The organism is Streptomyces sp. NPDC005955 (genome assembly GCF_042871255.1).
GTDB lineage: Bacteria > Actinomycetota > Actinomycetes > Streptomycetales > Streptomycetaceae > Streptomyces.
In genome coordinates this window covers 1-57,671 of the sequence record NZ_JBIAIF010000021.1, presented here as the reverse complement: position 1 = coordinate 57,671, position 57,671 = coordinate 1, and the positions used below count along the sequence as shown (strand labels likewise).

Below are 57,671 nucleotides of genomic sequence, written 5' to 3'. Positions count from 1 at the left end.
ATCGGGGCCGGCGGCCGTCCGCAGCAGTTCGAGATGGTCGACGAACTCCAGCGAAGCCGCGGCGGCGGCCTGCTCGGCGTCGCCCCGGCCGGCGTCCGCGCGGGCCAGGGCCCGCTGGGCGAGGCTCTGCGCGAGGAAGGCGAGGGCCAGCAGCACGCCGACGAACAGCATCGCGGACGGCCCGCTGACGATCCCGATGCCGACGAGCAACAGGAGGGGGATCAGCGGCGACAGGACGAAGGTCTGCAACTGGTGGGCGGGCACGCTCATCAGCGTCGGGACGGCGCGGCCGGCGACGGTCCCGACCAGTGCGCGGTTGGTCTCCGTGAACCAGGACAGCTTGGCCCGCGCGAACGCGGTACCGAGCCCGTCGTAGAGGTCGCCGGCGAGCCGGGCGCCGGTGAGGTAGCCGCTGCGCGAGACCAGCACGGTCGTCGCGACGGCCACTCCCGCCGCGCCGAGCACCGGTGCGGGCGGCTCCCCGTTCGCGAGGGCCCGGGCGAGCACCGTGTACGCGGACGCCTCCGCAACGGCGACGAGCACCCAGCCGCACGCGATCAGGGTCAGCCGCCGCTTCGCTGCGGCGGGAAGCGCCTGCGGCGCGGGCGTGGTCATCGTCGTCCTCCGGTCCTCGTGAGGTGCCCCTCGGCGAGCGTGAGCCGTGCGTCGGCGGTCGCGGCGAGCTGAAGGTCGTGCGTGACGACGATCAGCGTCTTCCCCGAGTCGGCGAGGAGGCGCAGCTCCGCCATGACTTGGGCGGCCGTCCGTTCGTCGAGTGCGCTGGTCGGTTCGTCCAGGAGGATCACGGGCGCTCCGGTGAGGAAGGCCCGTGCCAGTGCGACGCGTTGTCGTTCGCCCCCGGAGAGGTTCGTCGTGCCGGTCCCCGGCGGGACGTCGAGCTGCGCCCGCCGGAGCCCCTCGGCGAGGTCCTCGTCCGTGGCGTCCGGGGCGGAGAGGCGAAGGGTGTCGCGGACCGTCCCGGGCAGCACGTCACCCCCCTGCGGAACGAGGAGCACCGGCCCACCGGAGGGCTGTGCGGTCGGGTCGGGCGGGAGGACGACGTGCCCTGCCGTCGCCGGTTCGAGTCCGGCGACGACACGCAGCAGCGTCGTCTTGCCGCATCCGCTGAGCCCGGTGACGGCGGTGATCGTCCCCGGCTCGAAGGTGTGCGTCACCTCGTCGAGGAGGACGCGTTCCGCGTTCCCGACCGTGAGACGGACCAGGGCCGTACGTGGCGTGGCCCCCGCCGCGCCGGCTCGCCGTACGGCGGGCGTGACGACGGGTTCCCGGAACACCTCGGCGATCCGGTCCGCGGCGGCGCGGCCCGCGCGGACGTAGTCGAGACCGTGGCCCAGGCGCAGCGCCGGGGTGACGGTGGCCAGGCCGAACAGCAGCATCGCGGCGAGCGTTCCGGCGTCCTGTCCGTGGCCGACGGCGTAGGCGACGGCATAGGTCGCGGCTGCTTGGAGCAGCGCTCCCGCGACGGCGGCGAGCGTCGCCACCCGTCCCACCCAGCGGACCATGCCGGTGGTGAAACCACGGGCCGCCGCCGCGTAGCGGGCCGCGGCGCCGCCTTGGGCTCCGTAGACGCGGCTGATGCGGATTCCGCGGGCGTAGTCGTCCACCGCGGCGACGATGTCGCCCATCACCCGGGCGCTCTCGGCTCCGTGGCGTGCGGAGGTCCGCGGCACGACGAGCAGGTAGTAGCAGGCGGCGAGCAGCCCGGGCACGAGGGCGAACAACGCGGCCGGCCCCGCGACGCACAGGAGGGCGACCGTGCTCGCCAGGGGCACGACGGCGAGTATCGCGAGTTCGGCCGGCAGGTGGGCGACGGCGTGGTGCAGCGCCGCGATGTCGTCGGAGACCAGTCGGCGCAGTGCGTCACCGCCGCGCCGGGCGAGTGCGCTCGTCGGCATCCGGGCCAGGTGCCCCGCCACGTCGTGTCGCAGACGTTGGGCGAAGCGGGCCTCGCCGTGGTGCGCCGTCCACGAGGACACGGCGGACAGCAGGCCGCTGACGGCCCATGCGGTGCAGGCCCGCACCGCGTGCGTGGGCGTCGGGTCGGTGAGGAGCCGGGTCGCGAACCAGAGCGCGCCGAGACCGCAGAGCCCGGCCACGGCTGCGGTGAGCGAGGCGATGCCGAGCATCGGGAGGCTGGGCAGCAGCGCCCGCGCGAGGGGCGGACGCCGGACCGGTGGCGAGGGCGATCCGTGTTCAGAGGTCATCGACGCCCTCCCGTCGGGTCGTGCGGTCGCGTCCGATCGGTACGACCTGGGGGGTGCCGGCGACGGGATCGGGGACGACGAGGCAGCGCAGCCCGAAGACGTCCTCGACCAGGTCCGCGGTGACGACGTCGGACGGTGGGCCCTCGGCGACGACGGCGCCGTCCTTCATGGCGATCATGTGTGTCGCGTACCGCGCGGCCTGGTTGAGGTCGTGGAGCACCGCGACCAGGGTGCGGCCGGCCAGGTGCAGGTCGGTGAAGAGTTCGAGCAGTTCGATCTGATGGGTGAGGTCGAGGAAGGTCGTCGGTTCGTCGAGGAGGAGGATGTCCGTCTGCTGGGCGAGTGCCATCGCCACCCAGACGCGCTGGCGTTGCCCGCCGGAGAGCTCGTCGACCAGGCGCGGCGACAGGTCCTCGACGCCGGTCGCGGCCATGGCTTCGGCGACGGTTCGTTGGTCGGTGTCGGTCCACTGGCGGATGAGCTTCTGGTACGGGTAGCGGCCGCGGGCGACGAGGTCGGCGACCCGGATGCCGTCGGGGGCGAGCGAGGACTGCGGGAGCAGTCCGAGCCGCCGGGCGACGTCCTTGGCCCGGTAGGCGTGGATGTCCTGCCCGTCGAGGACGATCTGTCCGTTCGAGGGCCGCAGGAGTCGGGAGAGTCCGCGCAGCAGCGTGGACTTGCCGCAGGCGTTGGGGCCCACGATGACGGTGAACGACCGGTCCGGGATCGCCACGGACAGCCGGGTGTTGACCGGGCGCCCGTCGTATCCGATCGTCACGTTCTCGGCGCGGAGCCGGGAGCCGTTCGACGGGTGCACGCGCGTCTCGGTGTCGGAGCGGGTCATGTGTTTCGTCTCGTTTCGCGGATCAGCAGCCAGATCAGGTACAGCCCGCCGAGGCAGACGGTGATCAGGCCGACGGGCACGGGCCGGTACGCCTGCGCGATCGCCAGCGACGTCGCTTGGGCGAGGGCGAGGAGAGCGGCCCCCACGAACGCGGCGGAGGCGACCGTGACCCCCGGGGTGCGGGTCAGTCGCCGAGCGAGCTGCGGCGCGCAGAGGGCGACGAACCCGATCGGTCCGGCCGCGGCGGTCACCAGGGCGCTCGTGGCGACGCCCGTGATCAGGAGCACCGGTCGGGCGCGGGCGGCGCTGACCCCTTGGGCGAGGGCCGCGTCGTCGCCCAACTCCAACTGCCGCAGCGCCGGGGCGAGGACGGTGACGCATCCGAGGACGAGCGCACCGCCGATCAGCGTGGGGACGAGGGAGCCCCATCCCACCCGGCTCAGTGAGCCCGCTCCCCAGAAGCCGACGCTCATGGCGTCGTTGATGTCGGCCCGGGTGATGAGGTAGGAGTTGATCGAGCCGAGCATGGCCGAGACGGCGATGCCCACGATGATCAGCCGGAACCCCTGCACGCCCTTGCGGTACGCGAGCAGGTAGACCGCGCCCGCGGTGAGCAGACCTCCCGCGATCGCGGCGGTGGCCACCGACCCGTAGTGGTGGCCGCCGAGGAGCAGCATGGTCAGGACGACGCCGGTGTAGGAGCCGGCGTCGAAGCCGATCACGTCCGGTGAGCCGAGGGGGTTGCGGGTGAGGGACTGGAAGACGGCCCCGCCGATGCCCAGCAGCGCGCCGAACAGGAGCGCGCCGATCGCCATCGGCAGCCGCCATTCCGTCACGATCAGCCGGTGGAAGTCGTCGCCCTGCCCGGTGAGCGCCCGTACGACCTCCACGGGACCGAGCGGATAGTCGCCGAAGCCGAGGGAGAGCACCGCGACGCTCACCGCGAGGGCTGCGAGGGCCGTGTTGACGGCCAGGGTCCGGATGCCGAAGCGGGTGGCGACGACGCTGCCGATGCGGAGGCGGGAGTGCCGGTAGCCGAAGTCGATCGGTCTCGGCCCGGGGGTGGAGCGGTTCACAGTCCGGCTGCCTTCCTGCGACGTACGAGGGCGATGAGCACGGGGGCGCCGATCAGGGCCGTCAGCACGCCTGCTTCGATCTCTCCGGGGCGGGCGACGACCCGCCCGATCACATCGGCGGCCAGGACGACGGTCGGCGAGGCCAGGACGGTGTAGGCGATGATCCACCGCTGGTCGGGTCCGGTGAACCAGCGCACGACGTGCGGGACCATCAGCCCGATGAACGCCATTCCTCCGGTCAGCGCCGTGGCGCCGCCCGCGAGCAGCGTGACCGCGGCGATCCCGGCGATGCGGGTGCGGGTGACGCGGGCGCCCAGTGCCGCGGCCTGGTCGTCGCCCAGGGCGACGGCGTTCAACGCTCCGCCCAGGCAGAACGCGATCACCAGCCCGACGACGAGGAACGGCAGCACGGCCAGCGTGTCGGGGATCGAGGTGCGGTCGAGCGATCCGAGGCCCCAGTTCCTGAGGGACCGGAAGGTCTCCTCGTCCATGAGCATCATGAACGTCGAGAACGCCGTCAGCACCGCGGCCAGGGCCACCCCGGCGAGCACCAGCGTGACGGGGGAGGCGGACCCCCTGCCCGAGGAGCCGATCGCGTACACGACCACGGTGGCGACGACCGCGCCCAGGAAGGCGAACCACACGTACCCGGTGACGCCCGACACTCCGAACAGGCCCACCCCGATGGTGATCGCGAATCCCGCCCCCGCGTTCACGCCCAGGATCCCCGGGTCGGCGAGCGGGTTCCGGGTGAGTGCCTGGATCAGCGCTCCGGCGACCCCGAACGCGATGCCCGAGACGATGCCGACGACGGTGCGGGGCACCCGCAGCGTCCACACGATCGACGCCGCCTCGGACCCGTCGGGGTGGAACACGTTCCGCCACACGTCCCGCAGCGGGAGCGGATTCGCGCCGAAGCTCACGCTCAGCGCCAGCACGCAGGCGAGGACGACCGTCAGCGCCAGCAGCCCGCACATCCGCCGGGCCTGCGGGAGTCGGTCCGGGCGTTTCTTCTCCAGCAGGACGGGCGACGCGTCCGTGGTCATGGTCCTCCTCCATCAGGAGCGTGCGGGGCGCGCCAACGCTCGCGCCCCGCACCGGTGGGCGGTCAGAGGGCGTCGGCGAGGCGCGGGACGAGGTGCCCGGTCGCCCACTTGTTCCCGATCGGCCCGCCGCTGCTGATCGCCCACAGCAGGTCCCCGCCGTCGTCGGTCTTCGGCGGGAGCTGCACGAAGTTCCCCGAGGACACGGCGCCGAGGTTCCGGAACAGGTCGCGGCCGGTCAGCTCCCGCATCTCCTTGTCCCCCACGGCCGCGCTCTGACCGAGCAGCAGCACGTCGGCGTCGATCTTCGCCAGCAGTTCGTCGCTGACCGTGGCGTCCCGGGCGAACTCCCGTGCGCTCGGGTTCTTGGCGAAGCCGAGTTCCCCGAGGAACGCCTCCGGAGCGGAATCGGGCCGCGACAGGTACTGGAGCCCGTTGGCCTCGCCGTAGAAGATCGCCCAGGTCGCGGTGAGCCCTTCGAACTCCGGGTGCTTCTTGCGCAGCGTCGCGAAGTGCTTCTCGTGGTCGTCGACGACGCGCTGCGCGGCGCCGACGAGGTCGAGCGTCTCCCCGAGCACACGGATCGAGTCCTGCCAGGGGATGAGCAGTTGGGACGAGGTGTCCGGGCTGGTCACGACCGGGGCGATGCTCTTCAGCCGGTCGTAGTGGTCGGCGAGCTTCACCCCGCCGAGGCCGTCCGTCCACCCGACGGCGACGATGAGGTCCGGCTTGCTCGCGGCGATCGCCTCGACCGGCACCTCCTCGCCCATCACGAACTCGTACGTCTTGACGTCGTCCGCACCGTGCCCGCCGAGGTACCCGCCCTCCTTGACGAAGCTGGAGCTGAGCACGGGCGTCACCCCGAGCGAGAGGAGCAGTTCCGTGTCGATCGCGTTCGGCACGACCGCCGCGATCCGTTCGGGACGCTTCTCCAACACGGTCTTGCCGAAGGGCGATTCCAGGGTCAGGGGATACGAGGTCTTCCCCTCGGCGGCCGGCAGTCGGCTCGACGGGTCGCCGGTCGCCGCCTTCCGGGACGCGGGGGTGGACTCCGTGGACGAGCATCCGGTCAGGGTGAGGGCAGCGGCCAGCGCCGTGCCGATCAGGCCGGCGATGCTGCGGCGTCGTGTGAGGTTCATGAGTGCCGTTCTTGTGTTTCTCGGGGTGGGGACGAGCAGGGTGGGGTGACCCCGACGGCCGGTGGGACGGCGCCGGAGCGCGCAACCGGACGGCCCTTGCCGGGGCCGGGGGATCAGGGCCGGGGGAGCCGGGGCCGGGGGGAGCGGACTCCGTCCGCGGCGGCCGCACGTTTCCAGTAGCCCGTGAAGTCGATCGCGGACCGGGGCAGCTGACGGTCGTGGACGAGGTGCCGGCGGATCTGCTGGACCGCCGACTGTTCGCCGGCCAGCCACGCGAACCACGCGCCGTCCGCCCAGGCCATCGCGCGAACGGCTGTCAGCAGCGCGCCGGGGCGCGCCGCAGCGGACGGGCCCCGGGGGAGCCAGGTGACGTCGACTCCTGCGGGACCGTGCAACTCCTGTACATGGGTGACGTGTTCGACGTCGATGAACACGTGCCCGCGGGCGTCGTCGGGAAGTTCCTCCAGTAGCCGTGCGATCGCGGGAACCGCCGTGTCGTCGCCGGCGACCAGCAGCCGGTCCGCGCCGACGGGGACCCCTCGGGTCGTGCCGGGACCGGCGATGTGCATCCGGTCTCCCGGTACCACCGCACGAGCCCAGTTCGAGGCGACCCCGTCACCGTGGAGCACGACGTCGACGTCCAGTTCACGCCCGCGCGGGTCGTAGCGGCGCACCGTGTAGGCCCGGGCGATCGGCCGGCGTCCTTCGGCGAACGTCACCCGTCCGTCCTCGATGAGCGGCAGCACGGGCTCGCGCTCACCCGGATACGGGAACAGCAGCCGGATGTCGTCGTCGAAACCCGGCGACGCGAACGCCGGCCACCCGGTCCCGTCCGCGGAGGTGAACGCCCCCAGCTGGTCACCGGTCAAGGTCACGCGTCGCGTTCCTGCCGTGACGTCGACCGTCCGGGCGACGACCAGTTCCCGCAGGGCCACGGGGAACACGACCAGCGGGCGCACGGGGACGGACACGGAAGGACTCCTTGAGGAGAGGGGGACATGGCCTTGGGATCAGGGCGTCAGATCGCCACCGGAGCCACACAGGTAAGGCTAACCTTGCTTTTCGGCCAGCAGTTATCCTGAGGTGCACGATCTATGGACTGACGGAACGGCGGAACGACGGACGGTGGGGACCATGGGTGACACGGCCACGCGCGCTCGGCTCCCGGTCGCCCTGACTCCGCAGGTGCCGGCCGCCCGGGCGAGCTCACCGGGGAACGCGCGCGAGCCGTCCCTGCTGTGGATGCACACGGGGACCGCCCGCGTGCGGACGGCGACGGAACGGCATCGCCTCACGACCGGCGAGGGCGTCTGGTTGCCCGCCGGCGTCCCCTACGAGGTGGAGGTCGACGCCGGCTCCGTCGCGGTTCCGATCTTCCCCGCCGCCCGGTCCCGGCCGCACATGATCGCTCGTCCGCTCCGCGTCGACTTCCCGGACGACTGGTCCGACTGGCTCACCTACCAGTTCGCCCGCAGCCTCGGCTATCTGCGCGGTACCGCGGACGACAGCGGGGTGCTCGACCTCGTGGCCAACGCCCGCCCGGCCGACCCGGCGCACGACGGCCGCAGCCCGTTGCCCGCCCCACCCCTGCCCGCCTCGCCCGAAGCCCTCGCCGTCGCGCGGACGCTGCTCCGGAACCCGAGCCACGGCGCCGGCATCGACGCACTGGCGGATGCGGTCAGCATCGGCGTCCGAACGCTCCAGCAGCAGTTCCTCAACGAGACGGGACGCTCGTTCGCCCGGTGGCGCACCGCCGCCCGGGTCGCCGCCGCGGCGGGCTACCTCGACCTCGGCCACGACATCGGCTGGACCGGCAGACAGGTCGGGTTCGCCACCCCCGCGGGATTCACCAAGGCCTTCCGCGCGCACTGCGGTGTCACGCCCCGCGCCTACACGGAACAGCACCGCAGAGGACCGACCGGAATCCGGCGCCTCCCCCACCCCCTCGACGTGCAGATGGACGCCCGCACGCACCCGGCAGCGGACGGCACGGCGATCGGGAAGCCCCCCTCGATCCCGGCGTCACGGACCTGGAACCGGATCAGCGACTTCCATGTGCTCGTCTGGGCCCACCGCGGAACCGCACGGCTCGTCGTCGGGGGCCGCAAGCACCGGCTGCGGCAGGGCGAGGCCGCCTGGCTCCCGGCCGGAGTGCCCAACAGCGTCACGCTCCCGCGCGGTGCGCTCCTGCTCCCGCTCGGCTCCCGTCCGGGGGGTTCGGCGGCCCTCCCTTCGGACTTCCTCATCAGGAGCTTCCCCCCGCAGGCCGAGCACCGACTCCTGCACACCGTCGTCGCCAACTACAGCTTCGTCCGCCCCGAGGGACACGACCCGAACGACATCACGCGCCGCTTCCTCGAACCCTTCGCCGCGCCGCCCCCGCCCACCGGGGTCGGCGGACCGGTCACCCCGGCCGTCGCCCGGATCATCGAGGAGGTCCGACGCGAACCCGCGGGTCGACGCACGCTCGCCCGGTGGGGCACCGAACTCGGGGTGGACGCCAAGACCCTCGGTCACGACTTCGTCGCCGCCACCGGTCAGACCTACGTGCAGTGGCGGGCCCAACTCCGCATGACCCTGGCCCGCCAGTACCTCGAAGAGGGCATGACGGTCGGCCGGGCCGCCCGGGCACTCGGCTACGCGGACTCCTCCGCCTTCACCCGGGTCTTCACCCGCGCCCACGGGATGTCACCCCGCGCGTACCAACGCAACGGCTGGCAGCACACCGACGAAGGACTCATCCTCCGTTAGGCCCACCGAGACCACGGGCGCCGCCGCCCTGCGTTCTTCCCCGCACGGCGCACGAGGCCCATACTGCGCAGGGTGGCGACCTACGACAGCATCGGTGTGACCTACGCAGACACTCGACGACCGGACCCGCGCATCGCCGCCAGAATCCATCGAGCCCTCGGCGATGCCGCCACGGTGATCAATGTGGGAGCCGGCGCCGGCTCCTACGAACCGTCCCGCACGGTGCTGGCCGTGGAACCCAGCTCGGTGATGATCGCCCAGCGTCCGGCCGGGTCCGCGCGGGCCCTGGAAGCCTCCGCGGAGTCGATCCCCGTTCCTGACGACTCGGCCGATGCGGCGATGGCCGTGCTGACCGTGCACCACTGGAGCGACCTGGAAGCCGGTATCGCGGAACTCCGCCGGATCGCCCGGCAACGGATCGTCGTCTTCACCTTCGACCACGACGTCAGCCGCAGCTTCTGGCTGTCGCAGGAGTACCTGCCCGAGGCGGCCGCGGTGGACGAGGTGCGAGCGGTCGCGGTCGACCGTCTGGTGACGCTGCTGGGGGGCGCCCGTGTCGAGACCGTGCCCGTTCCGCACGACTGCACCGACGGATTCCTGGCCGCCTTCTGGCGCCGACCCGAGGCCTACCTCGACCCGCAGGTCCGGGCGGGCATGTCGATGCTCGCCCAGACCCGGGAGGACGTCCTCCAGCCGGGGTTGACCCGGCTCGCCGAGGACCTGTCCTCCGGCCGGTGGCACCGACGCCATGCCGATCTGCTCGACCGCGAAGAACTCGACGTCGGCTACCGCCTCCTCGTGGCCGACCTCTAGGACCGCGTGCCCCACGCCCCACGGCCCGCGCCCCTCGGCCTGAGGGGTCGTCATCCGCACCTCCCGGCGTCCGCAGGTCCGTCCGTGTCGAGGAACCAGTGGGCGCGGAGGGCCACCGGCAGGCCGATGGGGTGCTGCGGGTCGGTGAGGCTGCGGAACAGGAACTCCGTGGCCGTACAGGCGAACCGCTGTCCCGCCACGGGTCCGGCCTCGGTGGCGTAGACGGGCCACCGGTCGGGGTCGGGGCCCTCGGTGATCCAGAAGAACGACTGCTCGTGCTCGTTGCCCATCCACGGCACCAGTCCGCCCGGGGCGGGGAAGGGCGGATACGGTTCCCAGGACGCCTGGCCGTACCCCGCTCCCCACTGGGTCCTCCTGATCAGGTCGTCCGGCATGAACACCTGGTGGAAGTCGGAGAACAGGCCCTCGCCGAACGTCTCCACGAGCTTCTTGTAGTCGCTCGGCAGCGACGTTCCCAGTGACGATTCGACTGCGGGCCAGTCAACCGTCCCCGCCGTCCTCGGTTCCCAGCCGGTCACGGCGACGAGCCGTTCCAACCAGGAGAGCCCTGCGGGCAGTTGCTCCGCGTCCGGTGTGCTGCGCGGGGCGATCACCAGAACGGGTGCACCGCCCGTGCCGTGGCCGGTCCGGCCGAAGGCGACCCATCGGTTGCTGAACGGCCAGGCGAACGTCCAGTCGACCCGCCCCGAGCCGGGGAGGGGCGGCAGCCGGTCGGTGCCGGCCAAGGGCGCGCCGTACCGCGCGGAGAGCTCCGCGACGAGCTCGCCCGAGTCAACGTCCCCGGAGACGGAGAGACAGGTATGGCCCGGTGAGTGCCCGGGCTCCCGACAGGTGAGGTCGCGCACGTCAGGCCACAGGGCCGTGAACACGTCGGCCAGAAGCTGGTGATCGCTCATGTCGTCGAGTCAAGCAGCCGCCACTGACGGTGGAGCCCGCCGAAGTCGCGCCGTCCTCCCGGTCGGACGACCAGCTGTAGGTGCCACCCGTCGCCCCCTATGCATTGCGTATGAGATACGCAATAGTTGGTGATGTCTGAGACGAAGGAGAAACATGCGACTACGCGCGTTATTCGTTGCCCTGCTGACCGCGGTGATGGTGGGCGGCGTACTGGCACCCACCTCGTCCGCCGACACCGTGTCGCCGACATCGGCCCCGGTGCTGCGCTTCCTCAGCTACAACATCTGCGGCAACCACGACACCACGGCCGACTGCTCCCTCACGGACGAGGTGAAGCAGCGGTCCGCGGAGGTCGTCCGGCAGACCACCGAATGGGACTCCGACATCGTCTTCCTCCAGGAGGTCTGTAGGTCCCAGTTCAACGAGCTGACGACACGGCTCACGAGCCACGGCTACCAGGGCGTCTTCGAGCCCATGATCACCCCCGCTCAGGACGGCAGCGGGGACCTGTGCAAGTACGACCCGCCCGGGGGCCCCGCCGTCGCCGAGAACGACTACGGCATCGCGATCTTCGCCAAGGGGTCGGCCACCGCCCTGCCCGCCCTCCACCTGTACTCGCCCGGCAAGGACAGCCGGTGGAAGGCGCCCTGCATCGAGACCTCGCTCCAGGGCCGGAAGGCCCGGGCCTGTTCCGTCCACCTGACCCACAACGACCGGACCGAGCGGATCGAGCAGGCCAGGAGGCTCGCCGAGGGGGTCCAGCCCTGGATCGACCAGGACATCCCGGTGGTGCTCGGCGGGGACTTCAACGCCCAGCACATGATCCCGGACCCGAACCCCACGAAGCCGCCGGGGTCGATGATCGTCGAGCCGCGCCTCGCCCCCCTGGCGGCTCCCCTCAGCCACCTCTACAGCCACTCCGGCGGGGCCGGGAAGTTCATCGAGGTGGACGAGACCGACGCCTCGCGCAACACCCCGGAATGCCTGGCCCTCGCGCCGCCCCCCGGTCGCTGCCGCTCCGGTGAACCCACCCTGCGCGCGGACCCCGTCATCGGGCGCGTGGAGGCCAAGTACGACTACATCTTCCTGAGCGAGGCGCACTTCAAGAACGTGGCGGCCGACGCCATGCCCCGGCACGCCGGGGTCTCCGACCACTACGCCCTGCGCGGCGCCGCCACCTGGAACCACTGCAACAACCCCGACGACGGCCGGGCCGACCTGCTGCGCCGCGGTCTCGACGGCGATCTGTACCGGCACTTCGGCCGGACCGACAACAAGATCCAGTCCCTGTACTGCAAGGTAGGCGCTCACTGGAACGCCAACTGGGGCGCGCTGCGACACATCGCGCGGGCCGGCGACGCGGACCGGGACGGCGACGAGGACCTGTACGGGATCGACGCCAGCGGCAACCTCCTCCTCCACCCCGGGCACGCGACCGAGCTGTTCTTCATCGCGCCGCAGGTCGTCAAGCAGGGCCTCGGCAGTGCGAGCCTGCTGGACGTGAGTCCGGACCTGGACGGGGACGGCCGCGCCGAACTGCTGGTCAGGACCGGAAACGTGCTGCAACGGATGCCCATCGAACCCGACGGCGGCATCGGTACGCCGGTGACCGTCGTGGCGGACTCCGACGGCCCCTGGGGGGACTACACCACGATCCTGGCCCCGGGCAACGTCGCGGGCGGCGCCAGCCCCGACCTGGTGGTCCGCAAGCCGTCGGGCACGACCTCGGGCGATGAACTCTTCCTCCTGGAGGGCAACGGGGACGGCACCTTCCAGCCCCGGGTCAGGATCGGCTGGGGCTGGCAGATCTACAACGCCGTCGTTTCCCCAGGCGACATGAACGGCGACGGCAAGCCCGACCTCCTGGCTCGCAAGCCCAACGGAGATCTCTTCCTGTACCCCGGAACCGGCGACCGCACGACCCCGTTCGCCAACCCGCCGACGACCGGTGACCCCCGGGCCGGCTGGGGCTTCCCGGAGAACGACCTGCTCCTCTGACACCCCGGCCCACGGACGAGCCGCGGCACGCGCAACCGCGTGCGGGGCCCGTCCGTGGTGCCGCCCCGGACGGCCGGGGGCGATCCGCTGCACCGGACGGGCGCCGAGCCGGTGCGTTCACGGCCGGCTGCCGTTGCGCGCCCCCACGTCGAGGACGGCCTTGCCCAGGACACGACGGGCGAGGAGTGCTTCGGCCGCCTCCCCCGCGTGTTCCCAGGAGCCGCGCCAACCGATCTGCGGATCGAGCGCCCCGTCTTCGAGGCGGCCCACGAGGTGGGCGAGGTCCGGGCCGAAACCCGGGTCGAAGCCGGGATCGCCGACCATGAAGGATTCGATCCGCTTGCGCAGACCGCTCAGTCGCTCCTGCTCGAAGTCGATGGTGGTCGGCTCGCGCGAGGCCATTCCGATGCTCTGGACGCAGCCCCCGTCCTCCAGGAGGGCGAACGCTTCGGCCAGTTGGGTACCGCCCACGTTGTCCAGCACTCCGAAGACGGGTGCGGTGACGTTCTGCGGGCCGATGACGATCTCGTCGGCGCCGAGCTCGCTCAGTCCCTCACCCCGGGCCGGGCTGCCCACCGAGGCGATGACGTGTGCGCCGGCGTGGGCGGCGAGTTGCACCGCGAAGCGCCCGACACCGCCCGAGGCGCCCGTGATGAGGACCCGCCGGCCCAGCACCGGACCGAGTCGCCGCAGCGCCCGCAACGCGGTGACGCCCGCGGCCGGAAGCGCGCTCGCGGCGGCGAGGTCGACGGAGTCGGGCACGACGGCGAGGTCCGCGACGTTGGCGGCGCGTCGCTCGGCCCAGGCCCCCGCCGCCCACCCGAAGGTCACGACACGTGCGCCGGTGGGCGGACCGGAGCCGTCATCGGCGGCCTTGATGACGACGCCCGCCGCGTCCGTCCCCAGGACGCTGCCCGGTCGTGCGCGAGCGGACTTGAAGGCGAGTTCCCCGAAGTTGAGCGAGACCGCGTGCACCTCGATCAGGGCTTGCGCGGCCTGCGGCACCGGCTCGGGAACGGTGCGGAGACGGAGACCTGCGGGTGCCTCCGGGGCATAGGTCAAAGCGTGCATGCTGCTCCTCATGAGGGGGCCGAGTGCGGTGCGGGCGCGCCGGGCGGGGTGCACGGGCCGGAGCGGCAGGTCAGCGTGGCGGCGTCCGGGGAACGGAACGCAGGTGGCGGGAACGCCGGTGCCCTGCTCGGTCCTTCGTGATCCATCCTGGAAGCACCCGCGCCCTCTGTCCAAGAGGTGTTCTCATAACCATCGGTCATGGACGGCCACGGCCACGGCCGCAGTCCGTGCGACTGCGTCGCGTTCGTCCAGGAGCCCGGCCCCCGCCGAGCCGCGGGCGACCACTGCCCGGAGGGTGCCGGAACCTCTGACGCCCCCCGGGGGTGCCCGCGTTCAGAGCAGGCCGTGGTCGCGGGCGTACAGGGCGGCTTGGGTGCGGTCGCGCAGTTGGAGGCGGCTGAGGATGCGGGAGACGTGGTTCTTGACGGTTCCCTCGCTGAGGAAGAGCCGGGAGGCGATCTCCCGGTTGGTCGAGCCGCTGGCGATGAGGCGCAGCACGTGCACCTCGCGTTCGGTCAGGGTCCCGGCGGGCACCACAGGAGCGCGCGTCACCGGGGCCACGGTGAGCCCGGCCAGCACCGAGGCGTCCAACGGGGCCACCCCGGCACGGGCGAGACGGACGGAGCGGGCGAGTTCGGCGGAGGGCAGGTTCTTGAGCAGGTACCCGACGGCTCCCGCCCCGAGCGCGCGGGCGACGTAGTCCCGGTCGTCGAAGGTGGTCAGCATGACGACCCGGCAGGAGGGCACCCGCGCGGTGAGCGCGACGGTGGTCTCGATGCCGTCCATGCCCGGCATCCGCACATCGACCAGAGCGACGTCCGGCCGGTGCGTGACGGCGGCCTCGACGGCCCGGGGCCCGTCGCCGGCGGTGGCCACGACGGTGACGCCCGGCTGGACGCCCAGCAAGGAGGCGATCCCCTCCCGGACGAGTTCCTGGTCGTCGACGACCAGGACCCGCACCACATCGACCGCGTCCCCGTCCCCGACGGGCGGCTCCCCGGGGAGCCCGGAGCCGCTCACCCGGTGCTCCCCGGAGCGGAAGGGCGACGCGGGACCGTGACGGTGACCACCGCGCCCCGGTCCGGACGACCGTCGATGTCCACGCGCCCGCCCAGGAGTTCGACCCGTTCGCGCATGCCGCGGATGCCGGAACCCGTACGGTCCGGCTGCGCGTCCTCGGCGGTGGGGAAGCCCCGGCCGTTGTCGGTGACGGTCAGCCGGGCCGTGGACTCACCGTAGGCGGCCGTGACGTCGATACGGGTCGCCCGCCCGTGCCGCCAGGCGTTGGTGAACGCCTCCTGGGCGGACCGGTACAGGGCGGTCAGCGATCCGGCGTCGAACCCGGCCTCGTCACCGGTGGTGCGCAGGGTCACGGTGAGGCGGTCGTCACCGAGGTGGCGGACCAGGTCGGCGAGCGCACGGTTCAAGGAGAAGGGCCGGGCCTCCCGCAGTGCTCCGACGGACTGACGGACCTCCGTGAGCGCCCGTCCCGCCGACCAACGGGCGTCCGCCACCGCCTTGGCCGATGCCTGCGGGTCCCGTGTCCGGAAGACCTCCGCCTTCTCCAACTGCACGGCGATCGCGGTGAGATGGTGACCGAGACTGTCGTGGATCTCCCGGGCGACCCGGTTGCGCTCGTCGGCCGTGGACAACTCCGCCACCCGCAGCGCGTACCGGGACAGCCGCTCGTGCGAGCCCGCCAGTTCGGCCAGGACGCCTTCCAGCCGTTCCCGCCCCTGCTGCTCCCGTACCGCTACGGAGGCCATCGACAGGGCCAGCGCCAGCCCCAGGCCGAGCATCAACAGATCGGAGACGTACTCGGCCCGCATCCACCACCGGGGCACCCCCACCGCGTAGCCGACGATCAGCAGGGCGACGCACCCCGCACCGGAGACCAGCCCGGCCCGCCGGCCGAGGGCGAGGCGGGCGGTGAAGGGCACCAGGACGAACAGGGCCCGGGAGACGCCCGAGCCGTCCAGCACGGCGACCACCGCGAACAGCACGAGACGGAAGGCCAGGAGGGTCCCCGCGGTCCGGGCGGGGGCGCCGCTCGGCCAGCGCCGCCGTTCCACGGCTTCGAGGGCGAGCAGCAGGACCAGTCCCGCCACGAAGCCCGCGGTGCGTCCCGCGTCCACGGGCCCGGGGGAAACGGCGGTGTGGTAGGTCCCGCCGGCGAGGACCACCCCGTACAGCACGGGCGCGATCCACGGCACGGCGGTCGGTGGCGCGGCCATGCGTTCCCCCTCCGGTCGCTGCTGCTGCGGACGTTACGGGACCGCTGCCGTCGGGCGCGCGGTTCCGTTCCCCCTGTGGCCACGGGTCATGTGCCGATCGGCAGGGGGTGGCCACCGCGGGGGTGCCGGAAGCCGGGGGAGGGGTGGCCGCACGACACTCCTCGGCGACCCGCCCCGCGGCCTACGTTCTGCCGGGAACCGGGTCCCCGCGCATCGGCGCACGGCCCGACCGACCGAAGGAGCCCCGCACCCATGTCCCGTAGGAAGCACCGGCGCCGTCTCCTCGCCCTCGCCCCCGCGCTGCTCGTGGCCGGCCTCCTGCCCGCGGCCGGAGCGAACGCCACGGGCGCCGGCTGCCCGGCGCACCGACTGCGCGTCCCCGGCGCCGAGCGCGTGCTCGGCCACTGCCCCGACGACCTGACCACCGCCGGCCTCCTCCCGCTCGGCCTCACCAACCCGGCCGACTACCAAGGGCTCCAGGCGTCCCGCACCGTCAACCCCGCGCACGTGCCCGGCGTCCAGCTCGACGGCTACTTCCCCGACACCTCCACCACCAACACCAACCACGGCTGGAACCACGACGGCCAGTTCGTGATCCGGCTCCCGCAACGCTGGAACGGCGGCCTGGTCGTCGCGGGCCCGCCCGGAACCCGCCGCCAGTACGCGAACGACCGGATCATCAGCGACCAGGTGCTGGCGCGGGGCTTCGCGTACGCCGCCACCGACAAGGGCAACACCGGTCCCGAACTGCACCGGGACGGCACCGAGCCGGGCGACGCGATCATGGAGTGGCACCACCGGCTCACCCAACTGACGCGCGCCGCCCGGAAGGTGGCCGCCGAGCACTACGGCCGCCCGCCCGGACGCACGTACGCCGCCGGTCTCTCCGCCGGCGGGTACCTGGTCCGCTGGCAGATCGAGCACTTCCCGCGCCTCTACACCGGCGGCATCGACTGGAACGGTCTGGTCTTCACCCGGGACGCGCCCAACCTGCTGACCCATCTGCCCCCCGCCCTGCGGGCCTACCCCCGCTGGGAGCGCAACGAGCCCGGCGCGGCCGAGGCCATGTACGCCGCCGGGTACCCCGAGGGCTCCGAAGCCCTCTGGAAGGCCCACTACCTGACCCAGTGGGACACGCTGCAACGCGCCGTCCGGGAGGAGGTCGACCCCGAGTACGACGGCCCCGTCCAGGGGGGCACGCCGTTCTGCCCGGAGGGGACCGGCGCGGGCTGCGACACCGACTACGACTACGGCGCCCGGCCCGACGGCGTCCACGACACGGTGGAGCGGATCTCGCTGTCCGGCCGCATCACCCGGCCGCTGATCACCGTCCAGGGCACCCTCGACGCCCTGGTGCCGATCACCCGGACCGGCGACCTGTACGGCCGGATGGTCAGCGAATCCGGTCGCGGCGCCCTGCACCGGTACTACCGGATCCAGGACGGCACCCACGCCGACGGTTACCACGACCTCGCGCCCGGGACCGTCCGGCCGATGCAGCCCTGCTTCACCGCGGCCTTCGACGCGCTGGTCGCATGGACCACCCGCGGCGTCACCCCGCCGCCCAGCCGTACCGTCCCCCGGCCCGCCGACGGCACGACCACCGACTGCACCCCCTGACACCGTCACCGCCCCCGCGGTACCGATCCGCCGCGCAGGTGACGAGGGTCGTTCCGGTCGGCGGGTCCGCGATAACTTTCCTCCGAACTCGTCGCGGACCGCCGGGAACTAAGCACGGGGGCGTCGCGACTCCTTAGACATGGCACTTGATGAGAGGGCCGAGGGTTGGCAGCGGGACGACACGATGGTGTTCATCTGCCAGCAGTGCCGTCCCGAAGCCGGGCAGCAGTGGGTGCGCGAAACCCGCCGACGCCTGTACGGGTCGGTGGCGAAGGACACCCTGACGGTCACCGTGTCGGGCTGCGTGCGCACCTGCCCCGAAGACGGGGTGGCCGTCGTCCTCGCCGGCCCGCACGGCAGGTGCCGCCAGTGGTCCGTGCCACCGAACGCGTCGGACGCCGTCCGCATCCTGCGCGGTCACCTCTCACCTCGGCCCACGGCGACCGCCCGTGCCCACCAGGGCGGTGAACGATGAGCGCCCGCCGTACGTCCGCACCGCAGCCACCGGCAGAACCACGGTTACGTCCGATCCCCCGGGAGGAGCGTGTCCATGACTGAGTCCTACACGATGCTCCTGCGCACCCCCCAAGTCCCCGCCGTGCTCGGGGCCGGCGCCCTGGCACGACTGCCGGTGGGCATGTACGGGCTCGGACTGCTCTTCCTGGCGCACGAAACGACGGGATCGCTCGGCGCGGCCGGCGCGGTCGGGGCCGCCGCAGGAGCCGGGTACGCCGTCGTCGGCCCCGCCTTCGGGAGGGCGGCCGACCGCCACGGCCCGGTGCGCCCCCTGCTGGTCGCCACGGCGGTCAACGCCTGCGCCTTCGGGGTCTGCCTCACGGTGGCCGCCCTGACCCCGTCGGTGTGGATGCTCGGCGCAGCCGCCTTCCTCGTGGGAGCGTCGATCCCCCCGGTCGCCTCCTGTCAACGCGCGCTGTGGCCCAAGCTGCTCGACGAACGGCGGCGGGAGACCGCGCTCGCCCTGGACTCCCTCCAACTGGACGCCTTCCTCATCCTCGGCCCGCTGCTGGTGACCGCGCTGTCCGCGGTGGCCGGCCCGGCCGTCGCGGTGGGCGTCACCGCCGTCCTCATCGCCGTCGGCACGGTCGTCTTCGCCGCCCTGCCCGCCTGCCGCACCGCCCGTCCCGCGGGCACCAAACGCGGCCTGGGCCCCCTGCGTTCGCCGGGGTTCCTGCTCCTGCTGGCCACGATCGCCGCCACCGGAGCGGCACTGGGCGTCGTACGCGTCTCCCTCATCGGCTTCGCCGACGCCTTCGGCGACGCCTCGTGGGGCGGGGTGCTGTACACGGCCATCGGCATCGGCAGCGCCCTGGGCGGACTCTGGTACGGCAGCCGCAGCTGGTCGGCACCGGTGGAACGCCGGTACGTGGTGCTGCTGGCCCTCTACGGGGCCTGCGTGCTGCCGCTGCTGGCCGGAACCGGCACCGCGCTCATGTTCGGGCTGGCGATCCTCACCGGGATCGCCCTGACCCCCGCGACCATCGGCGAGTTCGCCCTGATCGGCCGCTGCGCGCCCGCGGCCACCGTCACCGAGGCGTTCGCCTGGGCGACCACCGCGACCTTCGCCGGGAACGCCGCCGGCACCGGCGCGGGCGGCTGGCTCGTCCAACACGTCCACTGGAGGGCGGGCATCGCCGTCGCGGCGACGCTCCTCCTCATCGCAGCGGTCGCCGCCCTGTGGCGCATCGACCTGCTGCGCCCCCGAACTCCCTTGCCGTCGTGAGACGCGCGAGGGTGACACGACCGTCCGAGCAGGAGAGGAGGTGACCGACCATGGCGAAGATCAAGATCCAGGTCCGCTCCAAGAAGACCCGCGGCAACCTGCTGTCGAACCACCCGGCCTAATCGGCTGAGCGGCGGGGTGCGGGGCGATGCTGCCCATCGACCCGCACCCCGTCACCGGTGCCCCACACAGCCGCTCCAAGGAGAAACGGTATGAAGCTTCGCCGAACTCGCAGCCTCATCGGATATTGGCACGAAGGCGAATTCGTCCTTGAAGACTACCTGACCACCAAGTCCTCCGACGTGGAGGAGGACAACGCGGTCGTCATCGACGAGACGGCGTTGCTCCTGCTGCACCGCTTCGACGACTGGACGGACCCGGAATCCGTTCTGGACGCCCTGCCCGACTACGACCCGGAGTCCGTCCGGGAGGCCATCGGCGCGCTGGCGGAAGCCGGACTCCTGCACACACCGGAACAGGCCCAGCGGGAGGACCACCTCGCCGAGGAGTGGGCCAACTGGAACGAAGAGGCCCGCTTCTTCCACTTCGGCACCAAGGACGCCGTCTACATCGGCGACGACGACGAGCACCGCACCGCGGCCGCCGCCGTCGCACTGGAGAGCGGCCCGCCGCCCGCCGTCTTCAAGAGCTACCCCGACGCCCCCCGGGTGCGGTTGCCCCGGGCCTTCCTACCGCTGCGCCGGGACTTCGACGACGTACTGCTGGCCCGGCGCACCCACCGGGAGTTCACCGGTGACCCCGTCACGCTGCGGGAACTCGCGACGGTGCTGCACTACACCTTCGGCCCGATGTACTTCGTGGACGCCCGTGAGTACGGCACGCTCATGATGCGCACCAGCCCCGGCGGCGGAGCACGCCACGAGATAGAGGCGTACGTGGGCGTGCTCAACGTCGAGGGCGTGGCACCGGGCCTCTACCACTACAACGTGGAACAGCACGCGCTGGAACTGGTCGACCCCGACTTCACGGCCCAGGACGTGGACCGCCTCGGCTTCGGCCAGCAGATGGCGGTCACGGCGGGCTTCGTGACGTTCCTGACCGCGCTGGTGTCCCGGGCCGCCTACAAGTACCGTCACCCGCGCACCCTGCGGATGATCCTCCTGGACGCCGGGCACCTCGCGCAGACGTTCGCCCTCGTCAGCACGGCGACGGGCCTCGGTCCCTTCCAGACCGCCGCGTTCCGCGACAGCGAGGTCGAAGCCGCCCTCGGCATCGACGGCATCTCCGAGACCGCCCTCTACCTGATCGGTGCGGGACACCCGTCCGGTCCGGTCGACGGGCATCCGATCGACATGAGCGTCGCCGCCGCACCCCGCTGACTCACCGGCCGGCGCCGATCGCTGCGTCAGCGACCGGCCGGAGTACCACTCTTCACCAGAACGGACGGGTCGCAATGCCCAGGACGACCAGACCACTCACGACGGCCCTGGTGCTGACGGCACTGTGCCTGTCCGGGTGCGGAGAACCCGCGGGACGGGACCCCTCCGCGGCGTCCACCACGGACGCCAAGCCCTACGGGAAGCGCACGGTGGTGGACTGCACCGGGCACGAGTCGACCTTCCGGGCACCGCCGGCCCGGGTCGCCACCGTGACCTCCAGCGTCCTGGAGATGCTGCTCTCCCTCGGCCAGAAGAAGAGGATCGCGGGCGTCCAAGCCGTGGCCCCGGGGGCGTTCCCGCCCGAACTGGAGGACGACGCGAACGGGCTGCGCACCCTGTCGGGCGCGTACAAGCCGAAGTCCTACGCGCCCGTGCAGAAGGAGCAGTTGCTGAGCGTGGACCCCGACCTGGTCGTGGGCGGCTGGTCCTCGAACTTCGACGCGGGCCTCGGCGCGCTGAGCCAGGGACAGCTCGCCCAGCGGGGCATCAACGCGTACTACGCCTTCAGCACGGCCTGCGAGAAGGCGTCCAAGGACCCGGTCACCGACTTCGCCTCGGTCTACCGGGACCTGGACAACTACGGCCGGATCTTCGACGCGGAGCCCCGGGCCGACGCCCTCGCCTCCGGCATGCGCGAGCAGCTCGCCACGGTCCGGGACGCGGTGGGCCCGGCGGAACCGGTCAGCGTCTTCGGCTTCGAGTACGAGGAGGGCACCCAGACCCCCTACGCCGAGGGCAACCGGAACCTCGCCAACGCCGTGATCACCCAGGCGGGCGGCAAGAACATCTTCTCCGACGTGAACGACACCTACGAGAAGGTCAGTTGGGAGCAGGTCGCCGCCCGCAACCCCGAGGCGATCGCCATCGTCGTCTACGGCAAGGACACGAAGGCCCAGTTCGACGAGGTCGTGCGCAAGGCCGAACGGTTCCTCACCGGATTCGCTCCGCTGGACGACGTGACCGCGGTCAAGGAGCGCAACTTCATCCCGGTGACCTACGAGGAGTACGCCATCGGCAGCGTCCGCAACGCCGACGCGGTCGTCGACCTCGCACGGGGACTCCACCCCGGCCGCCTCGACTGATGTCCCGCACGAAGACCGAGCCGCCCACCGCCCCCGCCGGCCGGACCGCCCGTCGCCGGACGGGCTGGGCGATGACCGTACTCGTCCTGTGCGTGCCCCTGCTGTCCCTGCTCGCGCTCGTGGTCGGCTCCGTCTCCATCCCTGCGCCACAGGTCCTGGAGATCCTCGTCCACCGGGTCACCGGAGCGGGCGACCCGCACGGCTGGACGCTGGTGCAGGACGGCATCGTGTGGGACCTGCGACTGCCGCGCGTCCTGCTCGCCCTGCTGATCGGCGCCGCGCTGTCCGTCGTCGGAGTCGTCGCCCAGGCCCTGGTGCGCAATCCGCTCGCGGACCCCTACCTGCTGGGCACCTCCTCGGGGGCCGCGCTTGGCGCGGTCGCCTCGATCGTCCTGGGCGTCGCCCTCTTCGGCGGTGCCTCGACGGGCGTCGCGGGCTTCGTCGGCGCCCTGGCCGCCCTGCTCGCCATCTACGCCTTCGTGCGGCTGACCGGGGAGTTCTCGCCCACCAGGTTGCTGCTCGCCGGGGTGGTGGTGGGCGCGGGACTCTCCGGGATCACCAACTACCTCATCTTCCAGGCCCAGGACCCCGGCAAGACCAACTCGGCGCTCTTCTGGCTCCTCGGCAGCCTCGCCGGCGCCACCTGGACCCAACTCACCTTCCCCGCAGTGGCGTTGGTCATCGGCTTCGTCTACCTCATGTCGGGGGCCCGCCAACTCAATGCGATGCTCCTGGGCGACGAGACCTCCGCCAGCGTCGGCGTGGACCCGCAGCGCCTGCGCGTGACGCTCTTCGTCGTCGCCGCGCTGCTCACCGGGCTGACGGTGTCCCTGTGCGGGTCCATCGGGTTCGTGGGGCTGATCGTCCCCCACATCGCCCGGCTGCTGGTGGGCAACGACCACCACCGGCTCCTCCCGATGTCGGCCCTGCTGGGCGGACTGTTCCTGCTCGCGGTCGACATCGTGTGCCGTACCGTCATGGCCCCCCAGGAACTCCCGGTCGGCGTCATCACCAGTGTGATCGGCGCCCCGCTGTTCCTCTTCCTGATGGGGCGCCGCGGGGTCCGACTGGAAGGCTCGTGAGGATGGGCGACGGTGCGCTGGTCGTCGACGGGGTGTCGGTCTCCATCGGCTCCGTCCGGGTGGTGACGCGTGCCGCCCTGGAGGCCCCCGCGGGCACCCTGATCGGACTGATCGGGCCGAACGGCGCCGGGAAGTCCACCCTGATCCGGACGGTCTACCGGCACCTACGGCCGCAGAGCGGCGCGGTGCACGTCGACGACCAGGACGTCTGGTCGATGAAGCCGCGCTCCGCCGCACGACTGATCGCCGGCGTGCCGCAGGAGACCCGGGTGACCTTCGACGTCACCGTCGAGGAACTGGTGGCGGTGGGCCGGACCCCCCATCTGCGGCCGCTCCAGGCACTGGGCCGGGACGACCTCGAACGGGTCCGTGCCGCGATGCGGCGCACCGGCGTCGACCAACTGGCGGACCGCTCCGTGACCACGCTCTCCGGCGGCGAGCGCCAACGCGTCCTCCTCGCACGTGCGCTCGCCCAGGCGGCGACCGTCCTCGTCCTGGACGAGCCGACCAACCACCTGGACCTCGCGCACCAGGAGGAGCTGATGCGCATCGTCCGCCAGCAGGGACTCACCACGGTCATGGCCATGCACGACCTGAACCTCGCCGCCGAGTACTGCGACCGGCTCGTCGTCATGCGCGGGGGCAGGACCGTGCGGCACGGTGAACCGGCGCGGATCGTCACGCCCGAGATGCTGCGCACCGTGTTCGGAGTCGAGGCCGACGTCATCGACCACCCGCGCAGCGGCCGGCCGCACATCGTCCTCGCCGGCCGCAGTCCCGCACACGGTGAGACCTGAGCGGTCCTGGCCGTGTGGTGCCGGTGGTCCTTCAGTGTTGGATCAGGCCGCCGGTGGGGACGGCGGCGACGTGCCCGGTGGCCGGGAGCGTGTGGGCCAGGGCGAGGCCGATGTCGACCAGCGAGGACCGGCGCAGGTCGGCGACCCGGGGGAGGGGGGTCCAGACCGACTCGGCGGTTTCGCCGTTCGGCTCGGGCCGGAGCCGGCCGCCGGTGATGCGGACCTGGTAGAAGACGCCGACGTTCTGGTGCTCGGGCAGCCCGGGGGAGGGGCGCTCGGCCGGGGGGATCACCCGGGAGTCCACGCCCAGCAGCCGTTCGACCACCGCGTCGCAGCCGGTTTCCTCGGCGACCTCCCGGATCACCGCGTCGAACGGGTCCTCCGCGTGTTCGACCCTGCCGCCCGGCAGGGTCCAGTTGCTCTCGCCCCGCGACGGTACGTGGCGGGCGAGCAGCACCCGCCCGCCCTCGATGCACACGGCGTACGCCGCCAGCCGGAAACTCATGTCCACACCTCCCACGGGACCCTATCCCGGGGTCCGAGGCCGGCGGCTCCCCAGGGCCCGCGCTAGGCGTACGTCCTCCCCAGGGGGTGTCGGGTGAGCGCCGGGGACGACTCCGCGGCCACGGACCGGCGTTCCCACTCCTCCCTGCTCCGGACGTACCGCGGGGCCTCGGCCCGAATCGCGCGGGTGTCGGCGCCGTGGCCGGTCAGCTGCCACGTGACGGTGCCGGTCACCCCCTCGGCGCAGCTCTCCATGAAGTTCTGGCTGGCCCGGCGCAGTTCGCCGAACCAGCGCCCCTCCAGCGCCTCCCGGACCCAGATCTGTTCCAGGTGCATCTTCTCCCGGATCGTCTCGGCTTCGAGGACGGCCGTCTCCAGGTGCCGTGCGGTACGCAGGAGGAGCAGCGCGGCGGGCATCTCCCGGACCTCCAACACCTTCTCGCCGCCGGCGAGGTGCTCCAGACCGCTGAAGCGGCCGATGCCGTGGCGGCCCACCCGTCGGTTCAGCGTGGTGATCAGCTCCACGAGCGGGAGTTCAGCCCCGTCCACACTGACCGGGGTGCCGGACTTGAAGCCGATGGTCAGCTCTTCGGCGGTCCCGGCGGCCCCGGGCCGCGCCCAGCGGTACAGCCCCTCGGGGACCGGATGCTCCTCCGGGTCGTCGAGGTCCCCGGATTCGTAGGGGTTTCCGAAGCGTCCCGAGAACCCCAGGAGACCGAAGGCGCCGGTGAGGCTGCCGGGCTCTCCCGCGGGTGTCCTGGCAGCCATGGTGTTGAGTATCTGCGGGGCCCTTCGGACTCCGCGCAGACTGCGGCAGGTGCCCCACCAGCGAGATGACGGCCGGCACCAGGCGGCGGGCAGGGCGGCACCCATCTCCGCGCGCAGGTGCCGGACGAACTCCACCGGGACCAGCGGGGCGCGCCGCCGGGGAACCACGACCGGATCGGCGGAGCTGACCCGGACCTATCTGGGGGTCCTCGCCGGAACACGGTCCGCCGAGGAACTGGTGGGCGTCGAACCGGGCGTTCCGGTCCCGGGGGACACCCCGACCGTCGGCCGCGCGGCGACCCGGTGAGCGCCCCGCCGGCCTTCCGCACCCCTCGTACGCACCGGCGTTCCCCGTACGCGTCCGCGTCCTGCTGAGGCCGTTCTCCAATGCCAACCACTCCACTAGCGTGGGCACATGACGCGGCATCACCATCGGGACAGACCATGGCGGGTGAGGGTCGACGACGACCAGGGCGTGCCCCGGGGCGCGGGCGTGCTGCTCGACGGGCGGGCCGTCCTGACGGCCGCACACGTGGTCCGGGACGCGGGCGCCCACCCCGGAGGGCCCGCGGCGTACGTCCGCGTGCGGAGCACGGTGTGCCGCCCCGAGTGGACCCGTACCGCCCGGGTGGCACCCGGCACCTGGGTCTACCACAACGGGACGCGGCGCGGGGACGTGGCCCTACTCGAACTGGACGAGCCGGCCGACTGCGACATCCGGACCGAGCTGTGGAAGGTGCCCATCTCCGGTGGCAGGGTGCGCGTCTACGGCTTCCCGGACGTGGATTCGTACGGCGTCCCGGTGGACGCCGAACTGGCCGGGTCCGGTGGCCGCGAAGGGGAGCGGGGGCTGCTCAAGCGGGTGAGCGAGGGCGACCCGTGGATCGAGCCGGGCTACTCGGGCGCCGGAGTGATGGCCCTCGACGGGGATTTCGCCGGACGGGTGATAGGCATCGTGATCGCCAGCTACGTCAACGAGGACGCCAAGGCGGCCTGGATGCTGCCGACCGAGACGATCCTGTCGTACCTGCCGGGGCTCGGCGCGATCTCCGGTGGCAACGGCATCACCGACTTCGGCCCCCCAGACCTGCCCGGCCCCGATCTCGACGATCCGCTGCAACTCGCCCTGACCCGGGAGCTGACCCGTCTGTGCGAAGGCGACCGGTCGGGCACCTTCCTCGTGGGCACCGGCAGTGCGACCGGCGCGGGCTCCTCGTGGCTGGTGCGCCTGGCCCGCACCTCGGGCCCCGCCGGCCGGACCGCTGCCGAACCCGATGCGCGCACGAGGGCGCCCAGCGGCACCGTCCTCGGCTTCGGCACCGTCGACGCCGCCTTCGACGCCCGGGGTCGTTCCACCGAGGACGCCTGCGCCTACCTCGCGGGGCGGTTCGGCTTCGGTACCCGGGGAGGCGTCGCCGAACTGGTGCGCGACCTGCTGCACCGACGGCCGCCCCCCTGTCTGATGGTGGACGGCGTCGACCGGGCCGCCGACCCCGCCCGGCTCGTCACGGAACTCCTCGCCCCGCTGGCCCTGCGCGCACGCTCCCGCGGTCTGCGGCTCGTCCTCGGCTTCGAAGGGGCGCCGCCCGAAAACCTCGCGTACGACGTGCACCTCGATCCGACGCCCCTGCCCGCGGGCGACCCGGCGCGGCCGGCCACCGAGGAGCAGGCCCGGGCGGCGGTCGAGCGGCTGGCCGGAGCCGAGGAGCAGGCCCGGGCGCTCCAACGAACCCTGGGGACGACGTTCCTGGCGCCGCCCCGCCTGCCGCCGGGCCGGGCGCCCCGGTTGGCCGTCCGTCTCGCCGTCGCCCGGGCCACGCACCCGAACGCCGAGATCTCCGCCGTCGAGCAGGACGCGGAGACCGCACGCGCCGCCGTCACCCGCTACGTCGACGCACTGCGGGAGATGGAGCGGGAGCGCGAGGACCTCACCGTCTCCCTGGACCTGCACCGGGTGCGCGCCGCACGGTTGGTCGGGGCCGAGGACCTGCGCCTCGGCGAACTGTACGTGGCCGCGGCCCGCGCGCTGCAACGGGTGCCGGTCGACCTCGCGGCGGCCCGGCGGCGGGTCCCCCGCTACATCGGGGCGGTCGACCAGCGGATCGGCGAAGGTCACCGGAGTCAGGGAGGTTGAGGCGATGGCGGTGTGCAAGCGCCCCGCATGCGGGCTCGGCACCATCGACGCACAGGGGTTCTGCACCGCCTGCGGCAGGGAGCCGCTGCCGCCGGACGCGGAGCCCGTGGCGGCGCCGCCGAAACCGGCGGCCGCCGGCGTGGAGCAGGTGCGGCCGGACCCCTGGTACGGCCTCACCCTGGTCGACGACCTCCCGATGCCGGACACGGCCCGTACCGAGGAGCCGTCGCCGCAGACGGGCAGCGGACCGCTGTCCGAGGCACACCGTTTCTGTGCCAACCCCGGGTGCGGGCGGCCCGTCGGGCGCGGCCAGGACGGCCGCGCGGGCCGGATCGCCGGGTACTGCTCCCACTGCGGCACCTCCTTCGACTTCAACCGGGTCGTCGGCCTCGTCATCGCCGGCCGCTACGAGGTCCGGCGCCTGGTCGGCCAGGGATCGTACGGCGCGGCGTACCTCGCGCACGACCGCAACCTCGCGACCGAGGTGGTGGTGAAGCAGTTGCGCACCTCGCTCACCCGGTCCGACCGGGAACGCGACGCACTGGTCGGGCTCCGGCACGACGCGATCGTCCGCATCCTCGGCTACGAGGAGGAGCACGGGCGCAGCTATCTGGTGCTGGAGTACGTCCCCGGCACCGCGCTGTCGAAACGGCGGGGCGACCGGCTCCAGACGCTGCTGGCCCACGGCCTGCGCCTGCTCCAAGCACTCGACTACCTGCACGGCCGCGAGCTGCTGCACTGTGACGTCAAGCCGTTGAACATCATCCGCTTCCACGAGGCGGGCCCCGCCGGTCCGCTCGACCGGGTCCGACTCATCGACTTCGGCGCGGTGCGCTCCGTCACGGACCGCTCGCCGATGGCCGAGTACACCGAAAGGTACGCGCCGTTGCGGGGGGACGCGGAGTACACGGACGGACCCACGCCCGGTTTCGACCTCTACGGCCTCGGCATGACGCTGAAGGAGGCGTCCCGCGAACACCTGGAGGATCCGTCCGCCCCGGGGGTGCGCTCGCTCGCCCTGCTCCTGGAGCGCGCCACCCACGTCAACGGGCCCACCTGGCGGTTCACCTCCGCTCGGCAGTTCGGTGAGCAGCTCAGCGGTGTCATCCGGCAGGTCGTGGCGATGCCGCCGACCGGCCGTCGGGTGGCCCGCTCCTCGGCGCTCTTCGGCCCGCTCAACGAGTCGCTGCACGGCGGCATCGGCGCGGCCCGGCCGCTCGGCCACTGGATCGGCGCCACGGTGGAACCGGCGGGCGGCACGACCGGCGGCGTGCGCCTGGCCCTGCCGCCGGTGTTCTCCGCCCCCAGCCCGCGCGCGATCGCGACGGCGCTGCCGATGCCGCTCGGCGACGCCGACGACCGTGCGTTGACCGCCGACGTGGTCGGCCACCTGGCCGAATGCCGGCGCTTGCTGCGCGCCGCGGACACCGAAACGGCGGGGCAGGTCCTGCGGGGCGTACCGCTGCCCGACGGGCACTGGCTCCGCGACTGGTACGAGGCCCTGCTCGCGCTCACCCGACCGGAAGCGGACGTGCCGGCCGCCGAGTCCCACTTCACCCGGGTGCGCGGGGCGCTGCCCGGCGAGCTGATCCCGCAACTCGCCCTCGGGCTGTGCGCGGAATGGGCCGGTGACCACCCGGTCGCCGAGGCGCACTACGCCACCGCCTTCGGCACCACCCCGGCGCTCGGAGCTGCCGGCTTCGGCCTGGCCCGCATCGTGTGGCACGGCGGCGGGGCCGAACAGGCGGTGCGGATCGTCGGCGAACTGTCGCAGGAGGTCCGCTTCGAACGGGTGGCGCGCGTCGCCGCCTTCCGGCTCTCCGTGGCGCGGCTGGGACCGGGCGCCGACCCGGACGAAACGACCTCGGTGCGCGCACTGCTCGACCGACTCGACGGGGATGACGCGGAACGGGCCGCACTGACGGCTGAGTTGGCGACCGCGGAGTTCCGGGTCACCGGTGATCGGCTGGCCTTGTCGGAGGCGGTCCGGGCCCTTGCGCGACATTCCGTCACCGAGCGGGAGTTCGTCGCCCTGGTCGATCTCGCCAACCGACTGAGACCCGAACCGCGTTGGCCCTGGTCCGTACGGCGGACCCGCGGGGCGGCGCACCCGAATCGGCGTAGCCGTTCCCGTTCCTGAGCGCAGGCGCTACGCTCCCGCTAGCCTGAACGGGCACCCACGGCACACAGGGCGGTTCAGCAGCGACGAGGGGGTCGTGAGGACCGATGGGGGACTCATCGCGTGCGGCGCTGGCCTTCACGTTGGAGAAGGACTTCTCACCGGACCTGGCGTTCGACGCCACGCGGGCCGACGTGCTCGTCACGGTGCGCGCCCGTGCGGACGACGCAAGCGCCGCGGGGAGCCCCACCCCCGGTGCCGAGGTCTTCATCATGGACCGGTCGCTGTCGATGGCCGGGCTCGGCAAGCTCGACGAGGCCAAACGCGCGATCTGTGCCGCGATCGACGCCCTGCGCGACGGCACCCTGCTCGGGATCGTGGCCGGCCACCACGAGGCCACCGTGGTCTACCCGCCCGACGGGCGCCTCGTGCGCGTCGACGCCGCCCGCAAACAGGAGGCGAAGGCCCACGTCGCCGCCCAACTCAGCGCCGGCGGTACGGCGATCGGCACGTGGCTGGAGCGCGCCCGCCAGCTCTTCGAGACCTCGACCCCGGCCGGCACCGTGCGCCACGCCGTGCTCTACACCGACGGCAAGGACGAACACGAGAGCCCCGCGGAGCTCGACGCCGTCCTCGCGGCCTGCGCCGACCGGTTCACCTGCGACGCCCGCGGACTCGGTGAGGACTGGAACTACCGCGAACTCCACCGCATCACCGAGGCGTTGCACGGAACCGCCGCGGCCGTCATCGACATCGCCGACCTCACCCAGGACTTCGTGCACCTGGTGGAGCAGGCGCAGAGCATCGTCGTGCCCCGCGTCTACCTGGGGGTACGCATCCACGAGAAGCTCGCCCTGGGGTTCGTCCGGCAGACCCGCCCCGTCCAAGCCGACCTGACGCCCCGACCGGCCGACCGCGGGGAGGAGATCCACATCCCGCTCGGCGCCTGGTCCCCGGGGGTCCGCCAGTACCAGATCTCGCTGCGTTTCCCCTTCGGGGCGCTGCCCGTCGACGAGCAGCTGCACGCCGCTCACCTCACGCTCCACAGCGAACCGCCCGACGGCCAGGGGCGGGTGCCCTGCGCAGCGGTGGAGCCCCTCGTCCTGCGACGTCGTTCCCACCCGGCCTTCCAGATCCCCGTGTCCAGCGACTTCACCCGGGTCGAGACGGAACGGGAACTCGGCATGGCGATGCGGGCCTGCGCGGACGCACACCAGCAGGAGGACCGCGCCCGGGCCGACCAGGAACTGCGCCTCGCGCTGCGGCTCGCCGAGGAACTCGGCGACGAACAGCGCCTGCGCCTGCTGCGGGCCGTGGCGGACACCGCCTCCGACGGCCGGGTGGTCGTCCGGCCGGACGTGTCGCGCGGGGCGATGCAGCGGCTCGGGCTCGACTCGACGCGCACCGGCCCCCCACCCGCGGACGCGGTCGAACAGGCCGTCCCCGCGGCTACGGGGGAGGGGCCCGACGCTTGCCCGAACTGTAGTGCGCCGCTCGTCTCGCGCGCCGCGCACTACTGCGAACAGTGCGGTCACCGCCTCGACGGCGGCCGTGCCGGGACCGTCGGATGAACCTCCCGTCCGCAGGGGCGTCCGCGGCCGAACCGCGGCGTCGGTCGCCCGGGGCGTGGCGGAGGCTGCGCGGTGTGCATCCGGTCCGGGTGCTGCGCTGGTTGCGCGGGAGCGCCCTGGCCATGGTGTGCGCGACCGCCGTCGTCTATCTCGCGGTGTCCACCAACGGAGGGGCGGAGATCACCTCCGTCCGGGCCACCTATGCGGCGATCGACGACATCCGCGACGCCCAGGACGCCGTGCAACAGGCGGACGGGGCGCTGGAGCGCGCCAGCCGGACCGGCCAGTTCGCCCTGATCGGCACCGGCACGGAGTTCGCGAACGCGACCGCACGCATCAGTACCCTCGTCACGGCGGCCGCTCAGGGCAATGCGGCCGGAGCCACCGGCCGCAAGCAGATCCAGTTCGTCCAGGGGCAGTTGACCACCTGTCTGGCCCTCGCCGCCACGGCGGTCCGTGACCATCCGCGCAGCGGCCGGGCGGGCGTGGACGCCGCGCGCGGCGCGCTCACCGCCCGACGACTCGTCGACCCCGACACCCGCCGGCCCATACCCGGCACGGGGGGACTGCTGGCCTCCCTCCAGGACCTGGAGGCGATACAGGACGGCGCGCTGAACCGGCGGCAGAACGACGGTTGGCTCGACCCCGTCCAACTCTGGGGCCTCGCCTCCGCCCCGCCGCTGGTCATGCTGGCGCTGGTCCTCGCCACCGCGCGCGTCCTGGCGCGCCACTTCCACCGCCACGTCGGTCTGCGGCTGGTGGGGGCGTTCGTCATCACCGCGGCCGTCGCCGGCACCTCCGCGGCGCTGATCGCCTGGGACGAGGACCGACTGGCCGCCCATCCGACCGCCGGGCACCCCGTGGCCATGGTCCTGGCGCTCCTGACCCTGGTGGTGGCCGGTGTGCTGAACCACGTCGCGTACCGTCCCCGGCTCGCCGAGTACACGTTCCCGCGGCCATGACGACACCGGGGAGGACCGCCATGAGGACACCGGTGCCCGGGCCGGCGCACCGCCGTGGTCCCGGACTGCTGCACGTGCTCGTGGTCCTCGCCCTGTTGCTGGTCACGGCGGGGTGCGCGGCGACGGACACGGAGGCGCGCGAGCGGGTGTCCATCATGGTTCCGTGGACGCAGCAGGGCGAGTTCCAGGCGTTCTACTCCCTCGTCAAGGACTTCGAACGCGACACGGGCGTCCGGGTCGACGTCCAGGTCACCCGCGCGCTCACCCAGCAGTTGGACGCCTCGGTGACGGCGGGCGCCGCGCCCGACCTCGCCGTGCTGCCGAGCGTGGGCGCCATCACCCGGTACGCGGGCAAGGAGGACGGACTCCGACCGCTCGATGCGGACACCGTCGACATCGGTGCCTTCCTCCAGCCCTTCCGCAACCTCGCCCGGGTGGCGGGCACCACCTACGCGGTACCGGTCAAGGTCGACGTCAAGAGCCTCGTCTGGTACGACTCCGCGGTGCGGGGCGAGCGGCGCACCGATACGGCCGACGTCTTCGACTTCGTCCCCGGCTCCGGGCTCCGGTGGTGCCTCGGCCTGGCTTCGGGCCCGACCTCCGGCTGGCCGGGGGCCGACTGGATCGCCGACGTCCTGCTCGCCGACGCGGGCCCCGACGCCTATGTGCGATGGGTGTCGGGCACCTTGCCGTGGACGTCCCCGGAGGTCGAGCGGGCCTGGTCGCGCTGGCACGACCTGATGGGGCGGTCGGCGCTCCGGGGCGCTTCCCACCGGGGCTTCGCGGAGGCGACCGAGCCGATGGCCACGGAGGCGGCGACCTGCCGACTGGTCCACGGCGCCCGGTCGGCGCTGGCCGCCGACCTCCAGCGGGCCGACCGGTTCGACTTCGTCGCGCCCGCCGCCGGCCGCCCGGTGGAGGTGTCCGGCGACTTCATCGGCATGTTCACGGACGACAATCCGAGCGCCCGCCGCTTCGTCGCGTACCTGGCGGGGGCCGAGGGACAACGGGCCTGGGTCGAGGCGTCCGGGTCCTCCGCCTTCTCGGCCCGCACCGAGGTGAGCCGGTACGCCGACGCGGTGCAGCAGCGCATCGCGGCGATGCTGCACCCGCGTTCGGGCTACCGGCTGTGCTTCGGTGCCGCCGACGTGATGAGCCCCGACGTGGCCGCCGCGTTCTACCGGGCCGTCCTCGACTACGCCGACGGCGCGGACCTGGGCACGCTGCTGGACCGCCTCCAGCGGGTGCAGGACGGGCTGCGGCACGCGCCCGTTCCCGGGAACAGCATCTGCTCCGAACCGACCTGACGGCCCGACCGCTGTCTACTCCGCGATCTTCGTGCTGTAGTCGAAGCGGAACACCGGCACCGTGCGGCCCTCCACCAGCTCCGTCTCGGCGGTGCGCACGAAGCGTTGGTGCCGTCCGTAGAAGGCCAGGATCAGCCGTGCCGCATCCGCGACCGTCCCCTCCGGTAACCGTTGCACCCGCGGGAGCTCCGGCGGCCCACCGCTCAGTACCACCCACTGGCTTCCCCGCACGGCATCCCCACCGGTCATGCCCACCCCGATTCCCGTGACTGCACCGGCCCCGACCCCAGCGTGCGGGGACCGAGCGATGGATTCGTTCCTCTGCTGCCCATTGGGCATGATCAGGGGGATGATCCGCTAGGCGTACGGAAGGGCGCTCGTCGTGCTTCCGTACGCCGCGCCGGCCGTCGCACGCCCCCTTCTCCCGCTCGCCACAGATCCACGGGGTGGCCCGGGACGGCCGCGATCGCGTCAGCGGCGCGGAGAACCATCCGCGGGTAGAAGTCGTCCGACCAGGTATGAAGCAACGACGACTGATCCTTGCGGCCGCGTTCCGGCGGCTGGAACCGTCCGGCCTGCGCAAGCTGCCGCGGCCGGGTCTGCCGAGGTCCCGCCGGGCCCAGCGGCGGCTGGTGCAGGCGACCATGGTCGCGTCGGTCCTCGCCCTCACCCCGACCACCTGGATGCACCTGGCCGCCGACAGCAGGGTCACCACGGTCGCCGACGTGCCGCGACAGGAGGTGGCGGTGGTGTTCGGGGCCGGCCTGTTGGAGGGCAAGCCGACCAAGTACCTGGCGCACCGGTTGGACGCTGCGGCCGACCTCTACCGTGCGGGCAAGGTCAGGGTGGTCCTGGTGACGGGGGACAACGGTCGGGTGGAGTACGACGAGCCCGACGCGATGCGGACGTATCTGAAGGAGCACGGGGTACCCGACGGGCGCATCGTCAGCGACCACGCGGGCTTCGACACCTGGGACTCCTGCGTCAGGGCGAAGAAGATCTTCGGTGTCGACCGCGCGGTCCTGGTGACGCAGGACTTCCACATCCGTCGTGCGCTGACGCTGTGCCGTTCGGCGGGCGTCGACGCGTACGGCATCGGAGTGACCGAGCGGCTCGACTCCAGCTGGTACCACGGGAAGGCCCGGGAGGTCTTCGCGGCGGGCAAGGGCGCGCTGAACGTGCTGTTCGAACCGGACCCGCGTTTCCTGGGGGCCGAGGAGAAGGGCGTCCAGAAGGCGCTGGCGGTGCGCTGAGGCGGCTAGGTGCCGCCCGGGTCGGGGCTCCGCGCCGGCCGACCCCGTGGGCCGGTGGCGGCCGGGCGGAGGACCGGCCGGGGCGCCGCGGCGCTCAGGAGGCGGCGGTCCGCCGGTCGTGGTGCACCAACAGTTTCGACAGCAGCTCGGTCAACCGCTGACGCTCCTCGGGTGACAGCGGCACCAGCAGTTCCTCCTGGGTCTCGGCCAGGCGTTCCTCCAACTGCCGCAGCCGCCGCTCGCCCGCAGCGGTGAGCGAGATGATGTTGCGCCGCCGGTCGGAGGGGTCCGGCGCGCGCTCGACCAGTCCGCGGTCGGCCAGTTCGTTGACGGTCGCGACCATGTCGCTGACGTGGATGCCGCTGCCGCGGCCCAGCGCGGTCTGGCTGGCCGGGCCGAACGCCTCCAGCGTCGCCAGGAGACGGTAGTGGTAACCGCGGGCGCCGACCGACGAGAAGCCCTCGGCCACCAGACGGTGCGTGTGGTGGGCGGTCTGGGTGAGCAGCCAGCTCGGCAGCGTCTCCCAGTTGTTCGGTGTGTCCTCGGACGGGTTCTCCATGGGGCGAGTCTAACGAATCGTTGGTGCCACTAATGATTGCGGTATCGTTCGCGGGGTAAACGTTAGTCGTCCAAACGTTTGGGCTGCCAATGAATCCTTCCGGAGTGGAGACCATGATCGAGCCGTTCCGTATCGACGTCCCGCAGACCGACCTCGACGACCTCGCCGAACGGCTCGCGCGCACCCGCTGGCCCAACGAGGTCGCCGACGCCGGGTGGGACTACGGCTTCCCGTTGGCACGGCTCAAGGAACTGGCCGAGCACTGGCGAACCCGCTACGACTGGCGCGCACACGAAGCCGCGCTCAACGGGCTTCCGCACTTCACCACCGAGATCGACGGCCAGCGGATCCACTTCGTCCACGTCCGCTCGTCGAAGCCGGACGCACTGGCCCTGGTCCTCACCCACGGCTGGCCCGGTTCCTTCCTGGAGTTCCTCGACGTGATCGAACCGCTGTCGCGCGACTTCCACCTGGTGATCCCGTCCATACCGGGGTACGGCTTCTCCGGACCGACCCATGAACGCGGATGGGACGTCGTCCGCATCGCCCGGGCCTGGGCCCAGCTCATGCAGCGACTCGGGTACCGGCGCTACGGGGCGCAGGGCGGCGACTTCGGCTCGGCCATCTCGACGGCGCTCGGCGCGGTGGCACCCGAACAGGTCGTCGGGGTGCACGTCAACTACCTCCCCACCAGGCCGGACCCCGATGCCGACGTCGAACTGTCGGCCTCCGACGAGGCCCGACTGGACCGGATCAGGCAACTGATGGCCGACCGCCCGCCCTACCAGGCGCTCCAGGCCGCCACCCCCCAGACCATCGGCTACGCGCTGACCGACTCGCCCGTCGGCCAACTGGCCTGGATCGCCGAGCGCTTCGCCCAGTGGACGGACCCCCGCACGCCGGTCGGTGACGAACGGATGCTGACCGACGTCTCGCTGTACTGGCTGACCGCCACTGCCGCCTCCTCGGCACGGCTGCACCACGACGCTCCGCGGCGGACGACGCCGTGCCCGGTACCGGTCGGCGTGGCGGTGTTCGCGCACGACATCACGTTGTCGGTGCGCCCGCTGGCCGAGCGGCTGTACGACATCCGGCACTGGTCGGAGTTCGAGCGCGGGGGGCACTTCGCCGCGATGGAGGTGCCCGAGCCGTTCGCCGAGGACGTACGGGCGTTCTTCCTCGCCCTCGCCGAGGGCTGACGCCGTCCGCCCGTCGGAACCCGCCGCCGCACCGTGTCCCGCGCGCGGAGCGGACACCGACGGCCGTGAACTCCGGGCCCCGCCCCTCAGGGGTGCCGGTGGTAGACCTTGTTGGCGATGCGCCAACCACCGTCGACGCGGACCAGCAGGAAGACGTCCGTGAAGGTGTCCCCGCCGTGCCGCAGCGTCATCGTCGCGGTCCCGACGGTGCCGTGCACCTCGGCGGAGTCGATGCGGCGCGAACGCGTCGGTTCGTCCACGGCCGGCCGCCCCGGGAAGAGCGCGCCGTACTCGTCCAGGGTCCACGAGACGAAGGCGCCGTCCCGGACCCCCTCGATGCGGGCGCCGGCCAGGAACGCCGCGCGGAAGTGGACGGGATCACCGGTGGCGTGCCCGCGGACGTAGGCGCGGAGCGGTTCGAGCACCGCGTCCGCCACCGCGGGGACCGTGGCGGCGCCGACGAAGTCCCATCCGGGCTCGGTACGGGCGTCCGTCAGACCGGCGGCACTGCGCAGGGGGACGCGTGACGCATCGGCCAGCAGGGCCATGTCCTTGACGAGCGCGCTGATCGTGAACTCGGCCGGGGCCGTGGCCGGAGGGTCGGTGAGGAAGGGGCGTTTGCGCGCCACGAGCCCCCCGAGCTGACCCAGTTCGAGGACGTCCAGCACCCGGGACCGCGGCAGACCGAGGGCGTCGGCCTGCCGCAGCGCCTCGCGCAGGGCGAGGACGGCACCGGCGAGGCTGTGGTTGGCGACCAGTTTGAGCGCGGCGGCGCCCGCGGCGTCGTCCACGTGGCACACCGTGCCCAGCGCCTCCAGGACCGGTCGGACCCGGTCGAGTGCCTGCGGATCGCCCGCGGCGAGGAACCGCAGGGCGCCGGCGGCGACGGCCGTGACCGAGCCGAGCACCGGGGCGTGGACGTAGGACGGGCCGGTGCGCCGGGCCAGTTCCGAAGCCTGCTCGGGGCCGACGGTGCTGGTGTTCAGGACCGTCGCCCCCGCGCGCAGCGAGCCACGGACGTCGTCCAGGACCTGCTGACAGGCGGGGCCGTCGAACAGCGCCAGGAGCACGACGTCCGCCCGCGCCACCGCCTCGTGCGGATCGCCGGTCGTCCTGACCGCTCCCGAGGTGCGCCCGGAACGCGTCCAGCCGATGACGTCCCAGTGCAGGGCGGCGAGTCGGGTCGCGATCGCGTCGCCCATGCGCCCCAGGCCGAGGACGGCGATCGTGTGGGGTGTGTTCATGAGCGCCAGCGTGGTGCAGGGCTTCGAGTGCGACAAGCGCACAGTTCGCAGGACGGCCCTGCGGGACGCGCATACCGGCCGGTCATACTGGGGTGATGGAACTGACGGTGTGGCGGACCTTCGTCACGGTGTGTCGACTCGGGTCGCTGTCGGCGGCGGCCGTCGAGCTCCACCACACCCAGTCGGCCGTGTCCCGACAGATCGCCGGGCTGGAGCGGCAACTCGGGGTGCCCCTGGTCGAGCGCCATGCGCGCGGGGTGCGTCCGACGCCCGCCGGCGAGGTGTTCCGGCACCACGCCCTGGCCACGCTCAACGAGGCCGACCGCGCCGTACGCGCCGTACGGGACCTCCGTGACGGCGCGTTCCACCGGCCGTTGGCCGTCGGCGCCACCCCCGCGCTGGCCGCGGGAATCGTTCCCGAGGCCATCCGGGGCCTCCTGACGGACCTCGGCCCCACCCCCTGGAGCCTGACCCCCGCACTGAGCGCAGCCCTGCACCACCGGGTGCTCGCCGGCGACCTCGACCTCGCCGTCGTCACCGACGCACCGCCCGGGCTGCCCCAGGACCCAACGGTCGCCCGACGGTTCCTCGGACTTGACGCGATGGTCGTCGTCCTGCCCGTCGACCATCCGCTGGCCGGCCGCGGCCCGCTGCACATCGCGGCGTTGGCCGAGCAGACCTGGGTCGAGGACAACGACGGATCGGCGGCGCTGCTGCGCCAGCACGCCGCCCGCGCCGGAGTCAGTGCCCGCATCGACCTGGCGGCGGCCGATCTGCTCGGCAAGCTCGCCCTGGTCGCGAGCGGTCACGCCATCGCGCTGATACCGGGAACGCTGACGCGTGCGCTACGGAGCGACGTCAGCACGGTGGACCTCGTCGATCCGCCGACCCGCGGCATCTACACCATCACCCCGGATCGTGACCCCCACCCCGCAGCGGCCCCCCTGGTCGAACGACTCGTCGGTGTCTTCGCCGGAGTCGGCCCTTCCCGGCACCGGGCGTGATCGCGGGGGCCGCAGCGTCAGCGGCCGTTCAGGGAGTGGTCGAGCAGGGGGAGCAGCCGGTCCCGGTGGCGCTGGAGCCCGCAGGGGCCGAGCGCGGACCCGGACCCCCGCCGGGGGGATTGCGGTGAATCCCCGTCCGTGCTGTACGTCCTGCTGTACGGTCGGTGCAGGGTGTCGAACACCGGTGACGCCGGGCGCGGGGCGCAGGGCGCGGGTGCGCCGTCGACCGCATGCGCCGCCGGTGGAACCGACCGTCTGACCCGTACCGTTGGAGGGGGAGAGTCCACCATGGCCGACGCAGAGGAGCCCGTGGACCCGGGCGCGATCGTCCGGGCCCGGTACGCGCTCTACGTGGAAGCGCTCCGGGCCCGCATGCCGCACGATCAGTACACCCTCCTCATGGAGATCGTCCGCGAGTACGTGAAGGCCGGCGGCGGTCGGTTCCGGCTCGATCTGGAACCCGAGGAGAGGGAACTGTTCACCGAAGAGGTGCAGCACGAACTGCTGAACCTCCTCGGGCTGCTCGGCGCCATGGAGCCGGGCCACGAGGACCGGGCCGACCGCGTCGTCGCCCGCCTCGGTGACGGCGAGCACGTCAAGGCCGCGATGTCGCTGGTGCCCCCGGACGTCGCCGAGGACCCGGACCGGCTGCGCGCCATGCGGGACCGGCTCGACGCCCAGCAGCACCAGCGCAAGCAGGACGAACGGACGGTGGAGGGCATCGCCCGGGCGAGCGGCATGGCCGACGACGCCTGAGGTCACCCCGCGAAGCGCGCCATCCACGCCTCGACCTCGTCCGCCGAGCGCGGCAGCCCTCCCGACAGGTTCTGGTGTCCGTCCTCGGTGACGAGCAGGTCGTCCTCGATCCGGACGCCGATGCCGCGCCACTCCTCGGGCACGGTGAGGTCGTCCGGCTGGAAGTACAGGCCGGGCTCCACGGTGAGCACCATGCCCGGCTCCAGCACGCCGTCGACGTACTCCTCGGTGCGGGCCCGTGCGCAGTCGTGGACGTCCAGACCGAGCATGTGACCGGTGCCGGCCATGGTGAACCGGCGCTGGAGCCCCAGGGCGTACGCACGCTCGGCCGGGCCCTCGATGAAGCCCCACTCGACCAGCCGGCCCGCCAGGTGGCGCTGGGCCGCCTCGTGGAAGTCGCGGTACGCGGCGCCCGGCCGCACGGCGGCCATGCCCGCCTCCTGGGCCTCGTACACGGCGTCGTAGACCCTGCGTTGCAGGGGGGTGAAGGTCCCGCTGATCGGCAGGGTGCGGGTGACGTCGGCGGTGTAGAGGGTGTGCGTCTCCACGCCGGCGTCGAGCAGGAGCAGGTCCCCGGGCCGCACCGGGCCGTCGTTGTCGGTCCAGTGCATGATCGTGGCGTGCTCGCCGGCGGCGCAGATCGAGCCGTAGCCGACGGAGTTGCCTTCGAGGCGTGCACGGCGGAAGAACGTGCCCTCGATCCACCGCTCGGACGTGGCGACCGCCCGGGAGAGTTCGCCGATCACATCGGTGAATCCGCGCACGGTGGAGTCCACGGCCTTGCGGAGCTCGGCGACCTCCCAGTCGTCCTTGACGAGGCGGAGGTCGCTGAGCGCCCCTTCCAGTTCCGCGTCGCGCTCCCCGTCGGTGCTGACCGCGGCCTCCAGGTCCGGGGCGATCCCGCGGACGATCCGGGTCGGCGCACCGGAGGAGGCGGCCGAGGCCAGGTCACGGACGGCCGTGCGGACGTCGCGACAGGGCAGTCCGAGCACGCGTTGCGCTTCGGCGAGGGAGCGGCGCCGGCCCATCCACAGTTCCGCCGTGGGACCGCTCCAGAACTCGTCGTCGTCCCTGCCGTCCCGCGGCAGCTGGTAGCAGTAGGCGTCGTGGCCGCCGTCCGCCCGGGGTTCGAGGACGAGCGCGCCGTCCCGGGCCTGGTCTCCGGTCATGTGCACGTAGCCCGAGTACGGCCGGAAGGGGTAGCTGTCGTCGTTCGAGCGGACCTTCAGACCGCCCGAGGGGATCACCAGGCGCTCGCCGGGGAACCGCGCGGAGAGCGCGGCGCGGCGGCGGGCCGCGTACGGAGCCTGCTCGGCGAGCCGCAGGTCGTGCCGCTCGGTGTCCGCCCACCCCGTCCGCATCAGCGCGGACAGTTCCTCGGAGATCCCCGAGTAGAGACCGTTCTTCCGGCCCTTGGTCATGTCGTACCCCTTCACCCGGGTTGATGTGCCACCGCCGACCCGCGGCGGGCTTCGGACGGTATCCGGCACCGCATCCGTGTGGTGCCGGAGCGTGCCACTGGCACGGATCGGCCAGAGCCCGCCCCGGGGCGTCGACAATGAGGGCATGACGAACGCGAGACTCGGCGAGGCCCTGCGGGTGCTGGGGCTCGACGACGTGGCGGCCCGGGTCTATCTGACGCTCCTCGAACGGGCCCCCGCCCCGCTGGACGCCGTCGCGGCCGCGGCCGGGGTGAGCGGTGCCGAGCTGGCCACGGCGTACGGGGTGCTGGTCGAGGCCGGTCTGGCCAGTGCCGCCGAGGAGAGCGGGGAGACGGTCGCCCCGGTGCCGCCCGCCGCCGGTCTGGAGGTGCTCGCCCGGCACCGGGCGGCCGAGGTGGAGGAGTCGCGCATCGCCGTCGCCGGCGCGTTCGAGTCCTTCCGGCGGCAGCGGCTCGCCGCGTACAACGACCACCTCGTCGAGGTCGTCACCGGCGAGGCCATCGGTCCCCGGATCCGGCAGGCGTGGGCGAGCGCCCGCGAGCAGATCCGGCAGTTCGAGTCGCCGCCGTACTTCCCCCTGGCGGCCGCCACGCATGACGCCCTGGCCACGCTCGCCCGCGGGGTGACGCAGCGCGTCGTGTACTCGCGGGAGTCGCTGGAGCACCCGGGGCGTCTGGAGGAAGTGATCGAACCGTGCGTCAAGGCCGGCGAGCAGGCCCGGGTGCTGCCGTCGGTGCCGGTCAAGCTGGTGATCATCGATGAGGCGTACGCACTGGTCTCCTTGTCGATCAAGGAGGCCGATGTGCACAACACCATGTTGGTGGTGCAGCCGTGCGGCCTGCTCTCCGCGCTGATGGCCCTGTTCGAGCTGTCCTGGCAGAACGCCCTGCCGTTCCAGGGCCGCGCCACCCTGCCGGGCGGCCTGCCCCCCGCCGACCGCCGCTTGTTGTGGCTCCTGGCGGCCGGCGCGGGCGACGACGTGATCGCCCGCGAGCTGGGGATCAGCCGCCGCACCCTGTTCCGCCGGCTCCAGGTCCTGATGGCCCGCCTGGGCGCCGCGAACCGCTTCCAGATGGCCTTGCAGGCGCAGCGCAACGGATGGCTGTGAGCGGCCCGCCCCGACCCCTGGCCCCGTCCCTCGTCCCGTCCTTCGCCCCCGTCAGTAGAGGCCCTCGGGTGCGGTGGACGTGATCTGGAGGGGGCGGACGTTGGCGACCCCGTCGGAGGGCCATCCGTCGCCGGTGTCGAAGCGCAGGGCCTGGTCGCGTTCGAGGATGTTGGGCAGCAGCAGGTCCTCGTGCAGGACGGTCAGCCGGACCTGACCGGTGGCCCCGTACGCCACCGGGGTCGTCCAGTCGGCCTTGTCCACGACGGCCATCGTGACCTGGGGGTAGTTGGGGGCGTACGGAAGGATCTCGCCCTCCTGCACGGGAGGGAGGCCGGCGGCGTTGCCGAAGGTGTTGCCGTAGCTGCGGCCGCAGATCCCGCCGTCCAGCGCGGCGGTGAAGTCGCGGTACATGTCCGGGCTGATCTGGGTGCCGCTCAGGCGCACCCCGTCGAGGGCGGCGACCAGATCGGGGTGTCGGCGCATCAGGACCTGGAGGACGGCGGGCGTGGTGTTGACGTAGTGGACCCGCTGCTGGCGCAGGACGTCGGCGATCTGCTCGACGAGGTGGGCGCTGTACTCGGAGGCTTCGGCGAGCCGCCGCTCCCGGATGAGCCGTTTGACCCAGCGCGGGTCCATGTCGACGGCGTAGACGAGGCCGTCGTGCAGTTCCCCGGCCTCCTGGGTGCCGTTGCCGATCAGATGGGGGCCGGTCGGGGTGGCTTGCAGCCAGGTGCGCCCGGCCTCGAAGCCCTCCGTGACGAACGACCAACGCCGCCAGGCGCCCCGGTGCAGCAGCATCCCGGGCGTGTAGAACACGCGGCAGGGCGTGCCGGTGGTGCCGCCGCTGTCCCAGATCCGGCCGGTGAGCGGACGGGGCACGGCCAGCGGCACCAGGTCCGCGGGGTCCTGTGAGCGCAGCACGTCGAGCGGGAAGGTACCCAGCTCGGTGAGCTGGTCGTAGCGGGTGATGTCACGCGGGTCGAAGGGTAGTTCGGCCGCGCGGCGCAGCCAGTAGGGCGAGCCGGTCGCCGGGTCGAAGTGGCGGCCCACCACCCGACGGGTCCAGGCGTCGAGGTCGGTGGCGAGGCCCTGCGCGACGAGGTCGTCGCAGACGGCCGCGTTGCTGGTGGCGCTCGGGGCGGCGCCGGGGGCGGTGCTCGCCGTGACGAGGTCGGCGGTCATCGCGCGGCCCGGGAGGGAGCGATGTCGATGCCGAGCTCGAAGGCGGTGGTGAGCGCCAGGTCGATGTGCTCGGCGCGGTCGACGTGCACGACCGGGAACGGGAAGCGCAGGATCCCGTCCGGTATGGAGCCGCCCATGATCAGGCCCAGACGGACCCCCTCGTCCTTCATCGCCTCGTGCACGTGGACGAGGTTGATGGGGTCGGTGGGGTTGCGGTGGAAGGTGTTGCGCACATCGGCCGCGGTGACCAGGACCTTGCGATCGAGGCAGGAGATCAGTGGCAGACCGGGGTCGCGGAACGACATGCCGTCGAGATAGGGGGCCATGAAGTCGCGGAAGTGGGCGCGCAACGGGGAGTGGATCGCCATGGCCCGGCCCGGCAGCGGTACGAGCGTGCCGTCCGGCAGCTCCGCGCCGAGCGCGTCGAGGGCGGCCCGTTCACCGGAGAGCATCAGGATGAGGGTCGCACCGTCGGCGGTCGGCCCGAACCGTCCCGCGAGGTACACCCCCGGGCTCCCCTCGCCCCGGAACCGGCTGATGTCGCCGCTGACCGGCGCGAAGACCAACGCCATGCCCTGCTCCGGGGTGCCGGCGGGCTGCTCGGGCGTGCCGCGGCTGTACGCCAGCATCTCGAACAGGGCCCGCCGCTCCACCGCCCCGGCGAGGGCGGCGGCGGACATGCCGCCGAGGCTCAGTCCGCCGAGGACCGCGGGGCGCAGCCCGTGTTGGGCGAGGACGTCGTGCACGGCCACGGCATGGACGGCCTCGCGGACCGTGCCGACGCTCTGGCGCACCTCGGGGGCGGTGGGCAGTTCCTCGTCCAGGACCTGCCCGACGGTCAAGCCCGTCCACCCGGCCACCTGGGCGTAGAGGTCCTGCACGACCGGATATTCACGGTAGAGGTCAACACCCCGCGGTTCGTTACCGACACCGCCGCCGAACAAAAAGCCTAACGTCATCAGCCTTACTCCTGAAACTAGTTGTCACCTGATGATTCCGGGAACGGTGCGACTTTCGCCAGGGGTGAGACCGGTCGCGCGAAACACCGTACCCAGCGGCAGTTCGGGCGGGCAAGGCCGGAACGGCGCGTTCCCGTCCCGACCGGACGTCGGTCGGTGCGACCGGAGTCGTGCTTCCGAACAGCGGGTTCCGAAATGTGGCGGCGTACTCCTGCCCTTCGGACGAGTGCGGGAGCGGCCTTGCGTATGAGGTGCACGCGTTCGGCCTCCGGGGAATCGATATCGCCCGTGCCCGGGCGCGTTACACGCTGTCGCGCTTGACGTCATCGAGACGATATCGGCGGCTGGAAGGGTGGGCCTTCCCGTCGAACGGTGAACTGTACGACGGGAAAAGGCCAATCGTGTACCGCCGTCGAACTGAGAGATATGGACCCCACTGTTCCCATCGCTGTCGTCGGGTATTCCTGCCGGCTCCCCGGAGCGGGGGACCCCACGGCCTTGTGGCGGTTGCTGTCGACCGGTGGGAACGCGGTCACGGAGGTTCCGGTCGGCCGGTGGGACGCGGTGGAACTGCCGGACGAGCCCTGGGCCCGGGCGGCGCGCTGGGGCGGCTTCCTCGACGATCCGGGCCTGTTCGACGCCGACTTCTTCCAGGTGTCGCCGCGTGAGGCGGCGGCCATGGACCCGCAACAGCGGCTCGTGCTGGAACTCGGCTGGGAGGCGCTGGAGCACGCCGGCGTGGTTCCCGCCGCGCTCGACGGCACCGACACCGGCGTCTTCGTCGGCGCCGCCCTGGACGACTACGCGATCCTGCGGGCCCGCCTCGGCGCCGCCGGCATCTCCCCGCACACGACCGCCGGCACCCTGCGCAGCATGATCCCCAACCGGCTGTCCTACCTGCTGGGGCTCCGCGGGCCGAGCGAGGTCGTCGACACCGGGCAGTCGTCCTCGCTGGTCGCCGTGCACCTGGCCGCCGAGAGCCTGCGGGCGGGGGAGTGCTCCGCGGCCCTGGCCGGTGGCGTCAGCCTCAACCTCGCCCCGGAGACCGCACTGGCCGCGGCAGCCAGCGGCGCGCTCTCGCCGACCGGGCGCGCCCACACCTTCGACGCCCGCGCCGACGGCTACGTGCGCGGCGAGGGCGGCGCCCTGGTACTGCTCAAGACCCTCGACCGGGCGCTCGCCGACGGCGACCGGGTGCGTTGCGTGATCCGGGGCAGCGCCGTCAACGCCGGGGCCGCCGCGGCCGGGCTCACCGTGCCCGATCCGCAGGTGCAGCGCGAGGTCATCGACCTCGCGCACCGGCGGGCGGGCCTCACCCCCGCCGACGTCCAGTACGTCGAACTGCACGGCACCGGCACCGTGGTGGGCGACCCCGTCGAGGCCGCCGCGCTGGGCGCCACCCGTCCCCCGGGTTCACCCCTGACGGTGGGCTCGATCAAGACCAACATCGGGCACCTGGAGGCCGCCGCGGGCATCGCCGGGCTGCTCAAGGTGATCCTCTCGCTGGAACACGCGGCCCTACCGGCGAGCCTCCACTTCGAGAGGGCTCACCCCGCGATCGACCTCGACCGGCTCCAGCTGCGGGTGCAGCGTGACTTCACCCCCTGGCCCGCGCCCGACGACGTACGGCGACGCGCCGGGGTCAGCGCCTTCGGCCTGGGCGGTACGTGCGCCCATCTGGTGGTCGAGCAGGCACCGGCCCGACCCGCCCCCGCCGCCCAGGGCGAGCCGGAACGGGCGGTGCTGTGGACGCTGTCGGGCCGCAGCGCCGAGGCCCTGCGGGAACAGGCCGCCCGACTGCACGCCCAGGTGTCGCAGCGGCCGACCGCGGACCCGGCCGCCATCGGCCGCGCCCTGCTCACCGCGCGCACCGCGTTCGCGCACCGGGCGGCCGTCGCCGGAGCCGACCGGGAGACCCTGCTGCGGGGCCTCGCGGCGCTGGCCGACGACCGGACGGACCCCCTGCTCGCCGAGGGCACCACCGGCGCCGCGGACACCACCGGCGGCCCGGTCTTCGTCTTCCCGGGACAGGGCTCCCAGTGGGTGGGGATGGCCGAACGCCTGCTGGCGGAGGCACCGGTGTTCGCCGCCCGCATCGCCGACTGCGAGCGGGCCCTGGACGCCCACGTCGACTGGTCGCTCACCGCCGTCCTGCGCGGTGAGGAGGGCAGCCCTCCGCTGGAACGCGTCGACGTGGTGCAGCCGGTGCTCTTCGCGGTCATGGTGTCGCTGGCCGAACTCTGGCGCTCCTACGGTGTGGTGCCGGCCGCGGTGGTCGGCCACAGCCAGGGCGAGATAGCCGCCGCCTGTGTCGCCGGCGTCCTCCCGCTCGCGGACGCCGCCCGACTGGTCGCCCTGCGCAGCCGTGCGCTGCTGGACCTGGTGGACCACGGCGCGATGCTGTTCGTTCCGGTTTCCGCGGAGCAGGTGGAACGCCCGCTCCAGCGGTGGTCGGACCGGCTGTCGCTCGCCGCGGTGAACGGCCCTGACTCGGTGACCCTGTCGGGGGACCCGGACGCACTGGATGAATTCGGTGCGCTGATGGCCGACCGCGGAGTCATGTCGTGGCGCATACCGGGCGTCACTTTCGCCGGTCATTCCCCGCAGGTGGAGAAACTCCGGGAACCGTTGCGGGAAGCCTGCGCACACCTTTCGCCCGGGCGGGCGAACAGCATCTTCTACTCGACCGTCACGGGTTCCCCGGCGGCACCGGACGATTTGGGTGCCGACTACTGGTACCGGAATCTTCGGGAGCCCGTGCAATTCGGCGCCGCCGTTTCCGCCCTGCTCCGTGACGGGTACCGGAATTTCATCGAGGTCAGCCCGGATCCGCTGCTCACCGTCTGGGTGCAGCAAGCCGCGGAGAACGCCCAGGTCGACGGTTGCGTCACCGGGACCCTACGGCGGGACGACGGCGGTCCGGACCGTTTTCTCCACGCACTGGGATGCCTCTACGTCCACGGCGGGGAATTCACCGCGGAAACCCTGTTCGCCGGGGCGGCGCCGCACGCCGAATTGCCCACGTACGCCTTCCAACGGCGCCGCCACTGGCTCGGCGACACCCCGACCGTGCCGGCGGCGGCCCCGGCCCGACCCGAACGGGCGCCGCGCACCGCCGAGGGCGCCGCCACGACGGCGGCCACGGTCGACGTCGCCGCCGTGGTCCGCACCCAGATCGCCCAGGTCCTCGGCCACGAGGACGCCGCCGGCATCGCCACCGGCCGCACCTTCAAGGAACTCGGCCTCAGTTCGCAACTGGGCATGGAACTGCGCGAGCGGCTGCACCGCAGCACCGGCGTCCGGCTGCCCAACACCTTGGTCTTCGACTGGCCCACCCCCGACGCACTGATCGACCACCTGCGCGGCAACGAGGCGCCCCGGACGGCGCCCCTGTCGGCGGACGGTACCCCCGCCGACCTCGACGATCCGGTCGTGATCGTCGGCATGGCGTGCCGCTTCCCCGGGGGCGTCGCCGGTCCGGAGGACCTGTGGCGGGTGGTGGCGGACGGCACCGACGTCATCGGCGACCTGCCCACCGACCGCGGTTGGGACCTCACCGGGCTGGAGGGCCGGGACCCGGCGGAGACGGCGGCGGTGCGCCACGGGGGCTTCCTCCCCGACGCCGCCGACTTCGACGCGGAGTTCTTCGGCATCAGCCCCCGCGAGGCCACCGCGATGGACCCGCAACAGCGGCTGCTGCTGGAGACCTCCTGGGAGGCGCTGGAACGGTCCGGCATCCGCCCGGACGAGCTGCGCGGCACGCGCACGGGCGTCTACGTCGGGGCCACCGCGATGGAGTACGGGCCCCGGCTGCATGAGCCGGTCGAGGGCACCGAAGGGCTGCGGTTGACCGGCACCACGGCCAGTGTCATGTCGGGGCGGGTGGCGTACGCGTTGGGGTTGGAGGGCCCGGCGGTGACGGTGGACACGGCGTGTTCGTCCTCGCTGGTCGCCCTGCACCTGGCGGCCCAGGCCCTGCGCACCGGCGAATGCGAACTCGCCCTGGCCGGCGGGGTCGCCGTGATGTCCACCTCGGGCATCCACATCGAGTTCTCCCGCCAACAGGGCCTCGCCCCGGACGGACGCTGCAAGTCCTTCGCCGAAGCGGCCGACGGCACCAGTTGGGCCGAGGGCGTGGGGTTGTTGGTGGTGCAGCGGCGGTCGGCCGCGGTGCGTGCGGGGCGTCGGGTGTGGGCGGTGGTGGCGGGTTCGGCGGTGAATCAGGACGGTGCGTCGAACGGTTTGACGGCGCCGAACGGTCCGTCGCAGCAGCGGGTGATCCGGCAGGCGTTGGCGCAGGCGGGCGTGGCGGCGGCTGACGTCGATCTGGTGGAGGCGCACGGGACGGGCACCGTACTCGGCGACCCCATCGAAGCGCAGGCGCTCCAGGCCGTCTACGGCGACGCCCACGACACCGACCGGCCGCTGTGGCTGGGCTCCGTGAAGTCCAACCTGGGCCATGCCCAGGCGGCCGCGGGGGTCGCCGGGGTCATCAAGTCCGTACTGGCCATGCACCACGGGGTGTTGCCGCGGACCCTGCACGTCGACGCGCCCACCCCGCACGTCGACTGGGCAGCCAGCGGCGTCCGGCTGCTCACCGAGGCGCGGCCGTGGCCCGAGACCGGGCGTCCGCGGCGCTCGGCGGTGTCCTCGTTCGGCATCAGCGGCACCAATGCCCACGTCGTCCTGGAACACCCCGGCGCACCGGCGACCAGTCCGGCCGATCCGGTCACCCCGGCTGACCCTGCGGGTGTGTTGCCGTGGGTGGTGTCCGCGAAGTCCGCCACCGCACTCACCGCGCAGGCCGCCCGGCTGGTGGCAGCCGTGTCGGCCGTGTCGGCCCTGCCGGCCGGCGACGTGGCCCGCGCCCTGGCCGACCGGGCACCGCTCACCGAACGCGCCGTGCTGCTGGGCCTCGGCACCGACCTCCTCGACGGCTGCACCGCGCTGGCCCACGGCGAGTCCCCGGGCCACGTCGTCCGCGGCCGGGCCCTCGCCGACGGGCCGGTCTTCGTCTTCCCCGGCCAGGGCGCCCAGTGGACCGGCATGGCCCGCGGCCTGCTCGCCGACGCCCCCGTGTTCGCCGCCCGGATGGCCGACTGCGCCGCCGCGCTCGCCCCGCACACGGACTGGGACCTCCTGGAGACCGTCCGCACCGCGGACGACACGGTGCTGCAACGCGTGGACGTCGTCCAACCCGTGCTGTTCTCCGTCATGGTGTCGCTGGCGGCCCTGTGGGAGTCGCACGGCGTCCGGCCCGCCGCGGTCATCGGCCACTCCCAGGGCGAGATAGCCGCCGCCTGCGTCGCGGGGGCACTGTCCCTCGCCGACGCCGCCGCGGTCGTCGCCCTGCGCAGCCGCTCCCTGACCCGGCTCGCCGGACTCGGCGGCATGGTCTCCGTCGCCGAGCCCCTGGAGCGCGTCGAGGCCCGGATCGCGGGCGAAGCGCTCGAAGTGGCCGCCGTCAACGGCCCCGAGCTGATCGTCGTCGCCGGTGACCCCACCGCCTGCGACCGCCTCCTGACCGGATGCACCGCCGACGGGGTCCGGGCCCGACGCATCGCCGTCGACTACGCCTCGCACTCCTCCCACGTCGAGGAACTGCGGGAGGAACTGGGCGAGGCGCTGTCGACGCTCACCCCGCTCGCCGCCCCCGTCCCGTTCCTCTCCACCGTGGCGGACGGCTCCCGCGCCGAACTCGACGGGCCCTTGGACACCACCGGGCTGGACGCCGGCTACTGGTACCGCAACCTGCGCGGGACCGTCCGGTTCGACGCCGCGGTCCGCGCCGCCGTCCGTGCCGGGCACCAACTCTTCCTCGAGATGAGCCCGCACCCGGTGCTCACCACGGCCGTCCAACAGAGCGCCGAACCGCTCGGCCGCCCCGTCGCCGCCGTCGGCACGCTGCGCCGGGACGAGCACGAGCCGTCCCGGATGCTGCGCAGCCTGGCCGAGGCGTACGTGCACGGTGCGGCGGTGGACTGGCACACCGTCCTCCCCGACGGTGGCCGCGCCGACCTCCCCACGTACGCGTTCCAGCGCCAGCGCTACTGGCTGACCGAGGAGCCCGGCCGCGCCGGTGTCGCCGCCCTGGGCCTCGACGCGCCGCGCCACCCGCTGCTCGGCGCCGCCGTGCGTCTCGCCGACACCGACGACGTCGTCCTCACGGGGCGGCTCTCCCGACACTCCCACCCCTGGCTCGCCGAGCAGAGCGCCGGCGACGGTGGCGTGCCGACGGCCGTGTTCGTGGAACTCGCCCTGCGCGCGGGTGACGAGATCGGCTGCACCACCGTCGAGGAACTGCACCTGAGGACGCCGCTCACCCTGCCCGCCACCGGGAACGTCGACCTCCAGATCCGTACCGGCACCGCCACCGACGGGACGCGGACGGTCCGTCTCAGCGGACGCACCCGCGCCGGGGCCGGTTGGACCCTGCACGCCGAAGGCACCCTCGGAACGGGACAGGGCCCCGCCTTCGCCCTGCGACCGTGGCCGCCCGCCGACGCCGAGCCGCTGACGGTGACCGACCTGTACCCCTCGCTGGCCGCGCGCGGACACGACATCGGCCCGTCCTACCGGGGCGTTCAGGCCGCGTGGCGCGTCGGCGCCGACCTCTACGCGGAGGTGGCGCTGCCGGCCGGTGTCGCCACCCGGGCCGGCCGGTTCGGCCTCCATCCGGCGCTGCTCGACGCCGCCCTGCACCTGCGCCTCGCGGAGACCGGCGACGGCCGCGCGGTGGCCGCCGACTGGACCGGCGTCCACCTGGCCGCCACGGGCGCCGAACGGGTACGGGTGCGTCTCGCCCACGACGGCGCGGTGGAACTCGCCGACGGCGACGGAGCACCCGTGGCGGCAGCCCGTGCCGTGACGATCCGCCGACCGCAGGGCACCCCCGCGTCGGCGGACACCGCCGACGCCCTGTTCACCGTGGACTGGCAGCGCCCGGGACACCCGGTCGGCGCCGCGCCCGAACGAACGGTGGTGCTCGGCGAGAGCGGCACGGGCCACGCAGACCTCGACGCACTCCTCGCCGCCGTCGCCGCGGGCACCCCCGCACCCGACCTGGTGGTGTGGCCCGCCGCCGCGGACCTGCCCGCGGCGCTCGCCGTCCTCCAGGGCTTCCTCGCCGCTGAGGACCTGCGCGGTTCCCGACTGGCCGTGGTGACCCGGGACGCCGTGGGTGCGGCACCGGACGCCGGGGCCGCCGCCGTGTGGGGTCTCGTCCGCTCCGCACAGCTCGAATTCCCGGGCCGGCTCCTCCTCGTCGACCTCGAAGCGGACGCCGTCCTGCCGGCCGCGCTCCCCGAGGACGAGGACCAGCTGACGGTGCGCTCCGGCGAGGTCCTGGTGCCCCGCCTCGGTCGGCTCCGGGAGACCGGCGGTCCGGTCGGATTCGGCGCCGGTACGGTCCTGATCACCGGCGGCACCGGGGCGCTCGGCTCCGCCGTCGCCCGGCACCTGGTGGCCCGGCACGGCGTGCGGAAGCTGGTCCTGCTGTCGCGGCGCGGCCCCACGGCCCCGCTGGCCGCCGCACTGGTGGCGGAGCTCGGCGACGCCGGCGCGCGGGTCGACGCGGTGGCGTGCGACGCGTCCGACCGCACAGCCCTGGAGCAGGTCGTCGCCGGCATCGAGGACCTGTCCGCGGTGGTGCACTGCGCGGGCCTCCTGCGCGACGTGACCGTGGCCCGGATGACCGCGGCCGACGTGGCGGAGACCTTCCGCGCCAAGGCGTTGCCCGCCCAGCACCTGCACGAGCTGACCGCCGACCGGGAACTGTCGGCGTTCGTCCTGTTCTCCTCGGTCACCGGGGTCCTGGGCTCGGCCGGTCAGGCCAACTACGCGGCGGCCAACGCCTACCTGGACGCCCTGGCGGCCCGGCGCCGGGCGCACGGCCTGCCCGGGACCTCGCTCGCCTGGGGCTGGTGGGCGGCGGAGAACGGCATGACCGGCGCGCTGTCGGACGCGGACCGCCGCCGACTGGCCCGCTCGGGCCTGGTGCCGATGTCGGAGGCACAAGGGCTCGCCCTGCTCGACGCGGCGCTCGGAACCGGTCAGCCGCAGCTCGTGGCGGCCCCGCTCGACCTGGCCGCGGTCCGCGACACGGCCGCGCCGGTACCGTCCGTACTGCGGGCGTTGGTCGGTCCGGTGCGCAGGACGGCGGCCACGGGCGCCGGGACGTCCGACCTCGGTGCCCGCCTCGCCGCCATGACCGGCGCCGAACGGATGCGTCACCTCACCGACCTCGTCCGGGCGGAAGCCGCCACGGTCCTCGGGCACACCGGCACCGCGACCATCGACGCCGACCGGGCCTACCACGAGATGGGCTTCGACTCGCTCACCGCGGTCGACCTGCGCAACCGGTTGACCGCCCGCACCGGGCTGGCCCTGTCCACCACGGTCGTCTTCGACCGTCCGACGCCCGCCGCCACCGCCCGCCACCTGCTCGCCGAACTGGTCGGCGAGAGCGGCGCCGTCGCCACCGCGGCAGCGGCCGTCCGTGCAGCGGACACCGACGACCCGATCGTGATCGTCGGCATGGCCTGCCGCTTCCCCGGCGGCGTCACCGGACCGGACGACCTGTGGCGGGTGGTCGCCGACGGCACCGACGTCACCGGCGGGTTCCCCACGGACCGGGGCTGGGACGTGGCGGGCCTCTACGCCCCCGAGCGGGACCGGGTCGGCACCTCGTACACGCGTCGCGGCGGGTTCCTCGACGGGATCGCCGACTTCGACGCCGACTTCTTCGGCATCAGTCCGCGCGAGGCCGCCGCGACCGATCCGCAGCAGCGCGTCGTCCTGGAAACGGCGTGGGAGGCCCTGGAACACGCCGGGATCGACCCCACCGCGCTGCACTCCAGCGCCACCGGCGTCTATCTGGGCAGCAACCTCCAGGACTACTCCACGTACGCCGCCGGAGCGCCGGAGGACAGCACCGGCTACCAGGTGACCGGTAGCGCCGCCAGTGTCATGTCGGGGCGGGTGGCGTACGCGTTGGGGTTGGAGGGCCCGGCGGTGACGGTGGACACGGCGTGTTCGTCCTCGCTGGTCGCCCTGCACCTGGCGGCCCAGGCCCTGCGCACCGGCGAATGCGAACTCGCCCTCGTGGGCGGCGTCACGATCATGACCACGCCCTCCCTGTTCGTGGAGTTCTCGCGGCAACGCGCGCTCGCCCCGGACGGACGCTGCAAGCCGTTCTCCGCGGACGCCGACGGCACCGGATGGGCCGAGGGCGTGGGGTTGTTGGTGGTGCAGCGGCGGTCGGCCGCGGTGCGTGCGGGGCGTCGGGTGTGGGCGGTGGTGGCGGGTTCGGCGGTGAATCAGGACGGTGCGTCGAACGGTTTGACGGCGCCGAACGGTCCGTCGCAGCAGCGGGTGATCCGGCAGGCGTTGGCGCAGGCGGGCGTGGCGGCGGGTGATGTGGACCTGGTGGAGGCGCACGGGACGGGCACCGTACTCGGCGACCCCATCGAAGCGCAGGCGCTGTTGGCGACGTACGGGCAGCAGCGGCCCGCGGACCTGCCCGCCTGGCTGGGCTCCGTGAAGTCCAACCTCGGCCACACCCAGGCCGCCGCGGGGGTCGCCGGGGTCATCAAGTCCGTACTGGCCATGCACCACGGGGTGTTGCCGCGGACCCTGCACGTCGACGCGCCCACCCCGCACGTCGACTGGGCAGCCAGCGGCGTCCGGCTGCTCACCGAGGCGCGGCCGTGGCCCGAGACCGGGCGTCCGCGGCGCTCGGCGGTGTCCTCGTTCGGCATCAGCGGCACCAATGCCCACGTCGTCCTGGAACACCCCGGCGCACCGGCGACCAGTCCGGCCGATCCGTCGCCGGCAGCGGGCCCGGTGCCGTGGGTGGTGTCCGCGAAGTCCGCCACCGCACTCACCGCGCAGGCGGCCCGGCTCGCCGCCGCGGCCACCGACCGGACGGCCGAGGACATCGCTCGCTCCCTCGCCGGCACCCGGGCCGCCCTCACCCACCGGGCCGTCGTCCTCGGCCACGACCGCGCCGCACTCCTCGACGGACTGCACGCCCTGGCCGAGGGACGCCCCGGCGCGGCGCTCGTCCGCGGACAACGCCTCGCTACGGAACCGGTGTTCGTCTTCTCCGGCGAAGGCGCGCAGTGGGACGGCATGGCACGCCACCTGCTCGACGTCTCGCCCGCCTTCGCGGCCCGCATGGACGCGTGCGCCGCCGCCCTGGCACCGCACACCGACTGGTCCCTGCTCGCTGTGATCCGCGGCGAGCAGGACGCGCCCGCGCTGGACCGGGCCGACGTCGGACAGCCCGTGCTCTTCGCCGTCGCCGTGTCGCTCGCGGCGATGTGGGAGTCGTACGGAGTGCGCCCGTCCGCCGTCGTCGGACACTCCCGCGGAGAGGTCGCCGCGGCCTGCGTGGCAGGCGTCCTGAGCCTGACCGACGCGGCGGCGCTGATCGCAGCCCGCGGCCGGCTGCTGCACGCATCGGGGCTCGCCGGGCGCGGTGCCATGGCCTGGGCGGCGCTCAGCCCCGAGCAGGCCGGCCCCCGGCTCACCCCCGGGCTCGCCGTCGCCGCCGTCAACGGCCCGGGCTCGGTGGTCGTGGCGGGCGATCCGGAAGAACTCGCCGCCTTCGTGGCGGGCTGCACCGCGGACGGCGTCCGGACCCGGCCCGCCGGCGCGGACTACGCCTTCCACACCGACCGGATGGACGCGCCCGCCGCGCAACTCGCCGAGTACGCCGCGCAGATCACGCCGCGCCGCGCCGAGGTGCCGTTCTGGTCCACGGTCACCGGGGGCCCGCTCCCCGACGGCGCGGCGGACGCCGACTACTGGGCCCGGAACCTGCGCGACACCGTACGGTTCCACGACGCCGTCAGCGGACTGCTCGACGCCGGACACCGGTTCTTCGTCGAGGTCAGCCCGCACCCCGTGCTCACCCTGCCGATCCAACAGAGCGCCGACGCGGCCGAGGTGACCGCCGCCGCCATCGGTACGCTGCGCCGCGGCGAGGACGACCGGGACCGCCTGATCACCAGCCTGGCCGCGGCGTACGTCCACGGCGCCCCCGTCGACTGGAGCGCGGTGCTGCCCGCGGGGCCCGTCGTCGGACTGCCCACGTACGCGTTCCAACGCCACCGCCACTGGCTCGACGCGGTCGCGCCGACCCCCGACCTGCCGGCCGCCGGCGTGACGGGGACCGGGCACCCGTTGCTGGGCGCCGCGATCGACGTCGCGCAGCCGGGCGCCGCCCTCGTCCTGACCGGCCGGCTCGCCCTGCGCGACCACCCGTGGCTCGCCGACCACGCGATCGGCGGCACCGTCCTGGTGCCCGGCACCGCACTGGTCGAACTGGCCCTGCGCGCGGGCGCCGGTACCGGCTGCGACGTCGTCGAGGAGGTGAGCCTGCACACCCCGCTGACCCTGCCCGACGACGGTGCCGTGCGGCTGCAACTCGCCGTCGGCGCGGCCGAGGACGGCCGGCGCACGTTCGGGATCTTCTCGCACCGGATCGGCGCCGGCGAGGACGGCACCGAGGTGCAGTGGACCCGGCACGCCGCCGGAGTGCTCGCCACGGACGAGGTGCCGCCGTCGGCCACGGACGCGTGCACGGCGCCCGCCGACGCGGAACCCGTACCGGTCGTGGACTTCTACGCCGCGCTGGCCGACCGGGGCTACGCCTACGGCCCCGCCTTCCAGGGGCTGCACGCCGCCCGCCGCTCCGGTGCCGACTTGTACGCCGAGGTCATCCTGCCCGACGCGGTCGCGGCGGACCGACGCTTCGCCCTGCACCCCGCCCTGCTCGACGCGGCCCTGCAAGCCGTGGCGCTGCTCGGCCTCGCCGACGACGCCGTGGTCCTGCCGTTCGCCTGGGCCGGCGTCCGACTGCACGGGGCACATCCGGCGGGCACCACCGCGCTGCGGGTACGTCTGCGGCGGCTGGCGGACGGTGCCGTGACGGTCGTCGCCGCCACGGAGGACGGCACGCCGGTACTGACCATCGACTCCCTGACCATGCGCCCCGTGAACCCCGGGCAGTTGGCGTCCGGGGCGGGCGACGAGCTCTACGCGATCCGCTGGACCCCGGTTGACACCGGTGCGGTGAAGACGGCCGAGCCGCTGCCCGCGCGGGACGGACTCAGGGATGGACTCCGGACCGGATTGTGGGACGGGAAGAGCACGCCGGAGCCCGTCGGCGGGACCGCCCTGCTCGACTGCCGGGCGCTGGACACCCGCGAGGTCACGGGCGCCGCGGCCGCCGTCACCCGCGTCCTGGCCTCGATCCGGGAGTGGGCGCACCACGCCGGTGCGCGCCGGCTCCTCGTGGTCACCCGGGGCGCGGTGGACCAGGTGTCCGATCCGGTGGGCGCGGGCGTATGGGGCCTGGTCCGCTCGGCGGGGCGGGAGTTCCCCGGACGGTTCGCCCTGGTCGACGCGGAGTCGGACGGCGAACTGCCCGTCGCGCTGACCGACCTGGCCGCCGTCGAGGACCAGTTGGCGATACGGTCCGGCCGGGTGCTGGCCGCCCGCCTGGACCGGGTCACCGCCCCCTCGGACGCCGCTGACGACACCGCGGCCCTGGGAACGGGCACGGTGCTGATCACCGGCGGCACGGGCGTCCTCGGGGCCCTGGTCGCACGACACCTGGTGACCCGGCACCGGGTGCGACACCTGGTGCTGCTGTCCCGCCGGGGCCCGGCCGCGCCGGGTGCCGACGCACTGGCCCGCGAACTGACCGCCGCCGGCGCCCGGGTGGACGTGCTGGCTCGCGACTCGTCCGATCGATCCGCGCTCGCCGCGGTGCTGTCGGGCATCGAGGACCTGTCCGCGGTGGTGCACTGCGCGGGCGTGCTGCGCGACGGCACGCTGCCCCAGCTGTCCACGTCCGACGTCGACGAGGTGTTCCGGGCGAAGGTCCTGTCGGCCTGGCACCTGCACGAGCTGACGGCGGACCGGAAGCTCTCCGCCTTCCTGCTCTTCTCGTCCGCCGCGGCCCTGCTCGGCTCGGCGGGTCAGGCCAACTACGCGGCGGCGAACGGTGTCCTGGACGGTCTCGCCGCCCTGCGCCGCGCCCAGGGACTCCCCGCGACCTCGCTGGCCTGGGGCCTGTGGGCCTCGGCGAGCGGAATGACCGGTGACCTGTCGGCCGCTGACCGCCGACGGCTGGCCCGGGCCGGGCTCGCGCCGATGACGGACGCCCAGGCCCTGGCCCTGCTGGACCGGGCCCTGGCGGACGACAGCGCCCACCTCGCCCCCATGTCCCTCGACCTGGACGGTCTGCGGCGCGAGGCGGACACGCTCGCACCGCTGTGGCACGGCCTGATCCGCCCGCTACGCCGGGCGGGGACCGCCACCCGGGTTCCCGAGCTGCGCGAGCGCCTGACGGCGCTGGCGGACCCGGAGGACCGCGACCGGCTGCTCGTCGAGCTGGTCCGGGCCGAGGTCGCGGCCGTCCTCGGGTACGCCCGGGCCGAAACGGTCGACGCGCATCGGGCGTTCAACGAGCTCGGGTTCGATTCGCTGACAGCGCTCGACCTGCGCAACCGGCTCACCGCCGCGACGGGACTGCGGCTGCCGGCGACGCTCGTGTTCGACCACCCCCGGCCCGTCGGCGTGGCGCGCTTCCTGCTCGCCGCACTGGCCGGGGAACCGGAGTCCGGTTCGCCGGCGTCCGGCCCGCCCACCCGTCCGGTTGCCGAGCCTGTCGAGGAGTCGGTCGACGATTCGAGTGACGATGAATTGATTGATGGTTTGGGTGTGGCGGATCTGATTCGTTTGGCGCGTGAGGG

At 73.3% G+C, this 57,671-nt stretch carries 41 protein-coding genes (1 of these 41 running past the window's edge); 22 read left to right on the top strand and 19 right to left on the bottom strand.

Annotated elements, in window-relative coordinates; all coding sequences use genetic code 11:
• From ACFYOU_RS32210 to ACFYOU_RS32180, 7 genes are all read right to left on the bottom strand, one after another.
• On the bottom strand, positions 1–615 hold the 5' end (the start) of the coding sequence (locus ACFYOU_RS32210; RefSeq protein ID WP_391310704.1) for an ATP-binding cassette domain-containing protein. 996 nt of this gene lie to the left of the window's left edge; only the first 615 of its 1,611 coding nucleotides appear in the window; it begins with the start codon at positions 613–615; the stop codon falls past the left edge of the window.
• Positions 612–2,225, bottom strand: a complete 1,614-nt coding sequence (locus tag ACFYOU_RS32205) for an ATP-binding cassette domain-containing protein (protein WP_391310701.1) — start codon at positions 2,223–2,225, stop codon at positions 612–614. Before ACFYOU_RS32205 ends, ACFYOU_RS32210 begins: the two co-directional genes overlap by 4 nt.
• Positions 2,215–3,069, bottom strand: a complete 855-nt coding sequence (locus ACFYOU_RS32200; RefSeq protein WP_391310699.1) for an ATP-binding cassette domain-containing protein — start codon at positions 3,067–3,069, stop codon at positions 2,215–2,217. The genes ACFYOU_RS32205 and ACFYOU_RS32200 overlap by 11 nt, the downstream gene beginning before the upstream one ends.
• On the bottom strand, positions 3,066–4,145 hold the full coding sequence (locus ACFYOU_RS32195; protein WP_391310697.1) for an iron chelate uptake ABC transporter family permease subunit: 1,080 nt from the start codon (positions 4,143–4,145) through the stop codon (positions 3,066–3,068). The genes ACFYOU_RS32200 and ACFYOU_RS32195 overlap by 4 nt, the downstream gene beginning before the upstream one ends.
• On the bottom strand, positions 4,142–5,191 hold the full coding sequence (locus tag ACFYOU_RS32190) for an iron chelate uptake ABC transporter family permease subunit (RefSeq protein WP_391310694.1): 1,050 nt from the start codon (positions 5,189–5,191) through the stop codon (positions 4,142–4,144). The genes ACFYOU_RS32195 and ACFYOU_RS32190 overlap by 4 nt, the downstream gene beginning before the upstream one ends.
• Positions 5,192–5,253: 62 nt before the next feature.
• On the bottom strand, positions 5,254–6,327 hold the full coding sequence (locus tag ACFYOU_RS32185) for an ABC transporter substrate-binding protein (RefSeq protein WP_391310692.1): 1,074 nt from the start codon (positions 6,325–6,327) through the stop codon (positions 5,254–5,256).
• 113 nt (positions 6,328–6,440) lie between these two features.
• On the bottom strand, positions 6,441–7,298 hold the full coding sequence (locus ACFYOU_RS32180) for an SIP domain-containing protein (RefSeq protein WP_391310689.1): 858 nt from the start codon (positions 7,296–7,298) through the stop codon (positions 6,441–6,443).
• Positions 7,299–7,461: 163 nt separating this feature from the next.
• On the opposite strand from ACFYOU_RS32180, the gene ACFYOU_RS32175 reads away from it, so the two are divergent.
• Positions 7,462–9,078, top strand: a complete 1,617-nt coding sequence (locus ACFYOU_RS32175; RefSeq protein WP_391310687.1) for a helix-turn-helix domain-containing protein — start codon at positions 7,462–7,464, stop codon at positions 9,076–9,078.
• Positions 9,079–9,150: 72 nt separating this feature from the next.
• Positions 9,151–9,891, top strand: coding sequence for a methyltransferase domain-containing protein (locus tag ACFYOU_RS32170; protein ID WP_391310685.1), 741 nt, complete (start codon positions 9,151–9,153; stop codon positions 9,889–9,891).
• Positions 9,892–9,941: 50 nt separating this feature from the next.
• Here the strand turns inward: ACFYOU_RS32170 and ACFYOU_RS32165 are convergent, their stop codons facing one another.
• Complete coding sequence (locus ACFYOU_RS32165) at positions 9,942–10,808, bottom strand: hypothetical protein (protein ID WP_391310683.1); 867 nt, start codon at positions 10,806–10,808, stop codon at positions 9,942–9,944.
• Between the two features lie 154 nt (positions 10,809–10,962).
• Between ACFYOU_RS32165 and ACFYOU_RS32160 the strand changes: the two genes are divergently transcribed.
• Positions 10,963–12,807 (top strand): endonuclease/exonuclease/phosphatase family protein, encoded by a 1,845-nt coding sequence (locus ACFYOU_RS32160; protein WP_391310680.1) that lies wholly within the window; start codon positions 10,963–10,965, stop codon positions 12,805–12,807.
• A 117-nt stretch (positions 12,808–12,924) separates the two neighbouring features.
• Here the strand turns inward: ACFYOU_RS32160 and ACFYOU_RS32155 are convergent, their stop codons facing one another.
• The 3 genes from ACFYOU_RS32155 to ACFYOU_RS32145 form a co-directional block, all read right to left on the bottom strand.
• Positions 12,925–13,878, bottom strand: coding sequence for a zinc-binding dehydrogenase (locus tag ACFYOU_RS32155; RefSeq protein ID WP_391310678.1), 954 nt, complete (start codon positions 13,876–13,878; stop codon positions 12,925–12,927).
• Between the two features lie 333 nt (positions 13,879–14,211).
• Complete coding sequence (locus ACFYOU_RS32150; RefSeq protein ID WP_391310676.1) at positions 14,212–14,898, bottom strand: response regulator; 687 nt, start codon at positions 14,896–14,898, stop codon at positions 14,212–14,214.
• Positions 14,895–16,112 (bottom strand): histidine kinase, encoded by a 1,218-nt coding sequence (locus tag ACFYOU_RS32145; protein ID WP_391310674.1) that lies wholly within the window; start codon positions 16,110–16,112, stop codon positions 14,895–14,897. The genes ACFYOU_RS32150 and ACFYOU_RS32145 overlap by 4 nt, the downstream gene beginning before the upstream one ends.
• 252 nt (positions 16,113–16,364) lie before the next feature.
• On the opposite strand from ACFYOU_RS32145, the gene ACFYOU_RS32140 reads away from it, so the two are divergent.
• The 7 genes from ACFYOU_RS32140 to ACFYOU_RS32110 all read left to right on the top strand — a co-directional run bounded on the left by ACFYOU_RS32140 (position 16,365) and on the right by ACFYOU_RS32110 (position 23,834).
• A complete protein-coding gene (locus ACFYOU_RS32140) occupies positions 16,365–17,732 on the top strand; it encodes a tannase/feruloyl esterase family alpha/beta hydrolase (protein WP_391310671.1) in 1,368 nt (455 codons plus the stop codon).
• A 139-nt stretch (positions 17,733–17,871) separates the two neighbouring features.
• A complete protein-coding gene (locus ACFYOU_RS32135) occupies positions 17,872–18,207 on the top strand; it encodes a hypothetical protein (RefSeq protein ID WP_391310669.1) in 336 nt (111 codons plus the stop codon).
• A 75-nt stretch (positions 18,208–18,282) separates the two neighbouring features.
• Positions 18,283–19,473 carry an MFS transporter gene (locus ACFYOU_RS32130; protein WP_391310667.1) on the top strand — a complete coding sequence of 397 codons (1,191 nt, stop codon included), beginning with the start codon at positions 18,283–18,285 and terminating at the stop codon, positions 19,471–19,473.
• 212 nt (positions 19,474–19,685) lie between these two features.
• Positions 19,686–20,813 (top strand): SagB family peptide dehydrogenase, encoded by a 1,128-nt coding sequence (locus ACFYOU_RS32125; RefSeq protein WP_391310664.1) that lies wholly within the window; start codon positions 19,686–19,688, stop codon positions 20,811–20,813.
• Positions 20,814–20,887: 74 nt separating this feature from the next.
• Complete coding sequence (locus ACFYOU_RS32120; protein ID WP_391310662.1) at positions 20,888–21,955, top strand: ABC transporter substrate-binding protein; 1,068 nt, start codon at positions 20,888–20,890, stop codon at positions 21,953–21,955.
• Positions 21,955–23,037, top strand: coding sequence for an iron chelate uptake ABC transporter family permease subunit (locus ACFYOU_RS32115; RefSeq protein WP_391310660.1), 1,083 nt, complete (start codon positions 21,955–21,957; stop codon positions 23,035–23,037). The genes ACFYOU_RS32120 and ACFYOU_RS32115 overlap by 1 nt, the downstream gene beginning before the upstream one ends.
• A 2-nt stretch (positions 23,038–23,039) precedes the next feature.
• Positions 23,040–23,834 carry an ATP-binding cassette domain-containing protein gene (locus tag ACFYOU_RS32110; protein ID WP_391310657.1) on the top strand — a complete coding sequence of 265 codons (795 nt, stop codon included), beginning with the start codon at positions 23,040–23,042 and terminating at the stop codon, positions 23,832–23,834.
• 31 nt (positions 23,835–23,865) lie between these two features.
• Here ACFYOU_RS32110 and ACFYOU_RS32105 read toward each other — a convergent pair whose 3' ends face one another.
• Positions 23,866–24,339, bottom strand: coding sequence for an NUDIX domain-containing protein (locus tag ACFYOU_RS32105; protein WP_391310655.1), 474 nt, complete (start codon positions 24,337–24,339; stop codon positions 23,866–23,868).
• Between the two features lie 62 nt (positions 24,340–24,401).
• Positions 24,402–25,106 carry a hypothetical protein gene (locus ACFYOU_RS32100; protein ID WP_391310652.1) on the bottom strand — a complete coding sequence of 235 codons (705 nt, stop codon included), beginning with the start codon at positions 25,104–25,106 and terminating at the stop codon, positions 24,402–24,404.
• Between the two features lie 49 nt (positions 25,107–25,155).
• On the opposite strand from ACFYOU_RS32100, the gene ACFYOU_RS32095 reads away from it, so the two are divergent.
• The 6 genes from ACFYOU_RS32095 (at position 25,156) to ACFYOU_RS32070 (ending at position 33,199) form a co-directional block, all read left to right on the top strand.
• Positions 25,156–25,413 carry a hypothetical protein gene (locus ACFYOU_RS32095; protein WP_391310650.1) on the top strand — a complete coding sequence of 86 codons (258 nt, stop codon included), beginning with the start codon at positions 25,156–25,158 and terminating at the stop codon, positions 25,411–25,413.
• 108 nt (positions 25,414–25,521) lie between these two features.
• Positions 25,522–27,240 carry a trypsin-like peptidase domain-containing protein gene (locus ACFYOU_RS32090; protein WP_391310648.1) on the top strand — a complete coding sequence of 573 codons (1,719 nt, stop codon included), beginning with the start codon at positions 25,522–25,524 and terminating at the stop codon, positions 27,238–27,240.
• A 4-nt stretch (positions 27,241–27,244) separates the two neighbouring features.
• On the top strand, positions 27,245–29,380 hold the full coding sequence (locus ACFYOU_RS32085) for a tetratricopeptide repeat protein (RefSeq protein WP_391310646.1): 2,136 nt from the start codon (positions 27,245–27,247) through the stop codon (positions 29,378–29,380).
• An 86-nt stretch (positions 29,381–29,466) separates the two neighbouring features.
• A complete protein-coding gene (locus ACFYOU_RS32080) occupies positions 29,467–30,930 on the top strand; it encodes a VWA domain-containing protein (protein WP_391310644.1) in 1,464 nt (487 codons plus the stop codon).
• Positions 30,931–31,004: 74 nt separating this feature from the next.
• Entirely contained in the window at positions 31,005–31,892 is an 888-nt protein-coding gene (locus ACFYOU_RS32075) for a hypothetical protein (protein ID WP_391310641.1), read from the top strand.
• Positions 31,893–31,912: 20 nt separating this feature from the next.
• Positions 31,913–33,199 carry an extracellular solute-binding protein gene (locus ACFYOU_RS32070; protein ID WP_391310639.1) on the top strand — a complete coding sequence of 429 codons (1,287 nt, stop codon included), beginning with the start codon at positions 31,913–31,915 and terminating at the stop codon, positions 33,197–33,199.
• A 15-nt stretch (positions 33,200–33,214) separates the two neighbouring features.
• Here ACFYOU_RS32070 and ACFYOU_RS32065 read toward each other — a convergent pair whose 3' ends face one another.
• Positions 33,215–33,448, bottom strand: coding sequence for a DUF5988 family protein (locus tag ACFYOU_RS32065; RefSeq protein ID WP_391310636.1), 234 nt, complete (start codon positions 33,446–33,448; stop codon positions 33,215–33,217).
• Between the two features lie 269 nt (positions 33,449–33,717).
• On the opposite strand from ACFYOU_RS32065, the gene ACFYOU_RS32060 reads away from it, so the two are divergent.
• Positions 33,718–34,452, top strand: a complete 735-nt coding sequence (locus ACFYOU_RS32060; RefSeq protein ID WP_391310634.1) for an ElyC/SanA/YdcF family protein — start codon at positions 33,718–33,720, stop codon at positions 34,450–34,452.
• Between the two features lie 94 nt (positions 34,453–34,546).
• Here ACFYOU_RS32060 and ACFYOU_RS32055 read toward each other — a convergent pair whose 3' ends face one another.
• Positions 34,547–35,011 carry a MarR family transcriptional regulator gene (locus ACFYOU_RS32055; protein ID WP_391310632.1) on the bottom strand — a complete coding sequence of 155 codons (465 nt, stop codon included), beginning with the start codon at positions 35,009–35,011 and terminating at the stop codon, positions 34,547–34,549.
• A 113-nt stretch (positions 35,012–35,124) separates the two neighbouring features.
• On the opposite strand from ACFYOU_RS32055, the gene ACFYOU_RS32050 reads away from it, so the two are divergent.
• Positions 35,125–36,210, top strand: coding sequence for an alpha/beta fold hydrolase (locus tag ACFYOU_RS32050; RefSeq protein ID WP_391310714.1), 1,086 nt, complete (start codon positions 35,125–35,127; stop codon positions 36,208–36,210).
• Positions 36,211–36,296: 86 nt separating this feature from the next.
• Here the strand turns inward: ACFYOU_RS32050 and ACFYOU_RS32045 are convergent, their stop codons facing one another.
• Positions 36,297–37,454: a nuclear transport factor 2 family protein gene (locus ACFYOU_RS32045; protein ID WP_391310629.1), complete on the bottom strand. Its 1,158-nt coding sequence runs from the start codon at positions 37,452–37,454 to the stop codon at positions 36,297–36,299.
• Between the two features lie 95 nt (positions 37,455–37,549).
• Between ACFYOU_RS32045 and ACFYOU_RS32040 the strand changes: the two genes are divergently transcribed.
• Both ACFYOU_RS32040 and ACFYOU_RS32035 read left to right on the top strand, forming a co-directional pair.
• The gene (locus ACFYOU_RS32040) at positions 37,550–38,458 is read left to right on the top strand and encodes a LysR substrate-binding domain-containing protein (RefSeq protein WP_391310627.1); all 909 of its coding nucleotides are present in this window, start codon (positions 37,550–37,552) and stop codon (positions 38,456–38,458) included.
• 288 nt (positions 38,459–38,746) lie between these two features.
• Complete coding sequence (locus ACFYOU_RS32035) at positions 38,747–39,214, top strand: hypothetical protein (RefSeq protein WP_389772827.1); 468 nt, start codon at positions 38,747–38,749, stop codon at positions 39,212–39,214.
• 2 nt (positions 39,215–39,216) lie between these two features.
• Here ACFYOU_RS32035 and ACFYOU_RS32030 read toward each other — a convergent pair whose 3' ends face one another.
• Positions 39,217–40,635: an aminopeptidase P N-terminal domain-containing protein gene (locus ACFYOU_RS32030; protein WP_391310624.1), complete on the bottom strand. Its 1,419-nt coding sequence runs from the start codon at positions 40,633–40,635 to the stop codon at positions 39,217–39,219.
• Between the two features lie 145 nt (positions 40,636–40,780).
• Here ACFYOU_RS32030 and ACFYOU_RS32025 point away from each other — a divergent pair, with 145 nt between their 5' ends.
• Positions 40,781–41,764 carry a LuxR family transcriptional regulator gene (locus ACFYOU_RS32025; protein WP_391310621.1) on the top strand — a complete coding sequence of 328 codons (984 nt, stop codon included), beginning with the start codon at positions 40,781–40,783 and terminating at the stop codon, positions 41,762–41,764.
• A gap of 51 nt (positions 41,765–41,815) precedes the next feature.
• On the opposite strand, the gene ACFYOU_RS32020 is transcribed toward ACFYOU_RS32025, so the two are convergent.
• Both ACFYOU_RS32020 and ACFYOU_RS32015 read right to left on the bottom strand, forming a co-directional pair.
• A complete protein-coding gene (locus tag ACFYOU_RS32020; RefSeq protein WP_391310619.1) occupies positions 41,816–42,946 on the bottom strand; it encodes an arylcarboxylate reductase in 1,131 nt (376 codons plus the stop codon).
• Positions 42,943–43,905: an ACP S-malonyltransferase gene (locus ACFYOU_RS32015; protein ID WP_391310617.1), complete on the bottom strand. Its 963-nt coding sequence runs from the start codon at positions 43,903–43,905 to the stop codon at positions 42,943–42,945. The genes ACFYOU_RS32020 and ACFYOU_RS32015 overlap by 4 nt, the downstream gene beginning before the upstream one ends.
• Before the next feature lie 426 nt (positions 43,906–44,331).
• On the opposite strand from ACFYOU_RS32015, the gene ACFYOU_RS32010 reads away from it, so the two are divergent.
• Positions 44,332–57,671 (top strand): SDR family NAD(P)-dependent oxidoreductase (locus tag ACFYOU_RS32010; protein ID WP_391310614.1); only part of this gene is annotated, 13,340 nt, incomplete at its 3' end.

Excerpts from the sequence above, each read along its gene's own strand:
- ACFYOU_RS32040 (WP_391310627.1), top strand. The coding sequence starts at position 37,550 with ATGGAACTGACGGTGTGGCGGACCTTCGTCACGGTGTGTCGACTCGGG.
- ACFYOU_RS32165 (WP_391310683.1), bottom strand. The coding sequence starts at position 10,808 with ATGAGCGATCACCAGCTTCTGGCCGACGTGTTCACGGCCCTGTGGCCT.
- ACFYOU_RS32035 (WP_389772827.1), top strand. The coding sequence starts at position 38,747 with ATGGCCGACGCAGAGGAGCCCGTGGACCCGGGCGCGATCGTCCGGGCC.
- ACFYOU_RS32045 (WP_391310629.1), bottom strand. The coding sequence starts at position 37,454 with ATGAACACACCCCACACGATCGCCGTCCTCGGCCTGGGGCGCATGGGC.
- ACFYOU_RS32125 (WP_391310664.1), top strand. The coding sequence starts at position 19,686 with ATGAAGCTTCGCCGAACTCGCAGCCTCATCGGATATTGGCACGAAGGC.
- ACFYOU_RS32175 (WP_391310687.1), top strand. The coding sequence starts at position 7,462 with ATGGGTGACACGGCCACGCGCGCTCGGCTCCCGGTCGCCCTGACTCCG.
- ACFYOU_RS32105 (WP_391310655.1), bottom strand. The coding sequence starts at position 24,339 with ATGAGTTTCCGGCTGGCGGCGTACGCCGTGTGCATCGAGGGCGGGCGG.
- ACFYOU_RS32080 (WP_391310644.1), top strand. The coding sequence starts at position 29,467 with ATGGGGGACTCATCGCGTGCGGCGCTGGCCTTCACGTTGGAGAAGGAC.
- ACFYOU_RS32015 (WP_391310617.1), bottom strand. The coding sequence starts at position 43,905 with ATGACGTTAGGCTTTTTGTTCGGCGGCGGTGTCGGTAACGAACCGCGG.
- ACFYOU_RS32065 (WP_391310636.1), bottom strand. The coding sequence starts at position 33,448 with ATGACCGGTGGGGATGCCGTGCGGGGAAGCCAGTGGGTGGTACTGAGC.
- ACFYOU_RS32110 (WP_391310657.1), top strand. The coding sequence starts at position 23,040 with ATGGGCGACGGTGCGCTGGTCGTCGACGGGGTGTCGGTCTCCATCGGC.
- ACFYOU_RS32070 (WP_391310639.1), top strand. The coding sequence starts at position 31,913 with ATGAGGACACCGGTGCCCGGGCCGGCGCACCGCCGTGGTCCCGGACTG.
- ACFYOU_RS32100 (WP_391310652.1), bottom strand. The coding sequence starts at position 25,106 with ATGGCTGCCAGGACACCCGCGGGAGAGCCCGGCAGCCTCACCGGCGCC.
- ACFYOU_RS32145 (WP_391310674.1), bottom strand. The coding sequence starts at position 16,112 with ATGGCCGCGCCACCGACCGCCGTGCCGTGGATCGCGCCCGTGCTGTAC.
- ACFYOU_RS32060 (WP_391310634.1), top strand. The coding sequence starts at position 33,718 with ATGAAGCAACGACGACTGATCCTTGCGGCCGCGTTCCGGCGGCTGGAA.
- ACFYOU_RS32130 (WP_391310667.1), top strand. The coding sequence starts at position 18,283 with ATGACTGAGTCCTACACGATGCTCCTGCGCACCCCCCAAGTCCCCGCC.
- ACFYOU_RS32205 (WP_391310701.1), bottom strand. The coding sequence starts at position 2,225 with ATGACCTCTGAACACGGATCGCCCTCGCCACCGGTCCGGCGTCCGCCC.
- ACFYOU_RS32140 (WP_391310671.1), top strand. The coding sequence starts at position 16,365 with ATGTCCCGTAGGAAGCACCGGCGCCGTCTCCTCGCCCTCGCCCCCGCG.
- ACFYOU_RS32160 (WP_391310680.1), top strand. The coding sequence starts at position 10,963 with ATGCGACTACGCGCGTTATTCGTTGCCCTGCTGACCGCGGTGATGGTG.
- ACFYOU_RS32115 (WP_391310660.1), top strand. The coding sequence starts at position 21,955 with ATGTCCCGCACGAAGACCGAGCCGCCCACCGCCCCCGCCGGCCGGACC.
- ACFYOU_RS32120 (WP_391310662.1), top strand. The coding sequence starts at position 20,888 with ATGCCCAGGACGACCAGACCACTCACGACGGCCCTGGTGCTGACGGCA.
- ACFYOU_RS32135 (WP_391310669.1), top strand. The coding sequence starts at position 17,872 with ATGGCACTTGATGAGAGGGCCGAGGGTTGGCAGCGGGACGACACGATG.
- ACFYOU_RS32185 (WP_391310692.1), bottom strand. The coding sequence starts at position 6,327 with ATGAACCTCACACGACGCCGCAGCATCGCCGGCCTGATCGGCACGGCG.
- ACFYOU_RS32085 (WP_391310646.1), top strand. The coding sequence starts at position 27,245 with ATGGCGGTGTGCAAGCGCCCCGCATGCGGGCTCGGCACCATCGACGCA.
- ACFYOU_RS32050 (WP_391310714.1), top strand. The coding sequence starts at position 35,125 with ATGATCGAGCCGTTCCGTATCGACGTCCCGCAGACCGACCTCGACGAC.
- ACFYOU_RS32030 (WP_391310624.1), bottom strand. The coding sequence starts at position 40,635 with ATGACCAAGGGCCGGAAGAACGGTCTCTACTCGGGGATCTCCGAGGAA.
- ACFYOU_RS32025 (WP_391310621.1), top strand. The coding sequence starts at position 40,781 with ATGACGAACGCGAGACTCGGCGAGGCCCTGCGGGTGCTGGGGCTCGAC.
- ACFYOU_RS32020 (WP_391310619.1), bottom strand. The coding sequence starts at position 42,946 with ATGACCGCCGACCTCGTCACGGCGAGCACCGCCCCCGGCGCCGCCCCG.
- ACFYOU_RS32090 (WP_391310648.1), top strand. The coding sequence starts at position 25,522 with ATGACGCGGCATCACCATCGGGACAGACCATGGCGGGTGAGGGTCGAC.
- ACFYOU_RS32200 (WP_391310699.1), bottom strand. The coding sequence starts at position 3,069 with ATGACCCGCTCCGACACCGAGACGCGCGTGCACCCGTCGAACGGCTCC.
- ACFYOU_RS32190 (WP_391310694.1), bottom strand. The coding sequence starts at position 5,191 with ATGACCACGGACGCGTCGCCCGTCCTGCTGGAGAAGAAACGCCCGGAC.
- ACFYOU_RS32055 (WP_391310632.1), bottom strand. The coding sequence starts at position 35,011 with ATGGAGAACCCGTCCGAGGACACACCGAACAACTGGGAGACGCTGCCG.
- ACFYOU_RS32155 (WP_391310678.1), bottom strand. The coding sequence starts at position 13,878 with ATGCACGCTTTGACCTATGCCCCGGAGGCACCCGCAGGTCTCCGTCTC.